At 68.7% G+C, this 54,761-nt stretch carries 63 protein-coding genes and 4 tRNA genes (2 of these 67 running past the window's edge); 43 read left to right on the top strand and 24 right to left on the bottom strand.

Annotation, left to right across the window (positions count from 1 at the left end):
• The 9 genes from hemL to QMO76_RS21130 all read left to right on the top strand — a co-directional run.
• Positions 1-74 carry the final stretch of a glutamate-1-semialdehyde 2,1-aminomutase gene (gene hemL / locus QMO76_RS21170; protein WP_306363059.1) on the top strand. It extends 1,261 nt beyond the left edge of the window, so only the last 74 of its 1,335 coding nucleotides appear in the window; the start codon falls outside the window, past its left edge; it ends in the stop codon at positions 72-74.
• A 545-nt stretch (positions 75-619) separates the two neighbouring features.
• Positions 620-1,270 (top strand): histidine phosphatase family protein, encoded by a 651-nt coding sequence (locus tag QMO76_RS21165; protein ID WP_306363209.1) that lies wholly within the window; start codon positions 620-622, stop codon positions 1,268-1,270.
• The gene (locus QMO76_RS21160) at positions 1,267-1,998 is read left to right on the top strand and encodes a TlpA disulfide reductase family protein (protein WP_306363058.1); all 732 of its coding nucleotides are present in this window, start codon (positions 1,267-1,269) and stop codon (positions 1,996-1,998) included. The genes QMO76_RS21165 and QMO76_RS21160 overlap by 4 nt, the downstream gene beginning before the upstream one ends.
• Before the next feature lie 2 nt (positions 1,999-2,000).
• A complete protein-coding gene (locus QMO76_RS21155; RefSeq protein WP_306363208.1) occupies positions 2,001-2,849 on the top strand; it encodes a cytochrome c biogenesis CcdA family protein in 849 nt (282 codons plus the stop codon).
• Complete coding sequence (locus QMO76_RS21150; protein ID WP_306363057.1) at positions 2,849-4,477, top strand: cytochrome c biogenesis protein ResB; 1,629 nt, start codon at positions 2,849-2,851, stop codon at positions 4,475-4,477. Before QMO76_RS21155 ends, QMO76_RS21150 begins: the two co-directional genes overlap by 1 nt.
• Before the next feature lie 2 nt (positions 4,478-4,479).
• Positions 4,480-5,460 carry a c-type cytochrome biogenesis protein CcsB gene (ccsB, locus tag QMO76_RS21145; protein ID WP_306363056.1) on the top strand — a complete coding sequence of 327 codons (981 nt, stop codon included), beginning with the start codon at positions 4,480-4,482 and terminating at the stop codon, positions 5,458-5,460.
• Positions 5,461-5,627: 167 nt separating this feature from the next.
• Positions 5,628-6,125 carry a pyridoxamine 5'-phosphate oxidase family protein gene (locus QMO76_RS21140; protein ID WP_306363055.1) on the top strand — a complete coding sequence of 166 codons (498 nt, stop codon included), beginning with the start codon at positions 5,628-5,630 and terminating at the stop codon, positions 6,123-6,125.
• 48 nt (positions 6,126-6,173) lie between these two features.
• Complete coding sequence (locus tag QMO76_RS21135) at positions 6,174-6,581, top strand: YciI family protein (protein ID WP_306363054.1); 408 nt, start codon at positions 6,174-6,176, stop codon at positions 6,579-6,581.
• On the top strand, positions 6,578-7,732 hold the full coding sequence (locus tag QMO76_RS21130; RefSeq protein ID WP_306363053.1) for an RNA polymerase sigma factor: 1,155 nt from the start codon (positions 6,578-6,580) through the stop codon (positions 7,730-7,732). Before QMO76_RS21135 ends, QMO76_RS21130 begins: the two co-directional genes overlap by 4 nt.
• A 140-nt stretch (positions 7,733-7,872) precedes the next feature.
• Here QMO76_RS21130 and QMO76_RS21125 read toward each other — a convergent pair whose 3' ends face one another.
• The 3 genes from QMO76_RS21125 to QMO76_RS21115 all read right to left on the bottom strand — a co-directional run bounded on the left by QMO76_RS21125 (position 7,873) and on the right by QMO76_RS21115 (position 10,771).
• Positions 7,873-8,436 carry a TetR/AcrR family transcriptional regulator gene (locus tag QMO76_RS21125; protein WP_306363052.1) on the bottom strand — a complete coding sequence of 188 codons (564 nt, stop codon included), beginning with the start codon at positions 8,434-8,436 and terminating at the stop codon, positions 7,873-7,875.
• An 18-nt stretch (positions 8,437-8,454) separates the two neighbouring features.
• Complete coding sequence (locus QMO76_RS21120; RefSeq protein ID WP_306363051.1) at positions 8,455-9,996, bottom strand: MFS transporter; 1,542 nt, start codon at positions 9,994-9,996, stop codon at positions 8,455-8,457.
• A 94-nt stretch (positions 9,997-10,090) separates the two neighbouring features.
• Positions 10,091-10,771, bottom strand: coding sequence for a TetR/AcrR family transcriptional regulator C-terminal domain-containing protein (locus tag QMO76_RS21115; RefSeq protein ID WP_306363050.1), 681 nt, complete (start codon positions 10,769-10,771; stop codon positions 10,091-10,093).
• 98 nt (positions 10,772-10,869) lie between these two features.
• Between QMO76_RS21115 and QMO76_RS21110 the strand changes: the two genes are divergently transcribed.
• Genes QMO76_RS21110 through QMO76_RS21100 form a run of 3 tightly spaced genes read left to right on the top strand, consistent with a single transcriptional unit; the run spans position 10,870 to position 13,202 of the window.
• On the top strand, positions 10,870-11,370 hold the full coding sequence (locus QMO76_RS21110; protein ID WP_306363049.1) for a nitroreductase family deazaflavin-dependent oxidoreductase: 501 nt from the start codon (positions 10,870-10,872) through the stop codon (positions 11,368-11,370).
• Positions 11,371-11,400: 30 nt separating this feature from the next.
• Positions 11,401-12,369 carry an ATP-binding cassette domain-containing protein gene (locus QMO76_RS21105; RefSeq protein ID WP_306363048.1) on the top strand — a complete coding sequence of 323 codons (969 nt, stop codon included), beginning with the start codon at positions 11,401-11,403 and terminating at the stop codon, positions 12,367-12,369.
• A complete protein-coding gene (locus QMO76_RS21100) occupies positions 12,366-13,202 on the top strand; it encodes an ABC transporter permease (protein WP_306363047.1) in 837 nt (278 codons plus the stop codon). The genes QMO76_RS21105 and QMO76_RS21100 overlap by 4 nt, the downstream gene beginning before the upstream one ends.
• Positions 13,203-13,328: 126 nt before the next feature.
• Here QMO76_RS21100 and QMO76_RS21095 read toward each other — a convergent pair whose 3' ends face one another.
• Both QMO76_RS21095 and QMO76_RS21090 read right to left on the bottom strand, forming a co-directional pair.
• A complete protein-coding gene (locus tag QMO76_RS21095) occupies positions 13,329-13,529 on the bottom strand; it encodes a hypothetical protein (protein ID WP_029926019.1) in 201 nt (66 codons plus the stop codon).
• Between the two features lie 68 nt (positions 13,530-13,597).
• Positions 13,598-13,831 (bottom strand): BldC family transcriptional regulator, encoded by a 234-nt coding sequence (locus QMO76_RS21090; protein WP_051037783.1) that lies wholly within the window; start codon positions 13,829-13,831, stop codon positions 13,598-13,600.
• 226 nt (positions 13,832-14,057) lie between these two features.
• Between QMO76_RS21090 and QMO76_RS21085 the strand changes: the two genes are divergently transcribed.
• From QMO76_RS21085 to QMO76_RS21065, 5 genes are all read left to right on the top strand, one after another.
• Complete coding sequence (locus QMO76_RS21085; RefSeq protein ID WP_306363046.1) at positions 14,058-14,366, top strand: DUF4229 domain-containing protein; 309 nt, start codon at positions 14,058-14,060, stop codon at positions 14,364-14,366.
• Positions 14,363-15,448, top strand: coding sequence for a PLP-dependent cysteine synthase family protein (locus tag QMO76_RS21080; RefSeq protein ID WP_306363045.1), 1,086 nt, complete (start codon positions 14,363-14,365; stop codon positions 15,446-15,448). The genes QMO76_RS21085 and QMO76_RS21080 overlap by 4 nt, the downstream gene beginning before the upstream one ends.
• Positions 15,449-15,741: 293 nt before the next feature.
• Positions 15,742-15,963, top strand: coding sequence for a helix-turn-helix domain-containing protein (locus tag QMO76_RS21075; RefSeq protein ID WP_029926011.1), 222 nt, complete (start codon positions 15,742-15,744; stop codon positions 15,961-15,963).
• Positions 15,963-16,547 (top strand): Clp protease N-terminal domain-containing protein, encoded by a 585-nt coding sequence (locus QMO76_RS21070; protein ID WP_306363044.1) that lies wholly within the window; start codon positions 15,963-15,965, stop codon positions 16,545-16,547. Before QMO76_RS21075 ends, QMO76_RS21070 begins: the two co-directional genes overlap by 1 nt.
• Positions 16,548-16,583: 36 nt before the next feature.
• Positions 16,584-16,964 carry a phage holin family protein gene (locus QMO76_RS21065; RefSeq protein WP_306363043.1) on the top strand — a complete coding sequence of 127 codons (381 nt, stop codon included), beginning with the start codon at positions 16,584-16,586 and terminating at the stop codon, positions 16,962-16,964.
• 183 nt (positions 16,965-17,147) lie between these two features.
• On the opposite strand, the gene QMO76_RS21060 is transcribed toward QMO76_RS21065, so the two are convergent.
• From QMO76_RS21060 to QMO76_RS21025, 8 genes are all read right to left on the bottom strand, one after another.
• Positions 17,148-18,017, bottom strand: a complete 870-nt coding sequence (locus QMO76_RS21060) for a 1,4-dihydroxy-2-naphthoate polyprenyltransferase (RefSeq protein WP_306363042.1) — start codon at positions 18,015-18,017, stop codon at positions 17,148-17,150.
• A 141-nt stretch (positions 18,018-18,158) separates the two neighbouring features.
• A complete protein-coding gene (locus QMO76_RS21055) occupies positions 18,159-18,608 on the bottom strand; it encodes an SRPBCC family protein (RefSeq protein WP_306363041.1) in 450 nt (149 codons plus the stop codon).
• Between the two features lie 148 nt (positions 18,609-18,756).
• Complete coding sequence (gene menE / locus QMO76_RS21050; RefSeq protein WP_306363207.1) at positions 18,757-19,893, bottom strand: o-succinylbenzoate--CoA ligase; 1,137 nt, start codon at positions 19,891-19,893, stop codon at positions 18,757-18,759.
• Between the two features lie 101 nt (positions 19,894-19,994).
• Positions 19,995-20,417, bottom strand: coding sequence for a DUF3349 domain-containing protein (locus QMO76_RS21045; protein WP_306363040.1), 423 nt, complete (start codon positions 20,415-20,417; stop codon positions 19,995-19,997).
• A gap of 26 nt (positions 20,418-20,443) precedes the next feature.
• Entirely contained in the window at positions 20,444-20,713 is a 270-nt protein-coding gene (locus QMO76_RS21040) for a hypothetical protein (RefSeq protein ID WP_306363039.1), read from the bottom strand.
• 9 nt (positions 20,714-20,722) lie between these two features.
• Positions 20,723-21,988, bottom strand: coding sequence for an inorganic phosphate transporter (locus QMO76_RS21035; protein ID WP_306363038.1), 1,266 nt, complete (start codon positions 21,986-21,988; stop codon positions 20,723-20,725).
• 107 nt (positions 21,989-22,095) lie between these two features.
• Positions 22,096-22,494 (bottom strand): VOC family protein, encoded by a 399-nt coding sequence (locus tag QMO76_RS21030; RefSeq protein WP_306363037.1) that lies wholly within the window; start codon positions 22,492-22,494, stop codon positions 22,096-22,098.
• Positions 22,495-22,534: 40 nt separating this feature from the next.
• The gene (locus tag QMO76_RS21025; RefSeq protein ID WP_306363036.1) at positions 22,535-23,428 is read right to left on the bottom strand and encodes a 1,4-dihydroxy-2-naphthoyl-CoA synthase; all 894 of its coding nucleotides are present in this window, start codon (positions 23,426-23,428) and stop codon (positions 22,535-22,537) included.
• 117 nt (positions 23,429-23,545) lie between these two features.
• On the opposite strand from QMO76_RS21025, the gene QMO76_RS21020 reads away from it, so the two are divergent.
• Both QMO76_RS21020 and QMO76_RS21015 read left to right on the top strand, forming a co-directional pair.
• Positions 23,546-24,202 carry a PaaI family thioesterase gene (locus tag QMO76_RS21020; RefSeq protein WP_306363035.1) on the top strand — a complete coding sequence of 219 codons (657 nt, stop codon included), beginning with the start codon at positions 23,546-23,548 and terminating at the stop codon, positions 24,200-24,202.
• Positions 24,203-24,287: 85 nt separating this feature from the next.
• A complete protein-coding gene (locus QMO76_RS21015; RefSeq protein ID WP_282786115.1) occupies positions 24,288-24,734 on the top strand; it encodes a hypothetical protein in 447 nt (148 codons plus the stop codon).
• Between the two features lie 64 nt (positions 24,735-24,798).
• Here the strand turns inward: QMO76_RS21015 and QMO76_RS21010 are convergent, their stop codons facing one another.
• Complete coding sequence (locus QMO76_RS21010; protein WP_306363034.1) at positions 24,799-25,623, bottom strand: siderophore-interacting protein; 825 nt, start codon at positions 25,621-25,623, stop codon at positions 24,799-24,801.
• 87 nt (positions 25,624-25,710) lie between these two features.
• On the opposite strand from QMO76_RS21010, the gene menD reads away from it, so the two are divergent.
• Positions 25,711-27,342, top strand: a complete 1,632-nt coding sequence (gene menD, locus QMO76_RS21005) for a 2-succinyl-5-enolpyruvyl-6-hydroxy-3-cyclohexene-1-carboxylic-acid synthase (RefSeq protein ID WP_306363033.1) — start codon at positions 25,711-25,713, stop codon at positions 27,340-27,342.
• Between the two features lie 51 nt (positions 27,343-27,393).
• Here menD and QMO76_RS21000 read toward each other — a convergent pair whose 3' ends face one another.
• Both QMO76_RS21000 and QMO76_RS20995 read right to left on the bottom strand, forming a co-directional pair.
• Positions 27,394-27,633: a hypothetical protein gene (locus QMO76_RS21000; RefSeq protein ID WP_306363032.1), complete on the bottom strand. Its 240-nt coding sequence runs from the start codon at positions 27,631-27,633 to the stop codon at positions 27,394-27,396.
• Positions 27,634-27,844: 211 nt separating this feature from the next.
• Positions 27,845-28,078 carry a hypothetical protein gene (locus tag QMO76_RS20995; protein WP_306363031.1) on the bottom strand — a complete coding sequence of 78 codons (234 nt, stop codon included), beginning with the start codon at positions 28,076-28,078 and terminating at the stop codon, positions 27,845-27,847.
• A 183-nt stretch (positions 28,079-28,261) separates the two neighbouring features.
• On the opposite strand from QMO76_RS20995, the gene QMO76_RS20990 reads away from it, so the two are divergent.
• A complete protein-coding gene (locus QMO76_RS20990; protein WP_306363030.1) occupies positions 28,262-28,870 on the top strand; it encodes a TIGR03086 family metal-binding protein in 609 nt (202 codons plus the stop codon).
• Between the two features lie 15 nt (positions 28,871-28,885).
• Here QMO76_RS20990 and QMO76_RS20985 read toward each other — a convergent pair whose 3' ends face one another.
• A complete protein-coding gene (locus tag QMO76_RS20985; protein ID WP_306363029.1) occupies positions 28,886-29,503 on the bottom strand; it encodes a TetR/AcrR family transcriptional regulator in 618 nt (205 codons plus the stop codon).
• An 83-nt stretch (positions 29,504-29,586) separates the two neighbouring features.
• Here QMO76_RS20985 and QMO76_RS20980 point away from each other — a divergent pair, with 83 nt between their 5' ends.
• The gene (locus QMO76_RS20980; RefSeq protein WP_306363028.1) at positions 29,587-30,621 is read left to right on the top strand and encodes an aldo/keto reductase; all 1,035 of its coding nucleotides are present in this window, start codon (positions 29,587-29,589) and stop codon (positions 30,619-30,621) included.
• Between the two features lie 112 nt (positions 30,622-30,733).
• On the opposite strand, the gene QMO76_RS20975 is transcribed toward QMO76_RS20980, so the two are convergent.
• From QMO76_RS20975 to QMO76_RS20960, 4 genes are all read right to left on the bottom strand, one after another.
• A complete protein-coding gene (locus tag QMO76_RS20975; protein WP_306363027.1) occupies positions 30,734-31,771 on the bottom strand; it encodes an alpha/beta hydrolase family protein in 1,038 nt (345 codons plus the stop codon).
• Positions 31,772-31,816: 45 nt separating this feature from the next.
• On the bottom strand, positions 31,817-36,340 hold the full coding sequence (locus QMO76_RS20970; protein WP_306363026.1) for a molybdopterin-dependent oxidoreductase: 4,524 nt from the start codon (positions 36,338-36,340) through the stop codon (positions 31,817-31,819).
• A gap of 129 nt (positions 36,341-36,469) precedes the next feature.
• Positions 36,470-37,183 carry a demethylmenaquinone methyltransferase gene (locus QMO76_RS20965; RefSeq protein ID WP_306363025.1) on the bottom strand — a complete coding sequence of 238 codons (714 nt, stop codon included), beginning with the start codon at positions 37,181-37,183 and terminating at the stop codon, positions 36,470-36,472.
• A 9-nt stretch (positions 37,184-37,192) separates the two neighbouring features.
• A complete protein-coding gene (locus QMO76_RS20960) occupies positions 37,193-37,609 on the bottom strand; it encodes a DUF3592 domain-containing protein (RefSeq protein ID WP_306363206.1) in 417 nt (138 codons plus the stop codon).
• A 70-nt stretch (positions 37,610-37,679) separates the two neighbouring features.
• On the opposite strand from QMO76_RS20960, the gene QMO76_RS20955 reads away from it, so the two are divergent.
• Positions 37,680-38,183, top strand: coding sequence for a DUF2505 domain-containing protein (locus QMO76_RS20955; protein WP_306363024.1), 504 nt, complete (start codon positions 37,680-37,682; stop codon positions 38,181-38,183).
• A 118-nt stretch (positions 38,184-38,301) separates the two neighbouring features.
• Here the strand turns inward: QMO76_RS20955 and htpX are convergent, their stop codons facing one another.
• Entirely contained in the window at positions 38,302-39,183 is an 882-nt protein-coding gene (gene htpX, locus QMO76_RS20950; RefSeq protein ID WP_306363023.1) for a zinc metalloprotease HtpX, read from the bottom strand.
• 103 nt (positions 39,184-39,286) lie between these two features.
• Complete coding sequence (locus QMO76_RS20945; protein WP_306363022.1) at positions 39,287-40,309, bottom strand: polyprenyl synthetase family protein; 1,023 nt, start codon at positions 40,307-40,309, stop codon at positions 39,287-39,289.
• Positions 40,310-40,680: 371 nt separating this feature from the next.
• Between QMO76_RS20945 and QMO76_RS20940 the strand changes: the two genes are divergently transcribed.
• The 3 genes from QMO76_RS20940 to QMO76_RS20930 all read left to right on the top strand — a co-directional run bounded on the left by QMO76_RS20940 (position 40,681) and on the right by QMO76_RS20930 (position 42,909).
• The gene (locus QMO76_RS20940; RefSeq protein WP_372342029.1) at positions 40,681-41,955 is read left to right on the top strand and encodes a geranylgeranyl reductase family protein; all 1,275 of its coding nucleotides are present in this window, start codon (positions 40,681-40,683) and stop codon (positions 41,953-41,955) included.
• A 7-nt stretch (positions 41,956-41,962) separates the two neighbouring features.
• The gene (locus QMO76_RS20935) at positions 41,963-42,382 is read left to right on the top strand and encodes a helix-turn-helix domain-containing protein (protein WP_306363021.1); all 420 of its coding nucleotides are present in this window, start codon (positions 41,963-41,965) and stop codon (positions 42,380-42,382) included.
• A 95-nt stretch (positions 42,383-42,477) separates the two neighbouring features.
• A complete protein-coding gene (locus tag QMO76_RS20930; RefSeq protein WP_306363020.1) occupies positions 42,478-42,909 on the top strand; it encodes a VOC family protein in 432 nt (143 codons plus the stop codon).
• Between the two features lie 164 nt (positions 42,910-43,073).
• Here the strand turns inward: QMO76_RS20930 and QMO76_RS20925 are convergent, their stop codons facing one another.
• A complete protein-coding gene (locus tag QMO76_RS20925; protein WP_306363019.1) occupies positions 43,074-43,565 on the bottom strand; it encodes a YajQ family cyclic di-GMP-binding protein in 492 nt (163 codons plus the stop codon).
• A gap of 140 nt (positions 43,566-43,705) precedes the next feature.
• Here QMO76_RS20925 and QMO76_RS20920 point away from each other — a divergent pair.
• From QMO76_RS20920 to QMO76_RS20840, 17 genes are all read left to right on the top strand, one after another.
• A tRNA-Tyr gene (locus QMO76_RS20920) sits at positions 43,706-43,788 on the top strand.
• A gap of 225 nt (positions 43,789-44,013) precedes the next feature.
• Positions 44,014-44,086: transfer RNA gene (locus tag QMO76_RS20915), tRNA-Thr, on the top strand.
• Between the two features lie 78 nt (positions 44,087-44,164).
• Positions 44,165-44,237: transfer RNA gene (locus QMO76_RS20910), tRNA-Met, on the top strand.
• Between the two features lie 41 nt (positions 44,238-44,278).
• Positions 44,279-44,449 (top strand): 50S ribosomal protein L33, encoded by a 171-nt coding sequence (rpmG, locus tag QMO76_RS20905; protein WP_029925945.1) that lies wholly within the window; start codon positions 44,279-44,281, stop codon positions 44,447-44,449.
• Positions 44,450-44,688: 239 nt separating this feature from the next.
• A complete protein-coding gene (locus QMO76_RS20900; protein ID WP_306363204.1) occupies positions 44,689-45,744 on the top strand; it encodes a fused (3R)-hydroxyacyl-ACP dehydratase subunits HadA/HadB in 1,056 nt (351 codons plus the stop codon).
• A 196-nt stretch (positions 45,745-45,940) separates the two neighbouring features.
• Positions 45,941-46,013 (top strand) — tRNA-Trp (locus tag QMO76_RS20895).
• Positions 46,014-46,044: 31 nt separating this feature from the next.
• Entirely contained in the window at positions 46,045-46,431 is a 387-nt protein-coding gene (gene secE / locus QMO76_RS20890; protein WP_306363018.1) for a preprotein translocase subunit SecE, read from the top strand.
• Positions 46,432-46,563: 132 nt separating this feature from the next.
• A complete protein-coding gene (gene nusG / locus QMO76_RS20885; RefSeq protein ID WP_372342028.1) occupies positions 46,564-47,334 on the top strand; it encodes a transcription termination/antitermination protein NusG in 771 nt (256 codons plus the stop codon).
• Between the two features lie 170 nt (positions 47,335-47,504).
• Positions 47,505-47,939 (top strand): 50S ribosomal protein L11, encoded by a 435-nt coding sequence (rplK, locus tag QMO76_RS20880; protein WP_029925936.1) that lies wholly within the window; start codon positions 47,505-47,507, stop codon positions 47,937-47,939.
• 71 nt (positions 47,940-48,010) lie between these two features.
• Positions 48,011-48,724, top strand: coding sequence for a 50S ribosomal protein L1 (gene rplA, locus QMO76_RS20875; RefSeq protein ID WP_306363016.1), 714 nt, complete (start codon positions 48,011-48,013; stop codon positions 48,722-48,724).
• 433 nt (positions 48,725-49,157) lie between these two features.
• The gene (gene rplJ / locus QMO76_RS20870) at positions 49,158-49,688 is read left to right on the top strand and encodes a 50S ribosomal protein L10 (protein WP_029925932.1); all 531 of its coding nucleotides are present in this window, start codon (positions 49,158-49,160) and stop codon (positions 49,686-49,688) included.
• A gap of 72 nt (positions 49,689-49,760) precedes the next feature.
• The gene (gene rplL / locus QMO76_RS20865; protein WP_306363015.1) at positions 49,761-50,147 is read left to right on the top strand and encodes a 50S ribosomal protein L7/L12; all 387 of its coding nucleotides are present in this window, start codon (positions 49,761-49,763) and stop codon (positions 50,145-50,147) included.
• Between the two features lie 280 nt (positions 50,148-50,427).
• Complete coding sequence (locus tag QMO76_RS20860; protein ID WP_306363014.1) at positions 50,428-51,480, top strand: ABC transporter ATP-binding protein; 1,053 nt, start codon at positions 50,428-50,430, stop codon at positions 51,478-51,480.
• 10 nt (positions 51,481-51,490) lie between these two features.
• Positions 51,491-52,285, top strand: coding sequence for an ABC transporter permease (locus QMO76_RS20855; protein WP_306363013.1), 795 nt, complete (start codon positions 51,491-51,493; stop codon positions 52,283-52,285).
• 3 nt (positions 52,286-52,288) lie between these two features.
• Positions 52,289-53,155, top strand: a complete 867-nt coding sequence (locus QMO76_RS20850; RefSeq protein ID WP_029925925.1) for an ABC transporter permease — start codon at positions 52,289-52,291, stop codon at positions 53,153-53,155.
• Between the two features lie 10 nt (positions 53,156-53,165).
• Positions 53,166-54,518, top strand: coding sequence for an MCE family protein (locus QMO76_RS20845; protein WP_306363012.1), 1,353 nt, complete (start codon positions 53,166-53,168; stop codon positions 54,516-54,518).
• Positions 54,515-54,761, top strand: the start of a protein-coding gene (locus QMO76_RS20840) for an MCE family protein (protein WP_306363011.1). 833 nt of this gene lie beyond the right edge of the window; the window shows 247 of its 1,080 coding nt (coding positions 1-247); it begins with the start codon at positions 54,515-54,517; its stop codon lies off the right edge, out of view. The genes QMO76_RS20845 and QMO76_RS20840 overlap by 4 nt, the downstream gene beginning before the upstream one ends.

The following is a 54,761-nucleotide window of genomic DNA, read 5'->3' as shown; positions in this document are numbered from 1 at the left end:
TCGACCGTATCGCCGCCGCCCTGCCCGCGGCCGCCTCCGCCGCGGCCGCCGCCACCCCCGAAGGATCCGCGTGAGCTCCGACCACCCCGACACCGGTCTGCCGGCCCCCTCGACCCAGCCCGTCTCCACCGCCGACGCCGCCCGCCTGCTGAACTCCCTGCGCCAGGCCGAGCGGGATGTCGCCGAGCCGAGCCAGGCGGGCGGGGGTGACGAAACCGCCTCCGGCACAAGCGCACCGGCGGCAGGCCCGGATTCCGCAGGCATCGGCGCGGCAGCCTCGGCCGCTGCGGAAACCGCTGTGCGCGCGGATGATTCGCGGCTGGTCGACTCGCCCGCCGCCGATGCGCGCGAGTCCACCGCGGCCGCCGATCCGATCGACGTCGTGGTAGCGCACGCCGCGAGTTCGGCCGTTTCGCCCGACAGCGTTTCGGCGGACGCACCCACCGAATCCCCGGCAGCCGAGGTGGGCGTTGCCGAACCGGACGCCGCGATCACCGCGTCGGTTCCCTCGGATGCCACGGATTCCCGAGGCGAGCCGGTATCGGCGGCGGACGCCGACAGCGCCGCGTCCGCCGGAGCGCCGGACGGCGACCACCTCTCTGCCACAGGCGATATCGTGCTGCCGGGCGAGGTGGCCAGCGACGTCGAGACCATCGTGCACGTGCTGCGGCACGGGGAGGTGCACAACCCCAAGGGCATCCTGTACGGCCGCCTGTCCGGCTTCGGACTCTCGGTGGCGGGCCAGGCGCAGGCGCAGGCCGTGGCGCGTTCGCTGCGCGACCACGACATCGCGCTGGTGGTGGCCTCGCCGCTGCAGCGGGCGCAGGAGACCGCGGACCCCATCGCCACCCAGCACGGGCTGCTCATCCGCACCGACGACAACCTGATCGAGGCCGGGAACACCTTCGAGGGCCTGCGCGTCGCCGCCCGCGACGGCGCGCTGCGCAAGCCCCGGCACTGGCTGAAGCTGCGCGACCCGTTCACCCCGTCCTGGGGCGAGCCGTACCTCCAGATCGCGCACCGCATGCTGGCCGCGGTCAACAAGGCCAGGGTCGAGGCGGCGGGCCGCGAGGCGGTGCTGGTCTCGCATCAGCTCCCGGTGTGGACGCTGCGCCGCTTCCTGCAGGGCCAGCGCCTGTGGCACGACCCGCGCCGCCGCCAGTGCTCGCTCGCGTCGCTCACCTCCCTGGTCTACCAGGGCGACACCCTCATCGACATCGTCTACTCCGAGCCCGCCGGGGCCACCGATCCGACGGTGACCGGGGCATGACCGGTCAGCGCCGAGAGCAGGCCCCGCGTACGAACGCGGGGCCACCGTCCGTGCCGGGGGGACGCCGCGGGAGCCGCGCCGTCGGCTCGGGCGGACCGCTCCGGCGCATCGCGGCCCCCGCCGCGCCCCGGCGCGTGCTGTCGATCCTGCTGGCGAGCGTGTGCCTGGTCGCCGCGCTCGCGGGCTGCTCGACGGCGGGCAAGGACGCGGTGGCTCAGGGCGGCACCTTCGATTTCGTCTCACCGGGCGGCGAGACCGACATCTTCTACGATCCGCCGTCGAGTCGCGGCACCATCGGCCCGCTGTCCGGGCCGGACCTCATGACCGACGGCAAGACCACCTCGGTGAGCGATTTCCCGAATCAGGTCGTGGTCATCAATCTCTGGGGCCAGTGGTGCGGCCCGTGCCGCGCCGAGGCCCCCGCGCTGGAACAGGTCTACGAGGCCACCAGGGATTCCGGCGTCGCCTTCCTCGGCATCAATGTGCGGGACAACCAGCAGGACAAGGCGCGGGATTTCGTCACCGACTACAACGTCGGCTACCCGTCGATCTACGACCCCTCCATGCGCACCCTGCTCGCGCTCGGCGGCAAATTCCCCACCAGCGTCATCCCGACCACGCTCATCCTGGACCGGCAGCATCGCGTGGCCGCGGTCTTCCTGCGATCCCTGCTCGCCGAGGACCTCCAGCCGGCCGTCGAGCGCATCGCCGCCGAGGACCCGTCGTGAACGTGACGGTACTGGCCGGGGTCGGTGAATCCTTCCAGCAGACGGCGTCTTCCGGGCCGCTGCTGCTGGCGCTGGGAGCGTGTGTGCTCGCGGGGCTGGTGTCGTTCGCCTCGCCGTGCGTGGTGCCGCTGGTGCCCGGTTACCTGTCGTATCTCGCGGGCCTGGTCGGCGCGGAAGCGCCGCCGGTGACCGTCGAGTCGGCGAAACGGGAAGCGACGCAGGGCGGTTCGACGGCACTGGCCGAGAAAACCGCGAAAAACCGTGCGCGCCTGCGGGTCGCGGGTGCGGCCGGGCTCTTCGTCGCCGGCTTCACGGCGGTGTTCGTGCTGGCCACGGCCACCGTCTTCGGCGCGATCCAGGCGCTGAACGTCAATCGTGAACTGCTGCAACGGGTCGGCGGTGTGGTCACCATCGTCATGGGCCTGGCCTTCATCGGCCTGATTCCGGCCCTGCAGAAGGACACTCGCATGGAGCCGCGCCGCCTCAGCGGCATTGTCGGCGCGCCCCTGCTCGGCGCGGTGTTCGCGCTGGGCTGGACGCCCTGCCTGGGCCCGACCCTGTCCGGCGTCATGGCCGTCTCCGCGGGCACCGACGGCACCACCGCCGCGCGTGGCGTCGCCCTCATCGTGGCCTACTGCCTGGGGCTGGGCCTGCCCTTCGTGATCCTGGCGTTCGGCTCGGCGACCGCGCTGCGCGGTGTCGGCTGGCTGCGCCGCAATTCGCGCACCATTCAGGTGATCGGCGGGCTGCTGCTGGTGGCCGTCGGCATCGCCCTCGTGACCGGGGCCTGGGATCAGTTCGTCTCCTGGGTCCGCGACGCCTTCGTCTCGAATGTGACCCTCCCGATCTGATGACTGCGACCGAAACCCCCACCGCTCCCGCACCTTCCGGCCCGCCGCGACAGTCGCTGCCGGGGCGGGTGCTGGCCACCCTGCGCAATACCTGGCGCGGGCTCACCAGCATGCGCACCGCGCTCATGCTGCTGTTCCTGCTGGCGCTGGCCGCGATTCCGGGCGCGCTGCTGCCGCAGCGCAGCCTGAATGCGCAGAAGGTGGACCAGTACATCGCGGACCGGCCGACGCTGGGGCCGTGGATGGATCGGCTGGAACTGTTCGACGTGTTCGGCAGCTTCTGGTTCACGGCCGTCTACGTGCTGCTGTTCATCTCGCTGGTGGGCTGCATCCTGCCGCGCTGCTGGGACCACTACCGGGCGCTGCGCACCGAGCCGGTCAAGGTGCCGCGCAATCTGTCCCGGCTGCCCTACCACTACGAGGGCGACGAGACCGCCACGCCGGAGCAGGTCGTGGAGCACGCCCGCCGGGAACTGCGCGGCTGGCGCACGGCGGTTCGATCCGGCAGCCGCGAGGGTGAGATCACGGTCTCGGCGGAGAAGGGCTACACCCGCGAACTCGGCAACCTCGCCTTCCACCTCGCCCTGGTGGCGCTGCTGGCGGCCATCGCCATCGGCAAGCTGTTCGGCTACGAGGGCAATGTCATCGTCATCGCGAACAACGGGCCCGGGTTCTGCACCACCTCCCCGGCGGTGTTCGACTCCTTCCGGGCGGGCAATGTCATCGACGGCACCGGCCTGACGCCGCTGTGCGTGCGGGTGAAGAACTTCAAGGCCGACTATCTGCCCAACGGCCAGGCGGAGATGTTCACCTCCGACATCTCCTACCAGGCGGGCTCGGATCTGAGTGCCGACACCTGGCGTGACACCACGCTGAAGGTGAACCACCCGCTGCGTGTGGCCGGTGACCGGATCTACCTGCAGGGCCACGGTTTCGCGCCGAAGTTCACGGTCACCTTCCCGGACGGGCAGACCCGCACCGAGGCCATCCAGTGGCGGCCGGACGACGCGACGACGTTCCTGTCCAGCGGCGTGCTGCGCATCGATCCGCCCGGGGGCATGTATCCCGACGAGGCGGAGCGGCGCAAGAACCAGATCGCCATCCAGGGCCTGTTCGCGCCCACCGGCCTGCTGCACGGTACGTTGCTCACCTCCAGCTATCCGGCCATGACCAACCCCATGGTGGCGGTGGACATCTATCGCGGCGAGACCGGTCTGGACACCGGCCGCGCCCAGTCCCTGTTCACGCTGGATCCGGAGATGATCAAGCAGGGGCGGCTGAACAAGGAGCAGCGGGTCAATCTGTCGCCCGGTGAGTCGGCGACGCTCGCGGACGGCACCACGGTGACCTTCGACGGCGCGGAAGAGTTCGTGAACCTGCAGGTCTCGCACGATCCGGCGCAGGGGTGGGTGCTGGGCAGCTCCATCGTGATGATGGCGGGTCTGCTGGTGTCGCTGCTGGTGAAGCGCCGCCGGATCTGGCTGCGGGTGTACCCCGACGCGGGTGCCGATGACAAACGACGTACCGTAGTAGAAATGGGCGGACTGGCCCGCACCGACCAGGCGGGTTGGGGCGGCGAATTCGACCGCCTACGCACACGGCTGCTGGACCACAGCACGGGAGAATGACTATGCCGATCGACGAAACCCTCGCCGGATACAGCAATCTCGCCTTCAAATCGGCGTTCGTGGTCTACCTGCTGGTGCTGGCGATGCTGATCGTGCAGTACGCCTCGGCCCGCAAGCAGCTCACGGCCGAACGCGAACTGGTCACGGTCGGCGGTTCCGGTTCCGGTGAGGCGCCCGCGATGGGCGTGCCCGGCAAGCTCGCCGAGAAGCCCGCTCCCACGCTGGCCGAACGCTTCGGCAATATGGCTTTCGCGGTGCTGTTCGTGGCGATCGGCCTGCATCTGGCCTCGATCGTGCTGCGCGGGTTCGCGGTGCACCGCTTCCCGCTCGGCAATATGTACGAGTTCATCACCATGGCCTGCGCCGCCGCCATGGTGACGGGCCTGGTCTTCATGTCCGACCGGCGTTTCCGCGCCATGTGGGTGTTCCTGATCGTGCCGGTCCTGGTCCTCATGTACCTGGCGGGCAATGTGCTCTACGCCGAAGCGGCCCCCGTGGTCCCGGCCCTCAAATCCTTCTGGCTGCCCATCCACGTCACCATCGTGAGCGTCGGCTCCGGCATCTTCCTGCTCTCCGGCGTCGCCAGCCTGCTGTTCCTTTTCCGCATGCGCCAGCCCGACGGCCAGGAATCCGACAACCTGCTCGGCTCCCTGGCCCGCCGCCTCCCCGACGCCCGCACCCTCGACCGCCTCGCCTACAAGACCACCATCGTCGCCTTCCCCCTCTTCGGCACCGGCGTCATCCTCGGCGCCATCTGGGCCGAAGCCGCCTGGGGCCGCTTCTGGGGCTGGGACCCCAAGGAAACCGTCTCCTTCATCACCTGGGTCGTCTACGCCGCCTACCTCCACGCCCGCGCCACCTCCGGCTGGCGCGACACCAAGGCCGCCTGGATCAACATCGCCGGCTTCACCGCCATGCTGTTCAACCTGTTCATCATCAACATCGTGGTGAGCGGCCTGCACAGCTACGCGGGGCTGAACTGAGGCTGTCGACCTACCGGCGTCGATCACGCTGATCCGATCGGTGGTCGGCGACAGCTGGAAAAATCTTTGAAATTCTGTCGCCGTGGATGTCGAGAACTGTCGCGCGGCTCCGTCCCAGGGGTACGAGCAGCCGAAACGGCCTCGACAACCGAGAAGGAGCGACCGTCATGCGACCGAACGAGATCACCGCCGTCCTGAACCGTCCGATCAGCCAGGAACTGTTGCAGCGTGACCTGCTGCGCATGGCCTATGTCGCCAAGGACGGCACACCGCGCAATATCCCCATCTCGTTCACCTGGAACGGTTCGGAGATCATTGTCTGCACCACGAAGAACGCTCCGAAGCTGCCCTCGCTGCGGCACAATCCCGAGGTCGCGCTGACCATCGATACCGAGGTGCACCCGCCGAAGATCCTGCTCATCCGCGGGCGGGCGGAGATGGAGGTGGTGGACGGGATTCCGGAGGAGTACCTGCGGATGAACGGCAGCTACGAAATGACTCCGGAGCAGCGCGTCGAGTGGGAGGCCGAGGTGCGGTCGCTCTACGACGGCATGGTGCGGATCGCGATCACTCCGACCTGGGTGAAGCTCATCGACTTCGACACCACGCTGCCCACCGCTGTCGAGGAACTCATCCGGCAGCGCGCCGAGCGTCAGGCTGTCTGAACCGATCATCGCGGCCAGAATGGGCCGGAGCGAACGAGGGAGAACATCATGGCCAAATACCTGCTGCTCAAGCACTACCGAGGTGCGCCCGCGCCGGTCAACGACGTGCCGATGGACCGATGGGCGCCCGAGGAGGTGACCGCCCACGTGCGGTACATGGAGGACTTCGCCGCGCGACTCGAGGCGTCCGGCGAATACGTCGACAGTCAGGCGCTGTCGCCGGAGGGCACTTTCGTCCGCTCCGACGGCGAGGGCCGTCCGCCGGTCACCGACGGCCCGTTCGCGGAGACCAAGGATCTGATCGCCGGGTGGATGATCATCGACGTGGACACCTACGAGCGCGCGCTCGAGCTGGCCGCCGAACTGTCCGCCGCCCCGGGCGCGGGCGGCAAACCGGTCCAGGAGTGGCTGGAGGTGCGGCCCTTCTTCACCGAAATGCCTACGGTGACCGAGTGAACGAAGCGCTGCTGCGCGACCTCGTGCCCGCGGTGATCGGCGTCCTCGTCCGCCGCGGAGCCGACTTCGCCGCGGCCGAGGACGCGGTGCAGGAGGCGCTGATCCGGGCGCTGGAGACGTGGCCGGATGATCCACCGCGCGACGCCAAGGCGTGGCTCATCACCGCCGCATGGAACAAGTTCCTCGATGTGACCCGCGCCGAAACAGCCCGCCGGGGCAGGGAATTCGCCGTGGAAGTCGAACCTCCGCCGGGTCCGGTGCCCGCCGCGGACGACACGCTGTGGCTGTACTTCCTATGCGCGCACCCCAGCCTGTCACCCGGGTCGGCCGTCGCCTTGACCCTGCGCGCGGTCGGTGGCCTGACCACCAGGCAGATCGCCGCGGCCTATCTGGTCCCGGAATCGACCATGGCGCAACGGATCAGCCGCGCCAAGCGCCGCATCGCGGGCCTGCCGCTGGACCGGCCCGGCGATCTCACGACGGTGCTGCGCGTGCTCTACCTCGTCTTCAACGAGGGCTACAGCGGTGCTGTCGACCTGACGGCCGAGGCCATCCGCCTCACCCGCCAGCTCGCCGCCACCACCGATGAGCCCGAGGTCGCGGGGCTGCTCGCGCTGATGCTGCTGCACCACGCCCGCCGCCCATCCCGCACCGATCCGGACGGACGCCTGGTGCCCCTCGCCCGCCAGGACCGATCCCGTTGGGACACCGGACTTATCGCCGAAGGAGTGGCGATTCTGCAGGCCGCGCTGGCCCGCGACCGACTGGGCGAATACCAGGCCCAAGCCGCGATCGCCGCCCTGCACGCGGATGCCCCCGACGCGTCGGAAACGGACTGGGTGCAGATCGTGGAGTGGTACGACGAACTGCTGCGGCTCACCGACAACCCGGTGGTCCGGCTGAACCGCGCGGTAGCGGTCGGCGAGGCCGACGGCCCCCGAGCCGGACTCGCCGCCCTGTCCGACCTCGACCCGAACCTCCCCCGCCACACCGCCGCCCGCGCCTACCTCCTGGAACGAGCAGGCGACCTCGAACAGGCCGCCACCCTGTACGCCGAAGCCGCCCGCACCGCGACCACCCTCCCCGAACGCGACCACCTCACCCGCGAGTCGGCCCGTGTCCGCCGGTCGCTACCCGACCTGGACCGTTGATCAGGGGGAATAGGTGGCGGCATCGCCCGAGTGGCGTCCGCCACCAGTTCCCCTTTGGTCGCACCGCTTCTCGGGTCGGTCGGTGTCGACCAATCGTCCGGGATGCCGGGTGACGTAGCCGGGGATCGCGCGGGTTCGCCTCACCCGCGCGGCGGAAGGGCTCGCGTGAGCAGGGCGTGGATGTGTTCCGGGTCGGCGTCGTGGTCGTCGAGGAGGATCGAGGTGCACAGGCCGTCGGTCAGGGCGACGAAGGATTCGATGACGGTGGGGTCGGTGGTGCGGGTTCGGGCGAGTTCGGCGACGCCTTCGCGCCAGCGGCGCGCCACGGAGCGGAGGGCGGGGCGGCGGGCCGCCAGGGTGGAGAGTTCGCGTTCGGCGAGGGCGCGTTCGCGGCCGGGGCCCGCGGATTCGGCGATGATGCGGGCGAGGCCGTCGAGGGGATCGGCGGCGGTGGCGACGAGTTGGCGGATGCGGTGGGTGTAGGCGTCGGTCACGCTGGTCAGGGCCGCGACCAGCAGGTCGTCGAGGGTGGCGAAGTAGTAGAGGGTGAGGCTGGTGGTGATGCCTGCCTCCTTGGCGACGGTGCGGTGGGTCACCCCGGCCGCGCCGTCACGGTTGACGACGGTCAGCGTCGCCTCGATGATCTGGGCCCGGCGGCGTTCACCGCGCACCTTGCGGCCGTCGACCGTATCCGGATGAGTCACCGTTCTCCCTCTCGCCGATCACCGCCGCTGCTGCGAGGCTAGCGGTTCCGGTTCGGGGGCGGCCGAGCCGATCGGGCGGATGTGGCGCAGCGTCCGGTAGCAGACGATGGATGCGACGGCTATGGCCGCTCCGGCGGTGATCGCGGTGATATCGAGTCCGCTGGTGAACGCCGCGCGCGCCTGCTCGAGCGCCCCGGCGGGCAGCTGGTCCGCCACGGCGTCGGCACCCGCGAGGCTGTCGCCGTACAACTCGGCGGTATGCCGGGACACGCCCGCAGGAGTCTCGACCGCACTCCGGTAGACGGCCGTGGTGAGACTGCCCAGCAGCGCCACCCCGGCCGCGATGCCGAACTCCTGGACGGTCTCCGAGAGCGCCGCGGCCGAACCGGACCTGGTCGCCGGTGCCGCGCCCACGACGATGTCGGTGCCGAGCGCCGGGATGACGCCGAGTGCGAGGTAGACGAACGCGAATCCGATGACCACGGCCGGTTTTCCGTCGGTCCCGGAGCGGGCGAGAAGTCCGTAGCCGATCAGCGACACCGCCAGGGTGGCGGCCATGACGACGCCCGGCGGCACCCGGCCGGCCAGCAGCGGCGCACCGATGCCGCCGATCAGCATGGCCAGCGCCGGTGGACCCATCCACAGTCCGGCCGCCGTCGGCGAGAGGCCCGCCACGAGTTGCAGGTATTGCGTGACCAGGTACATCACCCCGCCGAAGCCGACGAGACCGATGAACAGCACCGCCAGGGCGGCGGAGAAGGAGCGGCTGCGGAGGAGCCCGATGTCGAGCAGCGGCTCGGGCAGGCGCAGCTGGCGCAGCACGAATGCGAAGGCGGCACCGGCACCGAGCAGGGCGGCGGCCCCCGACTGGAGGTCGATGCCGTGTGCGGCAACGTGTTTGATCGCGTAGATGATCGGCAGCAGGGCGAGCAGCGAGAGCGCGACACTCCACAGATCGAGTCGTCCGGTGCCGGAACGGAATTCGGGCAGCAGCAGCGGTGCGGCGGCCAGCACCACCACGCCGACCGGTACCGCGAGCAAGAACGCCGCACCCCACCAGAAGTGCGCCACCAGCACACCGCCGACCACCGGTCCGGCCGCCATACCGAGCGCGAACATGGTGGCCCACACGCCGATCGCCATCGCCCGCTGCCGCGCATCGGTGAACATATTGCTGATCAGGGACAGGGTGGACGGCATCAGCGTCGCACCGGCCACGCCGAGCAGGCCCCGCGCCACGATCAGCCAGGGGGCGCTCGGCGCGAACGCCGCGAACACCGACGCCGCGGCGAACGCGACCATGCCGATCATCAGCAGGCGACGGCGGCCGATGCGGTCACCCAGCGTGCCCATGGTGATCAGGAAGCCCGCGATGAGGAAGCCGTAGGCGTCCATGATCCACAGCGTCTCGGTCGCGGTCGGCCGCAGATCCGCGGTCAGGCTGGGAACGACGAGGTAGAGCGCCGTCACGTCGAGCCCGAGCAGTGCCGTGGGCAGGGCCAAGACGGCCAGTCCGGCCCACTGCCGCCATCCGGCGGCTGACGGTGATTCCGCACGCATACGCACTCCCTGACTTAGTTGAACCAACGTACTATTTGTACCATCGTTCAAATTTAATCGCGAGTGGCGGCGCTGTCGGAGGGTGCGGTCGACGTCAGAAAGCCCCGCGCAGGCGTTCGAGGCCGTCGAGGATGAGGTCCAGGCCGAATTCGAACTCGGTCTGGTCGTCGCACCAGCCGAGACCGGGCTCGGCGTGGTCGTGGCTGGTGGCGGTGACCATGCCGGCGATATTGGGGAAGCGGTCGGCCATGGCTTGCAGGGTGGCGGTGGCCTCGTCGTCGGTTTGGTCGGTGGGGGGTTCGAAGAGTTCCTGGGTGAAGCCGAGGGCGCGGCTGCCCAGGGCGTGCATGGCGTGGTGGGTGAGGTCGTAGGAGAAGCCGCCGGTGCGCAGGATGCCGACCAGGGCGTCGAAGTAGTCGATGACCGAGAGCGTCATCATCGAGCGGGTGCCGATAACGCCGGGGGCCCACGGATGGCGGAGCAGGACCTGGCGGGCTATCAGGATGCGTTCGCGCAGAACGGGTTTCCAGTCGGCGGCGGATTCGGCGACCAGGTGGGCGACGGCCTTGTTGATGGTGTTCAGCACCACCTCGACCATGCCGTCGAGCAGTTCGGCCTTGTTCGCCACGTGGTAGTAGAGCGACATCGCCTCGACGCCGAGGTCGGTGGCGACATTGCGCATGGTGACCGCCTCCACGCCGTCCCGGTCGGCACGGGCGACGGCGGCGTCGAGTATCTGGTCCCGGCTCAGCCGGGGGCGTTGATCGGTGGCCATAGCGATTCCCAATTTACCGTACGCGGTAAGGCTGCCCACTCTTGACAGCCTTACGTTGTAATGTCAGCCTTACGATATAAGACTTACAACGTAAGAGAATGGATGTGACCATGTGGATCTGGATCGCCGTAGTGGTGGGCACCCCGGTGGGGCTGGGCCTGCTCTGGATGCTGTTCGTGCTGGTGGCGCTGCGCTCGGGCTACCGGCCCGCGGTCGCGGCCGTCCGCCGCTTCAACCGCCGCGTGACCAACCCGCGCGTCCTGCGGACCGCGGGGGAACCGGGTGCGTCCGCCGCGCTGATCCGGCACACCGGCCGGAAGAGCGGCAAGTCCTATCGAACGCCGATCGGCATCCTCGAGGCCGGTGACGACTTCGTCGTCTCCCTGCCCTACGGCACCAGCCCGGACTGGCTCGCGAATCTGCGTGCGGCCGGAAACGCCGAGGTGGTGCACGAGGGCGGCACCTACCGGGTCACCGAACCCGAACTCGTCCCGGCCGCCTCGGTCGCGCGGTTCCAGTCCAGGTCCGAACGGATGCTGCTGCGGGTGTTCGGCGTGGACGAGGTGCTGCGCCTGCGCCGCTCACCTGTCGCGTCCTGATTCCGCCGACCGAAATCGAAGGGAAAACCCATGGGCCAGTACGCCATTCACGCCGTAGGGCTGCGCAAGCAGTTCGGCGACACCGTCGCCGTCGACGGCGTCGACCTGACCGTCCCCGAGGGCGGGGTCTACGGATTCCTCGGCCCGAACGGGGCGGGAAAGACCACCACCATCCGCATGCTCGCGACCCTGGTCCGGCCGACCGCGGGGCAGGCCACCATCTTCGGCTACGACCTGGTGGACAACACCGACGAGGTGCGCGCCCGGATCAGCCTGACCGGCCAGTACGCCTCGGTGGACGAGGATCTCACCGGCATGGAGAACCTGGTCATGATGGGCAGGCTGCTCGGCCACCGCCGCCGCGCCGCCGCCGATCGGGCCCGAGAGCTGTTGTCCGCCTTCGGACTCGAGGCCGCGGCCGACCGGCAGGCCAAGCGCTATTCCGGCGGTATGCGCCGCCGCCTGGACATCGCCGCGAGCATCGTGGTCACCCCGGCCCTGCTGTTCCTGGACGAACCCACCACCGGGCTCGACCCGCGCAGCCGCGGCCGGGTGTGGGACGCGGTGCGGGCCCTGACCGACAACGGCACAACGGTATTGCTGACCACCCAGTACCTGGAGGAGGCGGACCGGCTGGCCGACCGGCTGGCGGTCATCGACCACGGCCGCATCATCGCCGAGGGCACGACCGCGCAGCTGAAGGAGTCCGTCGGCGCGGGGGCGGTGCACGTGCGGCTGCGGGATCCGGATCGTCGCGAGGACGCCGAACGGTTGTTGGCGCGGGTGCTCGCGGTGCCGGTGCACCGCGAGGAGGATCCGGCGGCTTTGTCGGCCCGGCTCACCGATACCGAACGGGCCGGTGCGGCCCTGAGCGAACTCGCACGCGTCGGCATCGAGGTCAGTGCTTTCGACGTCGGCCAGAGCAGCCTCGACGAAGTGTTCTTCGCACTGACCGGTCAGCACACCGAAACCGAAGCCCCCGAGGAGATTCCGGCATGACAACCACCACAACCGCACCGGCCCCCGTCGCCGATCCGCTGCGCTCGGCGCTGTCGGCCGGGCAGCGTCCGCCCCGCCCCGGCCCGTTGGCCACCGCCCTGGCGTTCGCCTGGCGCGCGGTGCTGCGCATCAAGCACGTGCCGGATCAGCTCGCCGATGTGACCGTCTTCCCGCTGATGATGCTGGTCATGTTCACCTACCTGTTCGGCGGGGCGCTGGCCGGATCGGTGCGGGAGTACCTGCAATCGGTGCTGCCCGGCTTGCTGGTCATGACGGTCATCATGAGCACCCAGTCGACGGCGGTCGCGCTCAACGGCGATATCGGCAAGGGCGTGTTCGACCGGTTCCGGTCGTTGCCGATCTGGCAGCCCGCCCCGCTGGTGGGGGCATTGCTGGCGGATCTGTCCCGCTATGCCATGGCGGCCACCGTGGTGGTGGGCGTCGGCATGCTGCTGGGCTTCCGGCCGGACGCGGGGTTGCCCGGCCTGCTGGGTGGGATGGGGCTGGTGCTGCTGTTCGCCTGGTGCCTGTCCTGGGTGTGGACGAGCCTGGCGCTGCTGGCCCGCACCCCGGAGTCGGTGATGTTCCTGGCCATCCTGGTGACGTTCCCGATGAGCTTCGTCAGCAATATCTTCGTGGACCCCGCCACCCTGCCCGGTTGGCTGGAGTCGTTCGTCGCGGTCAATCCGGTATCGCATCTGGTCACCGCCGTGCGCGGGGTGATGCACGGGCACCCGGCGGGCACCGAGATCGGCTGGGTGTTGCTCACCTGCGCCGTGCTGGTCGCGGTATTCGGTCCGGTGACGATGCGGCTTTACCGTCGCGAGCGCTGACCTTCGGCAGGGGCGTCGCGCAGATCACGAAAGAATCCCCGCGGATGAAGATCATCCGCGGGGATTCGCCAATTCATGGTGTCGGCGTCGGAGGGAGGCGGGCCGACTCTTGCTGTTCCGGGAGTGTCAGTGCTCCGCGGAACCGGGTTCGCCGTCCCGATGCTGACGGGACAGACGCCAGAGAAATTCCGGATCGTCGTCGGGACCGATCACACGGTTGCGTGGCCTGGATGTCGGGCCGGTGCCGGTTGATCGCTGAGGGCCGAAAGCCTTCCAGCACAGCACCGCGACGGCCACCACCGCGATGAGTGCCAACAGGTACGTCACGTCGCTCACCTCCTGCCAACGAGGGTAATCCGTGTGCGTACCCGCGGCACCGTGGAACGGGAAACGAACTAGCCGCGAGTCGCCTCGGTGGTGAGCGACCTCAAGAGTTGCATGACTTCTGCTTCGCGGAACCGGCGATGTCCGCCCGGAGTCCGCAGCGAGCCGAGCCGACCGGCGTGGGCCCAGCGGGTAACGGTCTTCGGATCTACGTGGAACAGGGCAGCCACCTGGCCAGGGGTGAGCAGTGTGTCCTGGCCGTTGACGGAACCCAATACGCGGCTCGCCGCGGTGAACGCAGTCATTCGCAAACCTTTCCGTATCGACAGATCCCTCATCAGTAGCGACATCGTTGCACTGTCACCCCCGGGTGTTCGAACGGTCTCAGTTTGGTAAAGGGGAAGTAATAGACAAAACGGATATCCGTACTGTGTTCGCTGTCACGAATTACGGCTTTGTAGCGAATATCCAGCGATCGTTTATTCGAGGGTGCGACGAATGCCGGAATGCCCGTCGCATACCCTGGTGCCCGTGAGTGACGCTTCCCGACCCGACGGTGCGGGCCGCCGCCTGGCACGCAATCTTGCCCTCTACACGCTGGCGCGGCTGGCCATGGTCGTCGCGCTCACCGCGGCCATCATCGGAGCGGCGCAGCTGGTGGGCGTGGACGTCCCGCTCATCGTGGCCGCGCTGTTCGCGTTGCTCATCGCCATGCCCCTGTCCATGACGCTGCTCAAGGGGCTGCGCACCAAGGTGAACCAGGACATCGCCGTCGTCGACGCCAAACGCCGTAGGGACCGGGAGCAGCTGCGCTCGCGCCTGCGGGGTGAGGACGCGTGAAGCGCTGCGAGCGCAGCACCCCGCGCGCCTGGGTCGACAATGCCGTGCGGCTGATCGACGCCGACACCCAGCGCAGCGCCGACACCCACCTGCTGCGCTACCCGCTGCCCGCCGAGTGGGGCGTGCAGCTGTATCTCAAGGACGAATCCACCCACATCACCGGCAGTCTCAAGCATCGGCTGGCGAGATCGCTGTTCCTGTACGCGATCTGCAACGGCTGGGTCACCGAGGGCACCACCGTGGTGGAGGCGTCCAGCGGCTCGACCGCGATCAGCGAGGCGTACTTCGCCCAGTTGCTGGGCCTGGACTTCGTGGCCGTGGTACCCGCCAAGACCTCCCGGGAGAAGGTGGCGCTCATCGAGGCGCAGGGCGGTCGCTGCCATTTCGTGGAGCGCGCGCCGGACATCTATACGGAGGCGGCGCGGCTGGCGGCCGAATGCGGCGGCCACTACATGGACCAGTTCACCCACGCCGAGCGGGCCACCGACTGGCGGGGTAACAACAACATCGCGGAATCCATCTTCCAGCAGCTGGAACTGGAGACGCATCCGATTCCGGAGTGGATCGTGGTAGGGGCGGGCACCGGCGGCACCAGCGCCACCATCGGCCGCTACATCCGGTACCGGCGGCATGCCACCCGGCTGGCGGTGGTCGATCCGGAGAACTCGGCCTTCTACGGTGGCTACGAGTTGGCCGACGTGGGCTATCAGACCGGAATGCCCTCGCGGATCGAGGGGATCGGGCGGCCGCGGGTGGAGCCGTCGTTCATCGGCCAGGTGGTGGACACCATGATCGAGGTGCCCGACGCGGCGTCCATCGCGGCGGCGCGTTTCGCCGGCCGGGCCCTGGGCCGCCGGGTGGGCGGGTCCACCGGCACCAACCTGTGGGGTGCGTTCGCCCTGATCGCGGAGATGATGGCGCAGGGGCGCGCGGGCAGCGTGGTGACCCTGCTGTGTGATGGTGGAGACCGTTACGCCGGAACCTATTTCAATGACGAGTGGGTTGCCGGCCAGGGTCTGAGCCTGGCCGAACCGGAGGCCGTACTCACCAAATTCCTGGCCACCGGTCAGTGGTCTGCCTAGTTTCCGCACGGCACAGCGTTTTCCGTGCTATGCGAGGCGTCGTTCGCTGGTTGTGACCAAGCGCATTTCCGATAGCTGCTTGTTTGCTGAAGTGGCCGCGCTGTGGGCCGCATCGGGCTCCGCGGGCGTCGCGGCCGCGCCTTGCTGTCGCTTTTTTCGTTAACACCCGTTGACGTTTCGAGCCATTCGAGCGCTATCGGGCGCATGTCCGCGATGGGCGCTCGGGGGTCTGTGGCCGGAACGGTGTCAATTTTTGTTGACACCATCCCGAGTGTCAACGTAAATTGACATTCATGAGTGAGGCAACGACTCTGGCGGCCGCCGCCGGGAGCCCCGACCCGCAGGTCGGGCTCCGCGCGGTGCTCGCACTGCGTCGGCTGCTCGAGCGGCTCGAAGCCATCCAGGTGGCCAACGCCCGACGACAGGGCTGGTCCTGGCAGGCGATCGCGGACGCGCTCGAGGTGAGCCGCCAGGCGGTCCACCAGAAGTACAACCGGAGAGGTGGGATCCGCTGATGTTCGAACGATTCGACAAGACAGCCAAATTCGCGGTGATCGGGGCTCAGGAGCAGGCGCGGGAGCTGCGCGCGCCGACCATCGGGCCCGAGCATCTGCTGCTGGGGCTGCTCGACGGCTCCGACCGGGCATTGACGGAGCTGCTCGGCGAGGCCGGAATCACCGCGGCCGGGGTGCGAGAAGCCCTGGCGCGCAAGCGGGGCGGGGAGCCTCTCGGTGCGGAGGACGCCGCCGCGCTGAAGTCCATCGGCATCGATCTGGACGCGGTGCGGGAAAGTCTGGAAGCCACCTTCGGCGAGGACGCCTTGGAGCGCGCCGAGCCGCCGGAACAGCAGCGGCGGGGGTTGTTCGGCCGCGGGAAGGGCAACTCCGGCCACCTCCCCTTCACCCGGGAAGCCAAGCAGACGCTCGAACTCTCGCTGCGGGAGGCGTTGGCGCGCAAGGACAACCGCATCGAGGCAGCGCACGTCCTGCTCGGCATGCTGCGCGATCCGACCCCGACCGTGCGCGACCTCATCGGCGGAGACGCGGCGGTGACGCGGCTGCGCGGGGCGACGCACGCGCTGCTCGATCGCGCGGCGTGACCGGACGGCCCGGCATTTCGGGCCTACGATCGCTGCATGACGCTCCTGCTCCGCTTGATCATCACCGGTGTGGCCATCTGGGTGGCCTCCGAGTGGGTGACCGGCATCGACATCCTCGCCCCCGAGGACACCACCTCCAGCAAGCTGCTGGTGCTCGCGGTGGTCACCGTGGTCTTCACGATCGTGAACGCCTTCGTGAAGCCCATCGTGAAGCTGTTGTCACTGCCTCTCGTGATACTCACCCTCGGCCTGTTCCTGCTGGTGATCAACGCCCTCATGCTGTGGCTGACCTCGTGGATCACCGGATACACCGACTATCAGCTGCACGTCGAGGGATTCTGGGCGGCGGTGCTCGGCGGCATCATCATCACGCTGGTGAACTGGGTGCTCGGCATTCTGGTGCCGGATCGCGACTGAGCCGCCCCGCGCGGAGCCCCGCGCCTCCCGCCGCCCGGTGGTTCCGGGAGTGCGCCGCCCCGGCCGCATGTCGCGGCCGGGGCGGCGTCGCTGGTTCGCATGCCGAGAACGCCCAGAGGTGATGCCCTCCACCGCATCCGGTGTGTGACGCCGTGGCCGCCGCGCGAGACGGGCCCCCGATGCTCAGGCCAGGCCGAGAGCGAGGGACGTGAGCGCCGACCAGAGCAGCAGGGCGAGACCGGTGTCCCGCAGGGCGGGAATCAGCCCGGGACCGCCCCGACCGGAGCGCACCGGCGCATTGGCGCGAACGGCCAGCGGGAGGGCGAGCAGCCCCGCGAGGGCGAAGGGCGTGCGGGCGACCAGCGCCAGGCTGGCCAGGAACGGCACCGCCATGAGTGCGATATGCAGTGTGCGGGTGCGGGTGTCGCCGAGGCGGACGGCCAGGGTGAGCTTGCCGGAGACCGTGTCGGTGGGGATATCGCGCAGATTGTTGGTGACCAGCACCGCGCTGGAGAACGAACCCACCGCGACGGCCCCGACCAGTCCCGCCCAATCGACCCGCTCGGCCTGCACGAACTGGGTACCCAGCACCGCCACCAGGCCGAAGAACACGAAGACCGCGATCTCCCCGAAACCGCTGTATCCGTACGGATTCCGCCCCCCGGTGTAGAACCATGCCCCGGCCAGGCAGGCCGCGCCCACCAGGATCAGCCACCAGGCGGTGGTGGACACCAGCACCAGGCCGATCACCGCACCCAGCGCCAGGCAGGCGATGGCGGCATTGCGCACCGCCGCCGCGCTCGCCAGCTTCGATCCGACCAGCCGCAGCGGGCCCACCCGCTCGTCGTCGGTGCCCCGGATGCCGTCGGAATAGTCGTTGGCGTAGTTCACCCCGATGATGAGCGACAGCGAAAGCAGCAGGCACAGCACCGCTTTCCACCACACCGCCCCGTCGATCGAGGCCGCGGCTCCCGTGCCCACCAGAACCGGTGCGATCGCATTCGGAAGCGTGCGCGGCCGGGCACCCTCGATCCACTGTCCAGCTGTTGCCATGATCGGAAGCCTAATGCGCGGTACCCGCGCGGCGCACCGCGAGTATCGGCACCGCCCGGTCGGTTCATGGCGCTGACGGCGACGAACGTCGTCCCGGTGCGCGGGCGCGGCGTCCCGCGCAACCGGATCCCCCACCGGTGGTCAGGACTCGGCGGCGGCCTTGAGCCGGGCGAGGCCCTTCTCGAAATCCTTGCCGATGAGCTTGTCCATGAGCTTGCCGAGCATGGTCATCATGCGGGTGCGCTGACCGGTCATGCGCCAGGTGACCTCGGTGCCGCCGTCCACCGGCCGCAGTTCGAAGCTGGCCTGGTTGCTGGCCTTCCACGGCTTCTCGAACTCCAGGCGGATGCCGACCGTGTCGGAGGTGACCGATGTGATCTCCATCGAGCCCTGCCCGGCCTTGCGATTGCCCTTCCAGTCGTACTTCGCGCCGAGCCCGCGATCGGCTCCGGAGTAGACGCGCTCCAGGTCGGGGTCCAGATCCTCCCAGGGCGACCACGTTTTCCACTGGTGGAAGTCGTCGATGAGCGCGCGTATCCGTGACGGTTCGGCCGCGATCACGGTCTGCCGCGCGAGTTCGAAATCGGCCATGAAGATCAGCGTAAGCGGTGCGGGGCGCGCAACCGCGCGAATCCGACACGTCCCCGCAGCTCACCTACGACTGCGAGGAAGGCCAGCAGTGGATCTCCCCCCTGCGTCCACGCATTCCGCACGGCCGGACGCTACGGATGAGATGTGGTCAATGTGTGGAGTCGGCGAGCAGATGTTCGCGCAGTTTCACCCGGTCCGGCTTGCCCGGACCGCGCTGCGGCAGATCGTCGAGCACCGCCAGCTCCCGCGGCGCGGCGATGGCGTCCAACTCCTTGATCACGTGCTCGCGCAATGCGTCCAGGGTGGGCGGCGTCGCGCCGACCGCCGGAACCACGGCCACCGCCACCCGCTGGCCGAGCCGTTCGTCGGGCAGGCCGAGCACCACGCATTCGCCGACCGCCGGATGCGTGGCCAGCACCGCCTCCACGACCTGCGGGATCACCAGCAGCCCACCGGTCATGATGGCCTCGTCGAGGCGGCCGGTAATGGTGAGCACGCCGTTCTCGTAGATACCCGCGTCCTCGGTGCGGAACCAGCCGGGTTCGGCGAAGGCCGGGTGGTCGGGCAGCCCGCGATAGCCGTTGGCCAGGGTGTTCCCGCCCAATACGACGCGCCCGTCCTCGATGCGGATCTCGGTCCCGGTCAGCGGTACGCCCTCGTAGACGCAGCCGCCGCAGGTCTCGCTCATGCCGTAGGTGCGCACCACATTGATGCCCGCCGCCCGCGCCCGCTCCAGCACCGGTGCGGGGGTGGCCGCACCGCCCACCAGGACGGCGTCGAACCGCGCCAGCGCCTCGGTGCCGACGGGTTCGTCGAGAGCCTTGATGAGCTGCGTCGGCACCAGCGAGGTGTAGCGTCGCGGCCCCCGCATCCCGGCCACCGCACTCGCCAGACCCTCGGGGAGGAAGCCGTCGGAGACGTCCAGCACGACCGGTTCGGTCCCGGCCAGAATGCTGCGCAGCAGCACCTGGATACCGGCGATGTGATGGGTCGGCAGCGCGAGCAGCCACTGTCCGGGCCCGCCCAGCCGCTCGTGGGTGGCCTCGCCGCTGGCGCGCAGCGCGGCCGCGGACAGCATGGCCCCCTTGGGGACTCCGGTGGTGCCGGAGGTGGTGACGACCAGCGCCACGTCGTCCTCGATGGGTTCGCCGGGACGCAGGGCGCTGCTGAGCCGGTGCGCCTCACGGCGATCGGCGGTGGGTATGGGAAGCCACGCCGGGCCACTGCCCTCCAGGGCCTCCCGCAGATGCGGCAGTACTTCTCCCACCGCGGCGCCGGTGGGCATGGGGAGGGTCCGCAGGGTGCTGCTCACGTTCGCGATCGTGTCATGTCTCGGGGTGGACGCGCGACTGTGGGTCCGCGTCCGTGGTCGATGGTGGTCGTCGGTCAATCGGACGTCGGTGTCGCCAGCGGCCATCCGCCCGCTGCGAGCCGGGAGGCCACCCGAGCGATATCGTCCTCGCCCGGTTGCTCCTTGGCAACTCGGGCGATGGCGGCGGCGATCTCCTCCTGGTCGATCTCGTCGGTAGCCCGGCGTTCGCGCACCAGTTCCTCGACCACGATGCGCACCTCGTAGTCGGTGAGCCGCCGGTGCAGCACGGCGAGCAGTGCCACGTAGTCGTCCTGCGGGATGCCCTGCGGGTAACCGGCTTTGAGCCAGTCGAGCACCTTGCGCAGGATCGACCCGGACTGGCGCAGCGAATTGCGTGCGGCCTCCAGCAGGTCGGTGTGTTCCGGCCGCGCGGTGTGCTCCGCGTGCCGGGATTCCTCCGGCTGTTCGGGTCGTTCGGGGTGTTCGGGGGAGTTCACGGCCTGTTCCTCTCTTCGCGGCGGCGTCACGCGCCGAACAGGTGGATACCGAGTCGCGAGGCCAGGAAGCCCTTGGCGATGAACAGCACACCGACCACCACCGCGATCAGCACGACGGCGAAGCAGAGGCCGGACACGGCCTGCGCGACGGCCCGGGTACCGCCGTCCGCCCCGTCGTCGACCCGCGCGCGGAAGCGGATGCCGAAGGCGAAGACCGCGGGCAGTCCCGCGCCGAAGACGACGGCGGCCAGCGCGACCTGGCCCAGATCGGTGAGATTCGACAGCAAGGTGTGCATTCGTGACTCCTACCCGGTTCCGTTGGCGGCGGTCTCGGACTCCGCCGGGCCGGATGCGACGGCGGCCGCCCGGCGCTCGGCCGACCCGGACTCCGCGGCGGTCCCCGGCTGCCCGGTCGGACCCGGCGGCGCGACGGTGCCCTGCCACTCGTCGTTGACATTGCGCGAGCCGACGGCGGTGCGCCTCGATCGCAGCCAGATGAGGGCGGCCGCGGCGATGAGCAGCCCGAAGACCACCAGCGTGCCCGCGGTGTCGCCGATGCCGTGCAGGATCGCCCAGCACACCGCGCCGACGATGCCCGCCATCGGCAGCGTGAGCACCCAGGCGACGACCATGCGGCCCAGCACCGCCCAGCGCACCTCGGCGTCGGGCCGTCCCAGCCCGGAACCCAGGATGGAGCCGGTCACGGTCTGTGTGGTGGACAGCGGCAGGCCGAAGTGCGCGGAGGTGAGGATGATCGCGCCGCTGGTGGCCTCGGCCGCGAAGCCCTGCGGCGGCGCGATGTCCACCAGGCCCTTGCCGAGGGTGCGGATGATCCGCCAGCCGCCCAGGCAGGTGCCCGCGGCGATGGCGATCGCGCAGGACGTGATCACCCACAGCGGCAGCGGGTCGCCGGCGGTGGCGGAGCCGTGCGCGATGAGGGCCAGGAAGATGATGCCCATGGTCTTCTGCGCGTCGTTGGTGCCGTGCGCCAGCGAGACCAGGGAGGCCGAACCGATCTGGCCCCAGCGGAATCCGCGCTCCACGGTGTTCGCGTTGCTGCCGCGCGTGATCCGGTAGACCAGCCCGGAGGCGAGGCAGGCGACCAGTGCGGCCACCACCGGGGCCAGCAGGGCCGGAATGATGATCTTGAAGAGCACGCCCTTGTCACCGGCCGCCCACACCACGCCGTTCCAGCCCAGGGCGGCGACGGTCGCGCCGATGAGCCCGCCGAACAGCGCGTGCGAGGAACTGGAGGGCAGCCCGAGCAGCCAGGTGAACAGATTCCACAGGATGCCGCCGACCAGTCCGGCGAACACGATGTCGAGCAGTGCTTTCCCGCTCACCTCGTCCAGGCGGACGATGCCGTCGGTGACGGTCGCCGCGACCGCGACCGACAGGAACGCGCCGATGAGGTTGAGGGCACCGGAGAGCAGCACGGCCCGGCGCGGGGGCAGCGCACCGGTGGCGATCGAGGTGGCCATCGCGTTCGCGGTGTCGTGGAATCCGTTGGTGAAATCGAATGCCAGCGCGGTGCACACCACGATCAGCAGAACGAGCAGTTCGGCAGACACGCCCCCAGTTTGCGGCACACCGTTAATGTCCCGTTAACCGCCACTCCGCACGGGATCACAGCGGGCGGCATGCTATGCGCTCGGTCCGCCGTCCGAGCGGTCGCGCCTCAGTGCTCGGCGGGCGGGCGGGAGTCGCGCCGCAGCGGGTGGTCGGCGGGCACCTCCACGAGGACGATCGGCACTCCGTCCGGGTCGCGCACCCACATCTCGATCAGCCCCCACGGCTCCCGCCGCGGCGCGCGGTCGATCGGCACCCCGCGCGCCGCGAGTTCGGCGGCGGCGTCCGCGGCATCGCGCACCTGCAACCAGATGGCGCCCGAGAACCCCCGCGGCGCGTCCGCGTCCCGCCCGTGCCCGGCCACCTCGACGAGCGACTGCCCGGCGAACAGCACCGTCCCGCCCGGGTATTCGCGCGCGACGGCCAGTCCGAGACCCTCGCGGTAGAACGCCAGCGTGGTCGCGTAGTCGGCCGGGCGCAGAATCACCCGGCTACCGAGAATGTCCATGACCGAACCTCCTTGTTCGACGCGGCCGCATCCGGCCCGATCAGAAGTGCCAGGGGTAGGGTTTCCAGTCCGGCTTCCGCTTCTCCAGGAACGCGTCGCGGCCCTCGACGGCCTCGTCGGTCATGTACGCCAGGCGGGTGGCCTCCCCGGCGAACAGTTGCTGGCCGACCAGACCGTCGTCGGTCAGGTTGAAGGCGTACTTGAGCATGCGGATGGCCTGCGGTGACTTGCCGAGGATGTCGGCGGTCCACTCCAGGGCGACGTTCTCGAGCTCCTCGTGGTCCACCACGGCGTTCACCGCGCCCATGTGGTGCATCTCCTCGGCGGTGTAGGGCCGTCCGAGGAAGAAGATCTCGCGGGCGAACTTCTGCCCGACCATCTTGGCGAGGTAGGCGCTGCCGTAGCCGCCGTCGAAGCTGCCCACGTCGGCGTCGGTCTGTTTGAACCGGGCGTGTTCGCGGGAGGCGAGGGTGAGGTCGCAGGTGACGTGCAGGGAGTGCCCGCCGCCCGCGGCCCAGCCGTTGACCAGGGCGATGACGACCTTGGGCATCATGCGGATGAGCCGCTGCACCTCCAGGATGTGCAGGCGTCCGGCGCGGGCGGCGTCGACGGTGTCGGCGGTCTCGCCGCTGGCGTACTGGTAGCCGCTGCGGCCGCGGATGCGCTGGTCGCCGCCGGAGCAGAAGGCCCAGCCGCCGTCGCGGGGACTGGGTCCGTTGCCGGTGAGCAGCACCGCGCCGACATCGGAGGTCATCCGGGCGTGGTCGAGCGTGCGATAGAGCTCGTCGACGGTATGCGGCCGGAAGGCATTGCGGACCTCGGGCCGATCGAACGCGATGCGCACGGTGCCCTGGTCGATATGCCGGTGATAGGTGATGTCGGTGAGGTTCTCGAACCCGGGGACGGGCCGCCACAGCGTCGGATTGAAGGTCACGCGCTCGAACATAGCGGGCGATCGCTGTCCATTCGGCCGCTCCCGGGTGTGAGCTGCGGCGCGGGTTCCGCGCCAGCTTCCGCTTGACGGTGTAAAAACACCCGCTACCGTGCTGGTATGAGCGAACGTCCGAAACCTGTTATCGACGCCAGCGCGGTGGACCACGATCGGTACGAGCGGCACGGCGGATTTCCCAAGATCGCCGAGGCGCGTCCCGCACCGGAATTCGGATCGTTCGTGGAGGCCATGCGCACCCTGCAGGATCTCGCCGTCTCGGTCGACGCCCCGGACGAGGTGTACGGGCGGGCGCTGCGGCAGGCGCGGGAACTCATCGATCTGCTCGAGCCCTATCGCGCACCGGAGTTGGCGAGTCCGGCCGGGCGCGCCACCGCGCTGCCGGGGCGCGGCAGTTTGCTGATGCCGCCCTGGCGGGTGGTCGAGGCGGGCCCGGACGGGGTGCGCAGTCGAGGGGAGTTCCGGCGATATCACGTGGGCGGCAACAGCGCGGTGCACGGCGGCGTGCTGCCGTTGCTGTTCGATGACTTGTTCGGCACGCTCGTGCACTACGCCGGTCGGCCGATCAGCAGGACTGCCTTCCTGCATGTGAATTACCGGAAGATCACTCCCATCGAAACGCCATTGACGGTGGTAGGGACCGTGGATCGGGTCGAGGGACGCAAAACCTTCGTCAGCGCACGGCTATTGGATGAATCTGAAACGCTGCTGGCCGATTGTGAAGGGCTTATGGTGCAGTTGCTGCCTTGGCAGCCGTAGCGCGTCGGCATCGTGTGTGCTCGGGCACCGGTGCGTATAGTTGCGTGCGCTCGTTCATCGCAAACCTATCCGGAGGAACCTGAAAGTGGTTGCAGCACTGTCTGAATCCCTGCTCGACGACACCAAGCGCGCGGCCTTCCTGGCCGATGCCCAGTCGGTTCTCGACGCGGAGGTGTCGGATAAGGGCGGCGCGTCGGGTCTGGCTGTCAAGGGCGGCTACGCCGCGGTGAAGAAGGTCAGCCCCACCATTGTCGGTGACGCGCTGTCGTCTTTCGCGCCCAAGTTCGTCGAGAAGCTCGAGCCCTACTGGGCCGAGTACAAGGCCGGCGGGGCAGGCTCTTTCGCCGATCTGCTGGTCGCCAAGCAGGACGAGGTTGCCGAGGCGCTGCTGGCTGTCACCGATGAGCGCGCCGCGGCGTCGTCGCGTCCGGCCCTGACCAAGGTCTACAACTCGATGCGGTCGTCGGCGAAGAAGCATGTCGCCGAGGCCCTTCCGCGGGTCGGCGATCTGGTGCAGCGGCACGCTGGCTAACTGAAACCGGTCGGTTCGCGGCCCCGAGTGGGCCGCGAAACCGTCGGGGTGGCACCGGCTGAGATCAGCCCTGGGACTTGCCGACTCGCCAGTATCCGGTGAAGGTGATGTCGGTCTTCGGGAGGCCGCGCTCGACCAGGTGGCGGCGCACGCCCGATACCAGTTTCTGTTCACCCGCCGCCCAGGCGTACACGCCGCTGGTCGGGATATCAGCCGCGCGCACCGCCGCTGCGGCCGCCGCGCCCACCTCGTCGTGCGCGTCGGCGCGCACCAGCCAGTGCACGTCCACCCCCGCCGGTTCGTCCAGCCGCTGCGCGTCGTCGGCGTGCGGGATCTCGATGAACGCGACGCCGCGCAGTTCGCGCGACGCCGACCGCAGCACCCCGGCAATGGCGGGCAGCGCACTCTCGTCGCCGAGCAGCAGGACCGATTCGGTGTGCTCGGGCGGCTGGAAGGTGATGCCCTCGTCGAGCAGCCCCACCTTGCCGCCGGGGGTGGCATTGTTCGCCCACGCCGAGGCCGGGCTGTCGTCGCCGTGGGAGACGAAGTCGATATCCATCTCGGCGGTGGAACCGAATTCCCCCGCCCCGGCCGGCCGGAAGTCGCGCACCGTGTAGTTGCGGACCAGCGGACGGGTGTCCTTGCCCATCATGAGGTACTGGGCGTACCAGCCCAGGCTGCCGGTGGCGGTGGGCAGGCGCAGCGATCCGTCCTTGCCCGGCATGAAGAACCGGAACCACTGGTCGAAGCCCATGGGTTCGAAATCACCCAGGCTCGCGCCGCCCAGGGTGACACGGATGAAATTCGGGCTGATCCGTTTGCTCGCGAGCACTTCCGCGCTGATGAAGTCCCGGTGCTCGGGCTTGAGAAACTTGGTGCGCTTCGCCATGAAATTAGGTTAGCAAACCCTAACTACGCCAATGGGTGTGAGCGGGCCGACGCAGCGGGCGGAGCGACTGTCTGGGAGGCTGAGGGCGTGAACCCTTCGACAGCACAGGCGCAGGTCGTCGTCGACGAGCTGGCGCGCGGGGGTGTGCGGGACGTGGTGCTGTGCCCCGGCTCCCGCAACGCACCGCTGGCCTTCGCGCTACAGGCCGCCGACGCCGCGGGCCGGATCCGGCTGCACATGCGCATCGACGAGCGCACCGCCGGCTTCCTGGCCGTCGGCCTCGCGGTGGCCAGCGGCCGCCCGGTGCCGGTGGTCATGACCTCGGGCACCGCTGTCGCGAACCTCGGCCCCGCCGTGCTCGAGGCCAACTACGCGCGGGTGCCGCTCATCGTGCTCAGCGCCAACCGGCCCTACGAGATGCTCGGCACCGGGGCCAACCAGACCGTCGAGCAGTTCGGGCTGTTCGGCAGCCAGGTGCGCGCCGCCATCAGCCTCGGCCTCGCCGAAATCGAGGACGATCCCGGCTACAACCGCCAGAACAGCGTGTGGCGCTCGGCCGTCTGCCGGGTGCTGGCCGCCGCCCGCGGCACCCGTTCCGGCAATGCCGGGCCGGTGCACTTCGACATCCCGCTGCGCGAACCCCTGGTGCCCGACGCCCGCGAGGGCGATCCGTTGCCGGCTGGCCGGGACAGTGGACGGCCCTGGACCGCAACGCAATACGCGACCCTGGACGTGCCCCTCGACATCGACCTCTCGCCCGACACGGTCGTCATCTCCGGGCACGGGGCGGGGCATCGGCCGGAGTTGGCCGCGCTGCCGACCGTGGCCGAACCGACCGCGCCCATGCACGGGCCGCCGCTGCATCCGCTGGCACTGTCGCTGCTGCGGCCCAAGCAGGCCATCATCACCGGCCGCCCCACCCTGCACCGGCAGGTGTCGCGGGTGCTGGCCGACCCCGAGGTGACCGTGTACGCGCTCACCACCGGACCGCGCTGGCCCGATGTGTCCGGCAATGTGGTGGGCACCGGCACCCGTGCGGTCACCTACGGCGCGCCGACCGCCGCCTGGCTGGACAGCTGCCGCGAGCTGGACGAGCGGTCGCGCGCGGTGATCCGCGCGGAACTGGCCGCGCATCCCAAGCCGACCGGGCTGCATGTGGCGGCCGCGGTCATGGACGCCCTGCACGACGGGGATCAACTGCTGCTCGGCGCGTCCAATCCGGTGCGCGACGCGGCACTGGTATCGCATCCGCGCCCCGGTATCCGGGTGCTGTCCAATCGCGGCGTGGCCGGTATCGACGGCACCGTATCGGCGGCCGTCGGCGCGGCGCTCTCACACGAGGGCCGCACCATGGCCCTCATCGGCGATCTGACCTTCCTGCACGACGCCTCCGGACTGCTCATCGGCCCCGGCGAGCCGCGGCCCAAGGACCTCACCATCGTGGTCGCCAACGACGACGGCGGCGGCATCTTCGAACTGCTGGAACAGGGCGACCCGCAGTACGCGGGCGTCTTCGAGCGAGTTTTCGGCACCCCGCACGGCCTGGATCTGGCCGCGCTGTGCGCCGCCTACCGGGTGCCGCATCGGCAGGTGGATCTGTCCGAGCTGGCCGTGGAGCTGACCCGGCGCGCACACGGCATCCGGGTGCTGGAGGTGGCCACCGAACGCTCCAGCCTGCGGGAACTGCACGCCACCGTGCGCGCGGGCATCGCGGACTGACGCGAAGCGGCGGCGAACCCATCGGGGAGGTTCGCCGCCGCGCCCGTCGGGTCAGTATTCGCTGCCCGCGTCCGTGTCGTCGTAATCGTCGTCCAGGGGCACCGGGATGGACTGTTCGATCACGTCCGCCTCGTTCGCCTCCCAGGTGCGCTCGGGCTCCGGCGGCGTTTCGGTGTCGGCGTCGAAATCGTCCGCGGGGTAGCCGCCGTCCTCGTCGTACGCCGGAACGGTCTGCTCGACGAAGTCGGCCTCCGGTACATCCTTCATGGCGTCGGTGATTCGATCTGTCATCAGGTGCTCCTCTCCAGCTGAGTCGACGGCCCTGACCTTGGGCCGGACGTGCGGCGCGCGCTCCGCCCGGCACTGTCGAGGATGCGCCCGATCCGCCGAGCTGGCAACCACCGCGCGAGCGCCGGTCGCGTCCGCCCGTATCCGTGATGCCCGGGCAGCCTCGGAGTATTCGCCTCCGGAGTATTCGCCCTCCGGAGTACTCGCCCGCGGCCTATTCGTCCGGCAGCAATCCGTTCTCGGCCGGATGCTCCACCAGCGCCACCACGCGGTTGGACAGGAAGCGCGCGGTGCGCACCGGCGTGCCGGTGCGCGTGATCTCGCTGACCTCCACCACCCCGCGCGCGATCCGTGTTTCGACGCGCCGCCCGGCCCGGGTCGCGCGCACCTCGTAATTGCGGTAGCCGCCGCCGGTATCGACGACGATCTCCACTCGATCACCCTTCATCTACCAATTCTCCGCGCCGCCACGCGTTTTCGCTGCTAACGAGTCGGTTGCGGAGTGGCGGTGCACGCACATCCGCACGATCGGGCGCGGGGCACCGATGAATCTCGGCGCGCCGGGCCGTCGTCATGGGTGAGCGGACCGCCCGCCGGGGGCGGTCCGACGCGTTCGAGAGGACCGATGGCTATGTCCGACATCGACAGGCAGGCCGCAGACGCGCAGGCCGCATTCGATATGAAATCCGCCGCCGCGACCATGGCGGCTGTCGTCACCGCGATCACCGATGATCAACTCGACGCCGCCACCCCCTGCGAGGGCATGCCGGTGCACCGGCTGCTCGCCCACGTCGCCATGCTCACCGAGGCATTCCGCGAGGCCGCCACCAAGGAATCCGTCGGCCGTTCGGTATCACCCGATGCGGTGGAGCCCCGGTTGCCCGCCGATTGGCGCGATCTGATCCCCGCCCGGCTCGAGGCCCTGGTGTCCGCCTGGCGGGAGCCGGCGGCCTGGGCCGGCGACACCGAAGCGGGCGGGGTGCTGCTGCCCGCCCCCGAAATGGCCACCGTCGCCCTCGACGAGCTGGTCATCCACGCCTGGGACCTGGCCCGGGCCACCGGCCAGCCCTACGACCCCGACAACGACGACATCACCCGCCTGGCGGATTGGCTGCGCGCCACCCCCGAGGACGGCACCCCCGGCCTCTTCGGCCCCGTCGTCCCCGTCCCCGACACCGCACCCGCCCTCGACCGCCTGCTCGGCCTCACCGGCCGCGACCCGTCCTGGTCCCGTCCCTGAATCAGCCGTTCGCGGCTAAGCGGGCGTGACGAACACGCCCGCACGCGCGGCGGCGGCCGCGGCTTCGGCGGCGGTGACGGCGGCGGAGTCGTCGATGGGGTCGCCGCTGGCGAGCAGGCGGTAGTAGAGGGGGGCGGAGACGGCGGAGAGGAGGGCGCGGGGGTCGGTGCCGGCGGGGATCTCACCGCGGGCGATGGCCGCGTTCACACACGGGGCCCATTCGGTGAGGCGGGTGTCGTAGAAGCGGCGCAGGGCCGCGGCGGCGGTGTCGTCGCAGGTGGCAGCGGCGATGACCGCGGTGAAGAGGCGGCTTTGGCGGGGGTCGGTCAGGGTGGTGGCGACCAGGCGGGCATTGGCCAGCAGGTCGCCCGCGAGGGTGCCGGTATTCGCATGGGGGAGCGAGGTTTCGGCCATGTCCACCAGGAGGTCGGCGATGAGGCCGGTGGGGGTGCGCCAGCGGCGGTAGACGGTGGTCTTGCCGACGTCGGCGCGGGCGGCGACCTCGGTGAGGTCCAGGGCGGCGAAACCCTGTTCGGCGAGCAGATCCCCGGCGGCACGCAGGACCGCTTCGCGGACGCGAGCGGTGCGCCCACCCGGTCGGATCGAGCCGGGGGCAGCGGTGTCCGGATTCATAACGGTCCTCCAGTTCCATTTGCGTCCACGGCAGTGTATCGTCGACCGAGTTAATGAAACTGTGGTTCCGTTAGGAGAAGGCAATGGAGTACCGTCGGCTGGGCGCATCGGGTTTGCTGGTACCGGCACTGAGCTTCGGCGCGGGCACCTTCGGTGGGCGCGGAGAACTGTTCTCCGCCTGGGGCGACACCGATGCGGCGCAGGCGCGCCGGCTCGTGGACATCAGTCTGGAGGCGGGCGTCACCATGTTCGACACCGCCGACGTGTACTCGGACGGGGCCTCGGAAGAGGTGCTGGGCGAGGCGATTCGGGGGCGGCGCGACCGGGTGCTGCTGTCCACCAAGGCCGCACTGCCCACCGGACCGGGCCCGTACGACGCGGGTGCGGGCCGCTCCCGGCTCATCGGCGCGGTGGAGGCATCGCTGCGGCGGCTCGGGGTCGACCACATCGACCTGTTCCAGCTGCACGCCTTCGACGCCGGGACACCGGTGACCGAAACTCTGTCCGCGCTCGACGATCTGGTGCGCGCGGGCAAGATCCGCTACGTCGGGGCGTCCAACTTCGCGGGCTGGCAGCTCATGAAATCGCTGGCGGCGGCGGACCGGCACGGCTTCCCGCGGTATGTGGCGCACCAGGTCTATTACTCCCTGGTCGGCCGCGACTACGAGTGGGAGCTCATGCCGCTGGCCCAGGACGAGGGCGTCGGCGCGGTGGTGTGGAGCCCGCTCGGCTGGGGTCGCCTCACCGGCAAGATCCGTCGCGGACAGCCGCTTCCGGAAGGCAGCCGCCTGCACCGCACCGCCGAGGCCGGGCCGCCGGTGCGCGACGACCTGCTCTACGACGTGGTCGACGTGCTCGACGAGATCGCCGCCGAAACCGGGCGCACCGTGCCGCAGATCGCCCTCAACTGGCTGCTGTCGCGGCCGACGGTGTCCACGGTGATCGTCGGCGCGCGCAATGAGGAGCAGCTGCGCCAGAACCTCGGCGCGGTCGGCTGGCGGCTCGACGCCGAACAGATCGCCCGCCTGGACAAGGCCAGCGCCACCACACCGCCGTACCCGTACTACCCCTACTACCGGCTCCCGGATTTCGCCCGCCTCAACCCGCCGCGGGTCTGATACCGGGAGTCGCCGGACGGACCGCCGCGGCGGCGCTCGCTCCGCACCGGAGCGAGCGCCGAATCGCCTGCCCGGCAGTCGATCGCGGAGGCGGGTCGCCCGTCCGCTCCGGTCAGGGCGCCGAGTACAACCCCTGCGCCAGCACGGGCCACGACGTCTTCAGATCGTCCTGCCAGTAGCCCCAGGAGTGGGTGCCGCTGTCGCGGTAGACGAAGGTCGCCGGAATCCCCAACTCGTGCAACCGGTTCTGCAGATTGCGGTTGAACATGTCCACATTCGCCTCGATGAACGCGCCGATCGCGACCGTCTTCGGCGTCTCGATCGGCGGTTCCTCCCGGAACGGGCCGCCGGGGATGTCGTAGATCCCCGGAATGCCGTTGCCGGTCGAGACGAAGATATTGGTGCCGCGCAAGCCCTCGGCGTGAATGGTCGGATCGTTGAGCTCCCAGAGCGGATTATCCGGTGCGCCCCACATATTCTCGACATTGCCGCCGCCCCACACCTCCACGGTCAGCCGCACCGCCTCCCGGGCGATCGGGTCGCTGGTCTGGGTGATGCCGCTGTACACGGCCACACTGCGGAACCTGCCCGGGTTCTCACGTACCAGATTCAGCACGGCCACCCCCGCCATCGACAGGCCCGCGATGGCGTTGACGCCATTGGTGTTCAGGGCCGCATCGATGAGCGGTGGCAGTTCCTCGCTCAGATAGGTGTCCCACTTGTTCAGGCCCAGCACCGGATCCCGCCGCAGCCAGTCGGTGTAAAAGGCGAAGCCGTTTGCCATGATCTGCACGACATTGACGTTCTTGTCGGACAGGAAATCCAGCGCGTCGGTGCGCAATTTCCAGGTGGCGCTGTCGATGCCGCCGCCCGCCCCGCTGAGCAGGTACAGGGTGGGGCGCGGCTCGGAGGTGTCGGCCGGGCGCAGCACATCCACCGGAACGGTCATATCCATTGCGGTGGAACGCACCTGGAGGCGGATATTGCGATCATCCTGCACCTCGATGCTCTCGATGTACGAGCCGTCCGGTGACTTCAGATCGGGCACCGCGACTCCGGGTGCCCCGGGCACCGGTTCGGCGGTGGCCGACTGTGCGCCGATCATGATCGATACCGCGGCAAGCAGAACCGCCAGAGCCCGTCGTCCCATGCCAGACCTATCGCAAGATCAACAGGCGGGGTTACGGCACGTGACTCAGTACACGTCGCGCACGTAGCGCTTCTCGGCGATGAGCTGCTTCTTGAAGGCCAGTGCGCCGTCCTCGTCCAGCTTGCCGTGAATGCGGGCGATCCTCAGCAGGGTCTCGTCCACGTCCTTGGCCATGCGCGCGGCATCACCGCAGACGTAGAAGTGCCCGCCCTCGCGCAGCCACGCCCACAGCTCCGCGCCGTGCTCGATCATCCGGTGCTGCACGTAGATCCGCTCCCGCTGATCGCGGGAGAAGGCCAGATCCAGCCGGGTCAGGAAGCCGGAGCGGAACATGTCCTCGAGTTCGGTCCGGTAGTAGAAGTTGTCCCGGGCGTACTGGTCGCCGAAGAACAGCCAATTGCGGCCGCCGCAGCCGAGGGCGCGACGTTCCTGCAGGAAGCCGCGGAAGGGTGCGATACCGGTGCCGGGGCCGACCATGATCATGGGGGCGTTCGGGTCCAGCGGCGGACGGAAGTGCGGGGCGCGCTGCAGGAAGATCGGCACCGGGGCGTCCGCGCGATCGGACAGGTAGGTGGACGACACGCCGCCGCGCCGGGACGCCGAACCGGTCGCCGCGGGATCGCCGTAGCGCACCACACTCACCGTCAACTGCACCTCGTGCGGGCTGACCAGAGGGCTGGACGAGATCGAATACTGACGCGGCTGCAGCTTTTTCAGCGTGCCGAGCCACTCCACCAGATCGGCACGCACCGGGAAGTCGCGCAGCACGTCCACCGCCTGCCGATCCCACAGGTACCTGTCGAGTTCGTTGCGGTTGTCGCGGCGCAGCAGCTTCGCCAGCCGCGGACTCGGATTGTGATCGGCGATGAAGCCGAGCAGATCCTGCGACACCTTGGTGATGTCGAAATGCGTGCGCAGCGCCTCGGCGAGCGGCACCTCGCGATCATCGACCTCGATCCCGCGCCGCCCGTCCAGCCCGGTGGCGTCGAGCCATTCGGCCACCATCTTGTCGCAGTTGGCGGGCCGCACCCCCAGCGAATCGCCCACCTCGTAGCTCGCCTCGAGGCCGCGCAGATCGAACCCGAACTGCCGCACCTCCTTCTCCGAACCCGCCCGCGACAGCAGTTCATTGCGCACCAGCGGGGCGGACACCGGCGCATTGCGGGTGAAAGGCGCGGTGCGCCGCGTGCGCGCCGCCGTCACGGTCGCGGACCGCCCCGCGGCCGCCCCCGCCGCCGTGCCGATCCGAGCCGAAGCCGATGCCGATGCCGAAACACTGCCGTGACCACCGGCAGCATCGCCGAATGTGACCGCCGTCCCGCCATTGCCGAATCCCCTGGCCGAGCCGACTTCGACCCTGCCGCCGATCCCCGCCGCGCCGGTACCGGCCATACTCGCCGCGAAGTCACTTGCGCCACTGATGAATCCGTCTCCAGTGCCACCGCTGCCGTCGTGGTTGCCGGTGGGGCCGCTGTTACCCTCGGTCGGGCCACCGGCGGCCCCGTCGGCCTCGGCGAGGGCGGTGAGGGCGTCCGTCAGCCACTCCTCGGCCAGGTCCTCGTAGTCCGGTTCGCTGTCGATCCGGGGGAGCAGCCGTGCCGCGCCGCGTTTCGCGAGCAGTTCGTCGAGTTTGCGGCCGTGGCCGCAGAAGTCGTCATAGGACGAGTCGCCCAGGGCGAAGACGGCGTAGCGGACGCCGACGAAGCGGGTGGCGCTGTCGGTCAGCCGTTCCCAGAAGTCCGCGCCGTTGTCGGGTGGTCCGCCGTCGCCGAAGGTACTGCTGATGATCAGCACATCGCCGGTCAGGTCGGTGAGTTCGGCCGAGTCCATATCGAGCAGCCGGGGCGTGAAACCGGCTTCGGCCAGCCGGGTGGCGGTCGCGGCCGCGAACTCCTCGGCGGTGCCGGTCTGGGAGGCCCAGAGCACGGTCACCGTGCGCGGCGGAGCCGCCGCGGCGGCATCGGCGGGGCCCGCGCCCGGCACGATTCCCACTGTGCGGGAATACATTCCGGCCAGCAGCCCGTCGACCCACATGCGCGCGGCGGGCGAGATGGGCGCGGTCTCCGGCAGCACCGGTTGGCCGGTCACCGGAAGCGATTGCAGCGCGGCCAGATACCCGCCGAGATAGACGCGTTCGGTCTCGCTGAGGGTCGGCGCGGTGGCTCTCTCGAGTCCGAGCATGGTCGCCAGCGGGTGCGGTCCGCCCGCCATCGCGGGCGCGGCGGCCGGTGACCCGGTGGGCTGCACCACCGCGCCAGCGCCCATTCCGGCTGTGCCCGCGGCCATTCCGGCTGCGCCCGCGCCCATTCCGGCTGCGCCCACGGCCATTCCGGCTGCGCCTGCGGGTGTTCCCGTCGCGCCCGCGGGCGGCTCCGGAGCGTTCTCCGGCAGCACCGCCACCTTCCGCAGCCGCACGGCGCACGCCTTGAACTCCGGTTGCAGCGAGGCCGGGTCCACCGCGTCATTGGTGACGGCATTGATGGTCAGGTACTCGCCCTGCTCGTCGTTCCAGTGGAACGGCGCGAAACAGGAGCCCGGCCGGGTGCGGTCGCTGATCACGACCGGCAGCACCGCTCGCCCACGGCGGGAGGCGATTTCGAGGTGATCCCCGTCGCGCACGTCCAGCCGCTCGGCGTCGTCGGGGTGCACCTCCACGAACGGCTTCCCGTTCAGCCTGGTGAGTTTCGCGATCTTGCCGGTCTTGGTCATGGTGTGCCACTGGTGCTGGAGACGACCGGTGTTGAGCACGAACGGGAAGTCCTCGTCCGGCATCTCCTCGGGCGGCAGATGCGGGCGCGGCCAGAACACCGCGCGGCGGCTCGGGGTGGCGAAGGCCAGTCGCGGGGTGTGCCCGTCCGCATCGGTGAACAGCGGTTGGCTGACACCGTCGTTCACGTAGCGGATGGGATTGCGCCGCCGCCGCGGATCGGGGCACGGCCACTGCACGGGTCCCTCGCGCAGCGCCTCGTAGCTGATGCCGCGCAGGTCGTACCCCGTTGCCGGATTGCTGAACCGCGTGATCTCCGCGAACACCTCGGCGCTGGACGCGTAGTCGAATCCCTCGAAGCCCATGGCGGTGGCGACCTGGGCGATGAGCAGCCAGTCCGGCCGCGCGTCGCCCACCGGATCGACGGAGCGCCGCAGCAGTGTCATGGTGCGTTCGGAATTCACCATCACCGCATCGGATTCCGCCCACAGGGTGGCGGGCAGCAGGACGTCGGCGTAGGCGTTGGTGGCGGTCTCGGTGTACACGTCCTGCGCGATCACCAGTTCCGCGGCCTCCAGGCCCGCGATGACGTTCTTCCGATTCGCCACGGAGGCAACGGGATTGCTGCAGATGACCCAGCACGCCTTGATGTCCCCGTCGGCCAGGCCGCGGAACATCTCGATGGTGCCGGGACCACCGGTATCCCGAATGGTGCCCGGCTCCACCCCCCACACGGTCTCCACGAAGGCGCGATCGGCCGCCGACAGCACCGCGCGCTGTCCGGGCAACCCCGGCCCCATATAGCCCATCTCCCGGCCGCCCATGGCATTCGGCTGCCCGGTCAGCGAGAACGGCCCGCTGCCGGTGCGCCCGATGGCGCCGGTGGCCAGGTGCAGATTGCAGAGGGCATTGGTGTTCCAGGTGCCGTGCGTGGACTGGTTGAGGCCCATGGTCCACAGCGACATCCACTCGCCCGCCGCGCCGATCCAGCGGGCGGCGGTGCGCAGCTGCGCCTCGTCGACGCCGGTGATCTCGGCGACCCGTCCGGGCGGGTAGTCGGCCAGGAATTCCGGCATGGCCGCCCAGCCCTCGGTGTGCTCGGCGATGAATTCGGCGTCGATGTCACCGTTGGCGACCAGCAGGTGCAGCAGGCCGTTGAGCAGTGCCAGATCGGTGCCGGGCGCGATCTGCAGGAACAGATCCGCCCGCGCCGCCGTGTCGGTGCGGCGCGGATCCACTACGATCAGCTTCGCGCCCGCCTTCAGCCGGTCGGCCATGCGCAGGAACAGGATCGGATGGCAGTCGGCCATATTCGCGCCGATGACGAAGAACAGGTCGGCGTGGTCGATGTCGTCGTAGGAGCCGGGCGGGCCGTCCGCGCCCAACGACTGCTTGTAACCGGTGGCCGCGCTGGCCATGCACAGCCGCGAATTGGCCTCGATGTGCACGGTCCGCAGATACCCCTTGGCCAGCTTGGTGGCCAGGTACTGCGCTTCCATGGACATCTGCCCGGATACGTACAGGGCGATGGCGTCGGGTCCGTGGGTGTCGAGGATCACCCGCAGTCGGTCGGCGGCCTCCTGGACGGCCGCGTCGACCGGCACCGCCACCGGTGCCTGCCCGCGCTCGGGCCGCCGGTACGCGGTCGCCATGCGGCCCGGTGTGGTGTGCAGTTCGAGATGGGTGGCCCCCTTGGTGCACAGGCGTCCGGCGTTGACCGGGTGCAGCTTGTCACCGCTCACCTTGGCGATCACGGTCGCGCCGTGCTCGTCGGTCCCGGTGTCGACGGTGATGCCGCAGCCGACGCCGCAGTAGGAGCACGCCGTGCGGGTGCTCGTGCGGGGAGTGGCTGCATCCGACATGAGACCGATCATCCCGATCCCCGATTGCGCCGGATTTACCCAACGTTATCGCCAGGTGACAAAACTCCTCACCGCGCACATCGGCCGTGGTGAGGTGCCTGACCTGCGGTGATTTATCTCACGCGGAGCTCAGCCCAGTTTGTGGGCGCGGTGCAGCGCCACCACCCCGCCGGTCAGGTTGCGCCATTCGACCCGCGACCACCCGGCGTCGGCGATGCGCAGCGCCAGCTGCGACTGGGTCGGCCAGGCCCGAATCGACTCGGCCAGGTACACGTAGGCGTCCGGATTGCTGGAGACCGCGCGCGCCACCTTCGGCAGCGCCTTCATCAGGTACTCCATATAGACGGTGCGGAACGGGCCGAACACCGGTGTGGAGAACTCCGCCACCACCAGCCGCCCGCCCGGTTTGGTGACCCGCAGCATCTCGCGCAGCGCCAGATCCGGATCGGCCACATTGCGCAGCGCGTAGGCGATGGTCACGGCATCGAAGGAGGCGTCGGCGAAGGGCAGGCGCATGGCGTCGGCCGCCACCATCGGCACCTCGCGATGCCGTCCGGCGGCGAGCATGCCCTGTGAGAAGTCCGCCGCCACCACCCAGGCGCCGGATTTCGCCAGATCCACCGTGGACACACCGGTTCCCGCCCCGAGATCCAGTACCCGCTCACCGGGCCGTAGCGCGAGGGCCTTGCGTGTCGTCCAGCGCCAATAGCGGTCCTGTCCCGCGGAGATGACGGTATTGGTCAGGTCGTACCGCTTCGCGACCCCGTCGAACATCGACGCGACCTCGTGCGGCTGCTTGTCCAGCGAGGCCCGAAACGATTCCCGCCGCTCTGTTTTCGCCACAGTCGAACCCTAGCGCTCCCGGCGCGACAGCAGCCACAGCGTGGGCAGCGCCACGCCCCAGGTCACCACGATCACCGACAGGGTGGGGATGATGGCCACCCGCACGTCCCGGCCCGCCACCCGCACCAGATCCGGATCGCTGCGCCGGTACTCCACGTTGATGCGCTCGCCCACCGTCAGTTTGGTGGGGTAGAGCACCCCCACCCGAGGGTTATGGGTCTTGCCGTCCGGGGTGACGAAGATGACCGCCGAACGCAGGCGGCCCGCCGACAGCACCTCACCGGTTGCCACACCTTTGTCGGCGTTGATCAGATAGTCGTCCCGCCAGGCCGCGAGCAGCAGCAGCACCGATAGCGCGCTGATAGCGGTAGCGGTGATGAGGACCCCGATCCGGGTCCGCTGCAAGCGAAGCGCACGGTGCCGCATCGTGTTGGCAGACTGGCTGGTTTCCGACACTTAACCAGCTTATTCAACGGCTCGACTACCGTGTGCGGCCATGTCCCGAAAAATCAGCTTCACCGTGCAGTACAGCGTTCCGGTCGAAGATCTTCACCGGGCACTCACCTCCGACGATGTGTGGCGGTCGCGCTTCGCCGACGCCGCCACCGCCACCCTGGATCTCTCGCACCCCGGGGGACCCGGCACCATCCGCATCCATATGACCGAAAAGGCGCCCGAGGAGAAGATCCCCAGCATCGTCACCAAGGTGCTCAAGAGCGAGCTCGTGCTCGAGCGCACCGACAACTGGGGCGCCCTGGACGGCGAGATCGCCAAGGGCGACTTCAAGGGCGCGTCCAAGGGCATCACCACCGAGATGGAGGGCACCTACGAACTGCGGCCCACCGCCGCGGGCTCCGAGATCGAGGTGAGCGGCATCGTGGCCGTCAAGGTGGCGCTGGTCGGCGGCGCCATCGAACCGCTGGTGGAGAACCTGCTCCGCAAGGTGATGGACAGCGAACGCAAGCACATCGAGGCTTGGTACGCCACCCAGAACGCCTAGTAGCCAAGGAAATTCCGTGCCCGCCCGTGATCCACGGGCGGGCACGATCGTCCCGGAGACCCTGCTGCGCGCAGGTGGCACACCTCGAGCGGAACAGTTCGGTGTCGGCGGCGAACCGCTACAGGTACCGGGGGCCGCCCGCCAGCTGTTCCAGGCGGGCGATGCGCTCGGCCATGGGCGGGTGGGTGGAGAACAGCCGGGCCGCCTTGTCCCCGACGCGGAACGGGTTGGCGATCATCAGGTGCGATTCGGCCGCCAGCCGGGGTTCCGGCGGCAGGGGAGCGGCCTGCACGCCGCGCTCGATCTTGCGCAGGGCCGACGCCAGCGCCAGCGGGTCGCCGGTGAGTTCGGCGCCGTCCTGATCGGCCTGGAATTCACGGGAGCGGGACACCGCCAGCTTGATCAGCGTGGCCGCGATCGGGCCCAGCAGCGAGACCAGCAGGATGCCGATCATATTCGGGCCCTCACCATTGCGATTGCCGCCGAAGGCGCTGGCGAAGAAGGCCAGATTGGCCAGACCGGAGATGATCGAGGCCAGCGCGCCCGCCACCGACGAGATCAGGATGTCGCGGTTGTAGACGTGCGAGAGCTCATGGCCCAGCACCGCGCGCAGTTCGCGCGCGTCCAGGATCTGCAGAATGCCGGTGGTGCAGCACACCGCCGCGTGCCGGGGGCTGCGGCCGGTCGCGAAGGCATTGGGCGCGTTGGTGGGGCTGATGTAGAGCCGCGGCATGGGCTGGCGCGCCGTGGTCGCCAGCTCCCGCACGATGCGGTACATGACGGGCGCTTCCAACTCGGTCACCGGCTGCGCGTGCATGGCCCGCAGCGCCAGCTTGTCACTGTTGAAGTACGCGTAGGCGTTCATGCCCACGGCCAGCAGGATCGACAGCACCAGGATCGTCGGATTGCGGAACATCGCCCCGGCGAACACGATCAGCGCCGACATGCCGACCAAGAGCCCGAAGGTCTTCAACCCGTTCGAAAAACTGTGCCCGTGCATCGGTCTCCTTCTGCCGCGCCCCTCCCGGTATGCGTTACACACAGGTCAACGATGAGCACGGTGGAACGGGTTCCCGGATGCGACCCGGGCCACTGTCGCCGGTTCAGCCCACGCGTTCGATGGTGTAGCGCACCAGGCGCTCCAGCGCCTCGTTGGCGGGCCCGGACGGCAGTGCGGACAGCTCCGCGTGCGCGATATCGGCGTACCCCTGCAACTTCTCCTTGGCCAGCAGCATGCCGCGCGAACGCGACAGCAGCTCCAGCGCCTCGTCCACCTCGGCATCGGTCTCCAGCGGGCGGGCCAGCAGCTTGCGCAGCCGGTCGCCCTCCGGGCCCTCGTCGCGCAGCGCGTACAACACCGGCAGGGTGTGCACGCCTTCGCGCAGGTCGGTGCCCGGCGTCTTGCCGGACTGCTCCGACACCGAGGAGATGTCGATGATGTCGTCGGAGATCTGGAACGCGGTGCCCACCGCGTCGCCCAGCCGCGCCAGCCGCTCCACGTGCTCGGGGTCCGCGCCGGAGAAGGTGCCGCCGAAACGGCCCGAGGCCGCGATGAGCGAGCCGGTCTTCTCCCACACCACCCGCAGGTAGTGCTCCACCGGATCCTGGGACTCCTTGGCGCCCAGCGTCTCCCGCATCTGCCCGGTCACCAGTTCGGCGAAGGTCTCGGCGATGATGCGCACCGCGTCCGGCCCCAACGTGGACACCAGGCGCGAGGCGTGCGCGAACAGGTAGTCGCCGGAGAGGATCGCGATGGAATTGCTCCAGCGCGAGTTCACGCTCGGCGCGCCGCGGCGCATCGGGGCCTCGTCCATCACGTCGTCGTGGTACAGCGTCGCCAGATGCACCAGCTCGACCACGGTGCCCGCCGTGATCAGATCCGGGCTGTCGGGTTTGGGACCAAGCTGCCCGGTGAGGACGGTGAACAGCGGCCGGAACCGCTTCCCACCGGCCCGCGCCAGGTGCAGCGCCGCCTCCTGCAGGAATTCCTCCCCGTCGGACAACTCCCGGATCAGCAGATCCTCGACCTCCACCAGGCCGTTCCGCACGGTCGCGGCGAGCTCCGGATCGCCGAGATCCACCCCCGCAACCACGGTGCTCTCATCGCTCACAGCCGATGCGCTCATTTCATCTCCCAGTGCCGCGTCCGACCCCACGGGGAAGAACCTAGCGTGTCGCCACCTATATCCCCATGGAACACCACCGTAGTGGGACGGAAAGAACACCGGCCCGACCCCGCGCCTCCACCCCCCGTCCCATAGCGAAACCACCGTGGTCCGCGTCCGCAGCGAGCTCGCCTCCGTAGCGCAGCCGCCCTGGCCCGCCCCCATAGCGCAACCCTCCTGGGTTCGCGGCGCGTCCCGGTTCTGGACCGACCGGAGCGGAGGAGCGAAGCGGGGGGAGCGGAGGGAGGGAAGAACCGGGACCTCCAGCGCCGCGAACCCCGCCCGGAGCGCAGCGGAGGGCAAATCAAACACAGCGTGCCAGTATGGGTCCTATGGGTTCACCGGAGACGACGCCCGGGCAGGGGTCGATGTCGGACGTATTGCCCGCGCACGCGGATGTGCTGGTGGTGGGGGCGGGACCGGCCGGGTCGGCCGCGGCCGCGTGGGCGGCGCGGGCGGGGCGCGATGTGCTCGGCGTCGATTCGGCGGTGTTCCCGCGCGACAAGACCTGCGGTGACGGGCTGACCCCGCGCGCCACGGCCGAGCTCGAGCATCTGGGGCTGGGGGAGTGGTTGCGGGCGCACACCGTGAATCACGGGCTGCGTATGGCCGGGTTCGGGCGCGAGGCGCTGCTGCCCTGGCCGGAGGGGTCCTTCCCGAGCTACGGCAGTGCGGTGCCGCGCACCGAACTCGACGACAAGCTGCGCGAGACCGCGGTGAAGTCGGGGGCGCGCATGGTGGACGGCGCGCGTGTGGTCGAGGTGGCGCGGGACGGCGACCGGGTCACCGGCATCACCGTGAAGACCGACGGCGGTCTGCACGCCATCGGCTGCACGACATTGATCGTGGCCGACGGCGTGCGGTCGCCGGTGGGCAAACTGCTCGGCCGCACCTGGCATCGGCAGTACGCCTACGGCGTGGCCGCGCGCGCCTACATCAAGTCCGGTCGCAGCGACGATCCGTGGATCACCTCGCACCTGGAACTGCGGGATGCCGAGGGCACCCTGGTGCCCGGTTACGGCTGGGTGTTCCCGCTGGGCAACGGCGAGGTGAATATCGGCGTCGGCTCGCTGGCAACCGAACGCCGCCCCTCCCATATCTCGCTGAAACCGCTGTTGCAGCACTATGTCTCGCTGCGCCGCGAGGAGTGGGGCTTCGAGGGCGAGGCCCGCGCGGTCGCCTCGGCGCTGCTGCCCATGGGCGGTGCGGTCTCCCACGTGGCGGGCCGCAACTGGGCGCTGGTCGGTGACGCCGCCGGATGCGTGAATCCGCTCAACGGCGAGGGCATCGACTACGGCCTGGAGGGCGGCCACATGCTCGCCGGCATCCTGGACGAGCCCGATCTGTCCACGCTGTGGCCGGATATGCTGCGCGCCCGCTACGGCCGCACCTTCTCGGTGGCGCGCCGACTGGCCGGATTCGCCACCCATCCCAAGACGGTGCCGCTCGGCGGCCCGCCGGTCATGCGCTCGAAACTCTTGCAGCGCACCGCCGTTCGGGTCATGGGCAATCTGGTCACCGACGAGGACGTGGATCTGACCGCCAAGCTGTGGCGCGGCGCGGGGCGGGCCTCGCTGCGCTTCGACGAACTCCAGCCCTTCTCCTGAACCGCTCATGGCGGCCCGCCCGGTTCCCGAGGACCTGCTCCCGCATCTGCGGCGGGCGCGGGATCTGGCCGACCGGAACTACGCCGAGCCGCTGGACCTGGACCGTCTGGCGGCCGCCGCGGGCGTCTCCAAGTACCACTTCCTGCGTAGTTTCGCGGCCACCTACGGCAAGACGCCGGCGGTCTACCTGGCCGAGCGGCGCATCGAACGCGCGCAGGACCTGTTGCGCGCCACCAATGTGACGGTGACCGAGGCGTGCATGCTGGTGGGCTACAGCTCGCTGGGTTCCTTCAGCCGCAAATTCACCGAACTGGTGGGCCTGTCGCCCTCGGAGTATCAGGCCAAATTCGCGGCCGAGGGCACGCCGCGCATTCCCGGCTGTTTCGTGTTCATTCACGGTCTGTCGGATCGGAAGCTTCCCGATTAACGGCGCTCGCGATCGGGCCGGTGCGATCGGAGCGATTCTCGATCAGAGCAATTTCGGAGAAGCCGAGCGGGCGGCCGCTTCCATAGCCTGACCATATGACCGCAATCACCCACGTCTCGCTCGCCACCGTGTACGTCCTGGACCAGACCGCCGCCAAACAGTGGTACATCGACAAGCTGGGCTTCGTCGAAACCGCCGATGTGACAATGGGAGACAACGGATTCCGCTGGGTGACCGTCGCCCACCCGGACCATCCGGAACTCGAGGTCACCCTCATGCTCCCCGGCCCGCCGCTCGACGACGACCTGGCCGAGGCCACCCGCCGTGCCCTCGCCAAGGGCAGCCACGGGGCACTCGGCCTCGCCACCGACGACTGCCAGAAGACCTTCGAGGAGCTCACCGCCAAGGGGGTGGAATTCGTGCAGCCGCCCGCCGAACGCCCGTACGGCGTGGAGGCGGTGATCCGCGACAACTCCGGCAACTGGCTGGTCATCGTGGAGAAGCGCCCGTTCGACCCGGGCAAGTAGGAGATCCAGGAGAACCAGGAGAACCGGAGAACGCGGGGAAGGCGGAACCGCGCGAAGCAGAAACAGTGGGGCGCGGCATCGGTCGGGTGCCGCGCCCCATCGCGTCACAGAGCGGTCCGGCGCGACGCGGGACTCGCGCCGACGCCGGGCGGATGCCGAGGGCGCTAGCGGTAGTTCACGAATTGCAGCGCCACGTCGAAGTCGCTGTTCTTCAGCAGCGAGATCACGGCCTGGAGATCGTCGCGGCTCTTGGAGCTGACCCGCAGCTCCTCGCCCTGGATCTGCGCCTTCACGCCCTTGGGTCCCTCGTCGCGGATCTTCTTGGAGATCTTCTTCGCGTTGTCCTGGGAGATGCCCTGCACCAGCGTTCCTGTGATCTTGTACACCTTGCCGGAGGCCTGCGGATCGCCCGCGTCGAACGCCTTGAGCGAGATGTCGCGGCGGATCAGCTTCTCCTTGAACACCTCCAGCGCCGCCTTCACGCGATCCTCGGACTCGGCCTGGATGACGATCTTCTCCTCGCCGGACCATTCGATGCCCGCGCCGGTGCCGCGGAAGTCGTAGCGGGTGCTCAGCTCCTTGGCTGCCTGGTTGAGCGCATTGTCCACCTCCTGTCGGTCGACCTTGCTGACGACATCGAACGATGAATCGGCCACGCTTGTGCTCCTGTCCGAGATCGGAAGTTTTGAGGGTTCGAACGCCGACCGTAGTCCGTCGGACACCGCGTTTTCCAGCCGGTTTGCATTCCGGGCGGGGGTTCGATGTATTCTCGTCACCGCGCTGCGAGGCGTACCCAGGCAGGTTGCCCGAGCGGCCAATGGGAGCAGACTGTAAATCTGTCGGCGAGAGCCTACGTAGGTTCGAATCCTACACCTGCCACACGCGAACCCCCTTGGGACCGAGCCGGTTCCGAGGGGGTTCTGTGTTTCTCGATGAGGTGCGCCCGCCCGGTCACCGTGGCCGGGCGCGCGAGGCTGCCCGGCTATCCCCTCTATCGCCGTAAAAACCACTCTTGACCACACGGTTTGGAGTTGGGTCGAGATGTTGTGTAACCTCGTTCAAGTCTTCAGCGCCCCGCCCTTCGGGTCGGAGCCAAGCAGACGTGCCCCCTTAGCTCAGTCGGCAGAGCGTTTCCATGGTAAGGAAAAGGTCAACGGTTCGATTCCGTTAGGGGGCTCGCCGGATTGCCGGTGGTGACCGACTCGGCACTCCCTCGGAATGACCGGGCCGTCGCTGCTGCCAATACCGCGCGTAAGGCGGTGTAGCTCAGGCGGTAGAGCAAACGACTCATAATCGTTGTGTCGCCGGTTCGAGTCCGGCCATCGCTACATACTGATACCCATCAGGCTGACCGGAAAGAAGGCAAATCGTGGCCGCGAAGTCCACTGATATCCGGCCAAAGATCACCTTGGCCTGCGAGCAGTGCAAGCACCGCAACTACATCACCAAGAAGAACCGCCGGAACGACCCGGATCGGCTGGAACTGAAGAAGTTCTGCCCGAACTGCGGCACCCACCGGGCGCACCGCGAATCCCGCTAACTTAACCCGCGCGCTCTACCGCGTGGAAGAAGTGCCGGATCGGTAAGCCGCTACGTCCCTCCTACACAGGGACAGTGGCCCCGGTCCGGCACTTGGTGTATATAGCGGTGGTTCAGCGCTCCGCCGATCCCGGGTTGGGATCAGATAGGGACACCTCTGCCGTGAATCTCAACTCTGCCGTGACCGTCAACTCCGCTGTGACTCTCAATGCCGAGCCCGCACAGGATATCGAGGCCGACATGGTCGATTCGGGTGAAGCTTTCGATCCCGCCGCACACGCCGCCGCCATGGTGGGCCACCGCTACCGGGTGGCCGACTACTACGAGGTCGGCCGCGAGAAGGTGCGCGAGTACGCCCGCGCCGTACAGGACTACCACCCGGTGCACTGGGACGAGGACGCCGCGCGGGAGTACGGCTACGACGGTCTGGTCGCGCCGCTCACCTTCATCTCCCTGGTCGGAATCCTGGCGCAGCGCAAGCTCTTCGAGCAGGTCGTCACCGGTTACGACCTGAGCCAGATCATGCAGACCGATCAGATTCTGGAGTTCCACCGCCCCATCAAGGCCGGTGACAAGCTCTCCTGCATCGTCTACCTGCACTCGTTCCGGCAGGCGTTCGGCGGCGATATCATCGTCACCAAGAACGACGTGGTCGCGCAGAACGACGAACTGGTGCTCACCACCTACACCACGCTGATCGGCCGCAGCGGCGGCGATATCGATCCCAATCTCTCCGACGCGGTGGGCAATGTGCTCATGCACGGCATCGGTCCGGACGAGCGGCCCGACAACCAGGCGGACGCCGACGCCGCGACCCAGGTGCACGCCACCCCGGTCCCGGTCCAGCAGATCCAGGCCGAGGTGCCCGCCAAGCGCGCCATCCGCTTCGACGATGTCACCGTCGGCCAGGAGCTGCCCACCCGCATCGTCCGGCTCACCCGCGGCGACCTGGTGAACTACGCCGGCGTCTCCGGCGACGCCAATCCGATCCACTGGAGCGACGATGTCTGCAAGCTCGTCGGCCTGGAGAACGTGGTGGCGCACGGCATGCTCACCATGGGCCTGGGCGGCGGCTTCGTCACCTCCTGGCTGGGCAACCCGGGCGCGGTCAAGGAGTACAACGTCCGGTTCACCAGCCCCGTCTACGTCCCCGTGGACCGGGCCGCCGAGATCGAGTACACCGGCAAGGTGAAGTCCATGGACCCGGAGACCAGGACCGCCGTCGTCGCCATCATCGCCAAGTCCCAGGGGCGCAAGATCTTCGGCCGCGCCACCGCGACCGTGCAACTGGCCTGACCGAGGCGCTCGACACAGGCCGCATACCCGATTGGCGATTCCCGAGGTGCTTCCCGTACACTCGGAAATCTGGGGTCACCAGCCGCTGCGCGCTGCTCGGAGGAGTGGCGCGCGTGTTGTGTTCCCCGCATGTGCGGGGATGAGCCCAACTGAATATGTAACGGTGGCTGGACGGCCGACAACTCCGCTCAGCCGAAGGGGCGTAGCTCAATTGGCAGAGCAGCGGTCTCCAAAACCGCAGGTTGCAGGTTCAAGTCCTGTCGCCCCTGCCCTGAATGCCAGCGACGAGAGAGGATCGACGTGAGCGAGCGGGATGATCGCCACGGCGCTGCCGAGGATGGCGAAGACACCGCGGTGGCTCGTCCGAGCGGCAAGCGTTCCGCCCGGCGGACGCGCACCGCGGCCTCGGCTCCGTCGCTGACGAAGACCTCGACGGGTCCGGTCGCGACCATCGACCGGCCGACCAAGAAGGCGAAGGCCGACACGGGTCGTTCGGGCAATCCGTTCAAGCGCCTGGTGAAGTTCCTCAAAGAGGTCATCTCGGAACTGCGCAAGGTCATCTGGCCCAACCGCAAGCAGATGGTCACCTATACGAGCGTCGTCCTGGTGTTCGTGGTCTTCATGGTCGCGTTCATCTACGGAATGGATGTGGCGTTCATCAAGGGTGTCGACTGGCTGTTCGGCTAGCTGACCGCCGCCGCCGGGTACCGTCGCGGACAGGTGGGCTCGGCCGAATGTCCGAGAGGGCGGAGCCATCCGCCGGGTAAGGCACCCGGCGCGCACAGGATGTACGTGACGACACAGGAAAGCGAGTGCCCAGTGAGCACCCCGGAGAACGGCACAACCGACGAATTCCCGGTCGACGACACGGTGGATGCCACCGCGAGCGTCGAGGAATCCGCGGGCGCTGAGCCGACCGCGGAAGCTGAGCCCGCCGCGCCCGTCGATGCCGAGCCCGCCGACCCGGTCGCGGAAATGAAGGCCGCGCTGCGCCGCGCCCCCGGCGACTGGTACGTCGTCCACTCCTACGCGGGATACGAGAACAAGGTGAAGACCAATCTCGAGACCCGCGTCCAGAACCTCGGTCTCGAGGACTACATCTTCCAGGTCGAGGTTCCGACCGAAGAGGTCACCGAGATCAAGAACGGCCAGAAGAAGAACGTCAACCGCAAGGTGCTGCCGGGCTACATCCTGGTCCGCATGGATCTGAACGACGAGTCGTGGGGCGCGGTCCGCAATACCCCCGGCGTCACCGGATTCGTGGGCGCGACCTCGCGGCCGTCGCCGCTGTCGATCAACGACGTGGTGAAGTTCCTGGTTCCGGCCGCGCAGCAGAAGAAGGCCGCCCCGGCCGCCGCCGCTGCCTCCTCGGCCCCCGCCGCCGGCGGCGAGTCCACGCCCGCCAAGCCGGTCATCGAGGTCGACTTCGAGGTCGGCGAGTCGGTCACCGTCATGGACGGCCCGTTCGCGACCCTGCCGGCCAGCATCTCCGAGGTCAATGCCGAGCAGCAGAAGCTCAAGGTGCTGGTCTCGATCTTCGGCCGCGAGACCCCGGTCGAACTGGCCTTCACCCAGGTCGCCAAGATTTAGGTGTGAGAGGGCGGTGACCCGGGTTCGCCCCGGCGTCACCGCCTTTTTCGCGTTCGCATAGACTTGTCGGGTTGTGCCTGCGCGCCTACGTGTCGTCGAACAGGTAGGGCGGGCACAAGTCCCGGATAAGGCTTACGGGAATCCGTAAGGAACCTACCCAAGGAAGAAAGATGCCCCCGAAGAAGAAGAAGGTCGCTGGGCTCATCAAGCTCCAGATCCAGGCCGGCCAGGCCAACCCGGCTCCGCCGGTCGGTCCGGCGCTGGGTCAGCACGGCGTCAACATCATGGAGTTCTGCAAGGCGTACAACGCGGCGACCGAGTCGCAGCGCGGCAACGTCATCCCGGTCGAGATCACGGTCTACGAAGACCGCTCGTTCGACTTCAAGCTGAAGACCCCGCCCGCCGCCAAGCTGCTGCTCAAGGCCGCCGGCGTGCAGAAGGGTTCGGCCGAGCCGCACCGCAACAAGGTCGCCCAGGTCACCATGGACCAGATCCGTGAGATCGCCAAGACCAAGCAGGAAGACCTGAACGCCAACGACATCGACGCCGCGGCGAAGATCATCGCTGGCACCGCCCGCTCGATGGGTATCACCATCGCGGAGTGAGAGCCTTCCGGCTCCGTGGGAGGGACGGCCAGTCCCGCACCACTTCTGACTGACGACAAGGACAGACAATCATGGCAAAACGAAGCAAGGCTTACCTCGAGGCGGCCGCCAAGGTCGACCGCTCGCAGCTGTACTCCCCGCTGGCGGCCACCCGCCTGGCGAAGGAGACCGCCACCAAGAAGACCGACGCGACCGTCGAGGTCGCCGTCCGTCTGGGCGTCGATCCCCGCAAGGCCGACCAGATGGTCCGCGGCACCGTCAACCTGCCGCACGGCACCGGTAAGACCGCCCGCGTCATCGTGTTCGCGGTCGGCGACAAGGCCGCCGAGGCCGAGGCCGCCGGTGCGGACGCCGTCGGCGCCGAGGACCTGATCGAGCGCATCCAGGGCGGCTGGCTGGAGTTCGACGCCGCCATCGCCACCCCGGACCAGATGGCCAAGGTCGGCCGGATCGCGCGCGTGCTCGGCCCCCGCGGCCTGATGCCGAACCCGAAGACCGGCACCGTCACCCCCGACGTGACCAAGGCCGTCAACGACATCAAGGGCGGCAAGATCAACTTCCGCGTCGACAAGCAGGCCAACCTGCACTTCGTGATCGGCAAGGCGTCCTTCGACGACAACAAGCTGGTCGAGAACTACGGCGCCGCCCTCGAGGAGATCCTGCGCGTGAAGCCCTCCACCGCGAAGGGCCGCTACGTCAAGAAGGTGACGATTTCGACGAACACCGGACCGGGCATCCCGGTGGATCCGAACCGCACCCGCAACCTGACCGAAGAGGACGCGTAATCCTCCAGGTCGCGTAGCACGCGAAAACGAAAGAGCCGGTGCGGAATTCCGCACCGGCTCTTCGCTTTGTGAACCGTTTCGGTTCGAACTCGGGGGTCCGGAGCCCTGCCCCCTAGACCCCCATTTCGACCCCGCTTTGGCACAACACACGCTTACCGGGTATTGTCATCGACGGTCATCGACGTGTTCGATGTCCACCCAATCGTTCTACCGAAGACCGTTGGTCGCTGCCGTCAGGCAGTCGAAGGTCCGGCGATATTGCCGGCGGCCCACGCAGGGAGAGCCGAGGTTGGGAAACATCGCGAATCACCTCGCCATATGTTTCTTGTACGCCCCGGGACCACTCTGCGTCCGGGGCGTTTGCTTTGTCTCCGGGCCTCCATCGGACGTCGGTAGTTCATCGAGAACCGACCATCCAGAGAGGAGGCGAAGTATGGCCAAGCCCGAGAAGGTCACCGCGGTCGCGGAGATCGCGGAGCAGTTCAAGGGATCCACGGCCGCCGTTGTCACGGAGTACCGTGGCCTGTCGGTCGGCAAGATCACCGAGCTGCGTCGTGCGCTGGGTGCGAACGCTACCTACTCCGTCGCCAAGAACACCCTGGTCAAGCTGGCCGCCGCCGAGGCGGGCGTCACTGGCCTGGATGACTTGTTCGTCGGTCCGACCGCGATCACCTTCATTTCCGGTGAGCCGGTCGATGCCGCGAAGGCCTTGAAGCAGTTCGCCAAGGACAACAAGCAGCTGGTCATCAAGGGCGGCTACATGGACGGCGCCGCGCTGTCCGTGTCCGAGGTCGAGAAGATCGCCGACCTGGAGTCCCGCGAGGTCCTGCTGGCCAAGCTGGCCGGCGCCATGAAGGGCAACCTCTACAAGGCCGCCGGGCTGTTCGCCGCCCCGGCCTCGAAGACCGCCCGCCTGGTCGCTGCGCTGGAAGAGAAGAAGCGCAACGAGGGCGAAGCGGCCTGACGGCTGCACGTCACCACCCCGAAGCATTTCGTCGCCGCCGCGCGGCGATGATCACCACCGAAAGGAAACACAATGGCCAACGTTGAGCAGCTGCTCGAGGAAATCGGCAACATGACCCTGCTGGAGCTCTCGGAGTTCCTGAAGGCGTTCGAGGACAAGTTCGAGGTCACCGCCGCCGCTCCGGTCGCCGTCGCCGCCGTCGGCGGTGCCGCCGGTGCCGCCCCGGCCGAGGCCGCCGAGGAGCAGGACGAGTTCGACGTCATCCTCGAGGGTGCCGGCGACAAGAAGATCCAGGTCATCAAGGTGGTCCGCGAGATCGTCTCCGGCCTGGGCCTGAAGGAAGCCAAGGACCTGGTCGAGGGCGCCCCGAAGCCGATCCTGGAGAAGGTCGCCAAGGACGCCGCCGACGCCGCCAAGGCCAAGCTGGAAGAGGCCGGCGCCAAGGTTTCCGTGAAGTAATCTCACGGCAGACGCCGCGAAGGGCGGTCCCGTCACGGGGCCGCCCTTTCGTATTCTCCGATGTCCGTTCGGATGTCCGTCCGACGATGTCCGTTCGACATTGTGATCGTGCCGTGATCGGCGATCACGAACGCGGGTTTCTACTCGTGAGTCAGGTCCCGGTGTCCGGGACGGGTCACATGCGATACAGTGACCGGACCTACTGTGATGCGCCACACCGCGCGAAGTAACCCGTGGTCTGCCGCAGTAGTGCGCTCGTCGGAGAATTGTGGAGGTTGGCGTGGGCGTCGAGGTCAGGACCGAAGGCATCACCAAGTCGTTCGGTTCGCAGCGTATTTGGCAGGATGTCACCCTGACCCTGCCGCCGGGGGAAGTCAGCGCTCTGCTCGGCCCATCCGGTACCGGTAAATCCGTCTTCCTGAAGTCGTTGATCGGTCTGCTGCGCCCGGAGCGCGGGTCGATCTACATAGACGGCACCGATATCACCACCTGCTCCAACAAGGAGCTCTACGAGATTCGCAAGCTCTTCGGCGTGCTGTTCCAGGACGGCGCGCTGTTCGGCTCGATGAACCTCTTCGACAATGTGGCCTTCCCGCTGCGGGAGCACACGAAGAAGACCGAGTCCGACATCAAGAAGATCGTCATGGAGAAGCTGGAGCTGACCGGTCTGCTCGGCGCGGAGGGCAAGCTCCCGGGTGAGATCTCCGGCGGTATGCGCAAGCGCGCCGGGCTGGCCCGCGCACTGGTGCTGGATCCGCAGATCATCCTCGTCGACGAGCCCGACTCCGGTCTGGACCCGGTGCGCACCACGTATCTGTCGCAGCTGCTGATCGACATCAACTCTCAGATCGACGCCACGATCCTGATCGTGACCCACAACATCAACCTGGCCCGCTCGGTGCCCGACAATATCGGCATGCTTTTCCGCCGGCAGCTGGTCATGTTCGGCCCGCGCGAGGTGCTGCTCACCTCGGAGGAGCCGGTGGTCAAGCAGTTCCTCAACGGCCGCATGCAGGGCCCCATCGGCATGTCCGAGGAGAAGGACGAGGCCCAGATGGCGCGCGAGCAGGCCATGTTCGATTCCGGTCACCATGCCGGCGGCGCCGAAGAAGTCGAGGGCATCATTCCGCAGATGCGGGCAACACCGGGTATGCCGGTGCGGCAGGCGGTGCACCGCCGTCGCGAGCGGGTGCGCCAGATCATGCACACGCTGCCGCATGCCGCCCAGGTCGCCATTCAGGATTCGCTCGACGAAAACGGCGACACGCAGGTCATTCCCGCCTACCAGGGCGCGTACGACACTACGGCTGGACACGACCTGACCAACGGGTAACATACGGCCCGTGAATCGATCCCTGACACGGCTGCGGACACCGGTCGAGTCGGGACTTGCCCAAGCTGGCAACATTTTCGCGCTGCTGCTCGACGTGGCGCGCAAGACCTTTCGCCGGCCGTTCCAGTGGCGGGAGTTCATCGAGCAGTCGTGGTTCATCGCGAGCGTCTCGATTCTCCCGGCCGCCCTGGTAGCAATCCCGTTCGGCGCGGTGGTCGCCCTGCAGACCGGCTCGCTCATCAAGCAGCTCGGCGCGGAGTCGTTCACCGGCGCGACCAGTGTGCTCGCAACCGTCCAGCAAGCGGCTCCGGTGGTGACCGCGCTCATCATCGCCGGCGCCGCCGGGTCGGCGGTGGCCGCGGATCTCGGCTCGCGCACCATCCGCGAGGAGATCGACGCCATGGAGGTGCTCGGCATCGATCCGGTGCAGCGCCTGGTGGTGCCGCGGGTGCTGGGCATGATGCTGGTGGCGCTGCTGCTCAACGGCCTGGTCTCGGTGGTCGGCATCGCCGGCGGCTATTTCTTCAATGTGGGGTTGCAGGGCGGTTCACCGGGTGCGTACCTGGCGTCGTTCTCCGCGCTGGCGCAGCTGCCGGACCTGTGGATCGGCGAGATCAAGGCGGCCATTTTCGGTCTGGTCGCGGCGGTGATCGCTTCGTACAAGGGGTTGCATCCACGAGGGGGTCCGAAAGGAGTCGGTGACGCGGTGAATCAATCCGTGGTGATCACATTCCTGGTCCTCTTCTTCCTGAACCTGATCCTCACCCTGATCTATCTTCAGGTCGTCCCCGCCAAGGGCGCGTGATCCATGGTCGTCGCGCAGCGCACCACACCCCTCGGTCGGTCGGCGCGCCGGGTGGTCGGCGTGCTCAAATCGCCGGTGAACGTCATCGACCGCGCGGGCGATCAGATGTCGTTCTACACCCGCGCCATCGCCTGGATTCCGCGGACCGCGGTGCACTACCGCAAAGAGGTCATGCGACTGCTGGCCGAGGTGACCTTCGGCTCGGGCGCGCTCGCGGTGATCGGCGGCACCATCGGCGTCATCGTGTTCATGTCGGCGTCGGTCGGCGTGGTGGTGGGCCTACAGGGTTTCAAGGCCCTCGACGCCCTCGGTTCCGGCGTGCTCACCGGCTTCCTGACCGGCTACATCAACACCCGTGAACTCGCGCCCCTGGTCGCGGCGCTGGCCCTCTCGGCGACGGTGGGCTGTGGATTCACCGCGCAATTGGGCGCCATGCGCATTTCCGAGGAGATCGACGCGCTCGAGGTGATGGCGGTACCGGGCGTGCCGTTCCTGGTGACCACCCGGGTGATCGCGGGATTCCTGGCCGTGATCCCGCTCTATATCGTCGGCCTGCTGGGCACCTATCTGGCGTCGCGGTCGATCAGCATCTATTTCAACGGGCAGAGCAGCGGCTCCTACGACCACTATTTCAGTTTGTTCCTACCACCCGAGGACGTGCTCTATTCGTTCCTCAAGGTGTTGGTATTCGCCTTCGTCATCATCCTGGTGCACTGCTATTACGGCTTCAACGCCACCGGTGGTCCGGCGGGTGTCGGCGTGGCCGTGGGACGTGCGGTGCGCGCGGCGATCGTGCTGGTGAACATTCTCGATTTCTTCCTGTCCCTGGCGATTTGGGGCACGACCACGACGGTGCGGGTGGCCGGATGAGTGAGACGGCATGAGCAATCCGAGGCGCGTGCAGCTGTGGCGGTCGACGGAGAAATTGCGCACCCGCACGCTCGGGGTGCTGTTCTTCGTGGTGATGGCGCTGTTCCTCAGCACCACGATCGCCGTCTACAACAAGGCGTTCGTGGAGACCGTGCGGGTCGACCTGATCACCGACACGGTCGGAAACGCGTTGACCCGCAACGCGGACGTGAAGGTCCGCGGCATCACGGTGGGCGAGGTGCGTTCCAGCGATTTCAGCGACGGCGAGGTGACCCTGCACCTGGCCATCGACCCGGAGCGCGCCGAGCAGATCCCGGCCAATGTCACCGCCCGGCTGCTGCCGAAGACCCTCTTCGGCGAGAAGTACGTGGACCTGGTGTGGCCGGAGAATCCGACCGGCACGCTGACCGAGGACGTCACCCTGCGGCAGGACACCTCCGGCAATGCCGTCGAGGTGAGTCAGCTGCTGGACAATCTGCTGCCGCTGTTGCAGGCGGTGCCGCCGCAGTATCTGGCCTCCACGCTGGGCGCGCTCTCGCAGGCGTTGCAGGGCCGGGGGGAGGAGCTCGGCAACACCATCGACCGGCTGCACCGCATCTTCGCCGAGGTGAACGTGGAACTGCCCACGTTGCAGGAGGATCTGCGCCAGTTCGCCACCGTCGCCGACACCTATGCCGACGCCGCGCCGCAGCTGGTCTCCGCGCTGGACAATCTGCGCACCACCAATGCCACCATCGTGGAGCGGCGTTCGCAGATCGACACCCTGCTGGCCACGCTCACCCCGAGCGCGGCGACCACCGCCGACTTCCTGATCGCCAACCGCGACAACATCATCGACGTGGCCGCCGACGCCCGGCCCGCACTGGAGGCGCTGGCGAAGTACTCGCCCGGCTACTCCTGCGCACTGGCGAACTTCGCGCAGATGAAGCCGCGCATCGACGACATCTTCGGCAAGGGCACGGATCTGCCGGGCTCGCGCGTGACCGTGGAGATCGTCAATCCGCGCGGCCGTTACCTGCCGAATCAGGACGAGCCGCGCTGGTTCGATCCGCGCGGCGCCATGTGCATCCCGGAATATCCGCTCGGCGTGGACCCGGGCCAATACACCAACGGCTCCGGCAATGACGGCTCCTATCAGCCGCCCTCCCGCAATCCCGGCGACCAGAGCATCGGACTCATGCCCGAACCCCAGTACCGCGTGTACGGACCGGTCGACCCCAGCTCCATCGGCTCGCCCGCCGAACAGCAGACCCTCGGCGCGATCTACGGTGCGGCACACGGCGTCTCGCCGGACGAGGTGCCGGGTTGGGTGACCCGGATCGCGGCCCCGGCCCTGCGCGGCAGCGAGGTGAGCATGCGATGACCGACAAGCTGCGCGGCCTCGGCCCCACCCTGGCCAAGCTCATCGCCTTCGTGGTGGTGACCGTGCTGGCCACCGGCGTGCTCGGCCTCACCATCGCCAACTACACCGGCGGCGGCACCGAGTTCAAGGCTCGCTTCACCGATGTCACCTCGCTCAATCCGGGCGACGAGGTGCGCATCGCAGGGGTGCGGGTCGGCAAGGTGACCGGGGTGTCCATCGTGGAGCGGCGGCTGGCCGAGGTGC

This window comes from Nocardia sp. CC227C, from assembly GCF_030767025.1.
Classification (GTDB): Bacteria; Actinomycetota; Actinomycetes; order Mycobacteriales; family Mycobacteriaceae; genus Nocardia.
The sequence above is the reverse complement of the archived record's forward strand: the minus strand, read 5'-3'. Positions and strand labels throughout refer to the sequence as shown.

Coding starts and splice junctions, on each gene's coding strand:
- QMO76_RS21160 (WP_306363058.1), top strand. CDS start 1,267: ATGACCGGTCAGCGCCGAGAGCAGGCCCCGCGTACGAACGCGGGGCCA.
- QMO76_RS21150 (WP_306363057.1), top strand. CDS start 2,849: ATGACTGCGACCGAAACCCCCACCGCTCCCGCACCTTCCGGCCCGCCG.
- ccsB (WP_306363056.1), top strand. CDS start 4,480: ATGCCGATCGACGAAACCCTCGCCGGATACAGCAATCTCGCCTTCAAA.
- QMO76_RS21140 (WP_306363055.1), top strand. CDS start 5,628: ATGCGACCGAACGAGATCACCGCCGTCCTGAACCGTCCGATCAGCCAG.
- QMO76_RS21135 (WP_306363054.1), top strand. CDS start 6,174: ATGGCCAAATACCTGCTGCTCAAGCACTACCGAGGTGCGCCCGCGCCG.
- QMO76_RS21120 (WP_306363051.1), bottom strand. CDS start 9,996: ATGCGTGCGGAATCACCGTCAGCCGCCGGATGGCGGCAGTGGGCCGGA.
- QMO76_RS21115 (WP_306363050.1), bottom strand. CDS start 10,771: ATGGCCACCGATCAACGCCCCCGGCTGAGCCGGGACCAGATACTCGAC.
- QMO76_RS21110 (WP_306363049.1), top strand. CDS start 10,870: ATGGATGTGACCATGTGGATCTGGATCGCCGTAGTGGTGGGCACCCCG.
- QMO76_RS21105 (WP_306363048.1), top strand. CDS start 11,401: ATGGGCCAGTACGCCATTCACGCCGTAGGGCTGCGCAAGCAGTTCGGC.
- QMO76_RS21100 (WP_306363047.1), top strand. CDS start 12,366: ATGACAACCACCACAACCGCACCGGCCCCCGTCGCCGATCCGCTGCGC.
- QMO76_RS21090 (WP_051037783.1), bottom strand. CDS start 13,831: ATGACTGCGTTCACCGCGGCGAGCCGCGTATTGGGTTCCGTCAACGGC.
- QMO76_RS21075 (WP_029926011.1), top strand. CDS start 15,742: ATGAGTGAGGCAACGACTCTGGCGGCCGCCGCCGGGAGCCCCGACCCG.
- QMO76_RS21070 (WP_306363044.1), top strand. CDS start 15,963: ATGTTCGAACGATTCGACAAGACAGCCAAATTCGCGGTGATCGGGGCT.
- QMO76_RS21065 (WP_306363043.1), top strand. CDS start 16,584: ATGACGCTCCTGCTCCGCTTGATCATCACCGGTGTGGCCATCTGGGTG.
- QMO76_RS21060 (WP_306363042.1), bottom strand. CDS start 18,017: ATGGCAACAGCTGGACAGTGGATCGAGGGTGCCCGGCCGCGCACGCTT.
- QMO76_RS21055 (WP_306363041.1), bottom strand. CDS start 18,608: ATGGCCGATTTCGAACTCGCGCGGCAGACCGTGATCGCGGCCGAACCG.
- menE (WP_306363207.1), bottom strand. CDS start 19,893: ATGCCCACCGGCGCCGCGGTGGGAGAAGTACTGCCGCATCTGCGGGAG.
- QMO76_RS21040 (WP_306363039.1), bottom strand. CDS start 20,713: ATGCACACCTTGCTGTCGAATCTCACCGATCTGGGCCAGGTCGCGCTG.
- QMO76_RS21030 (WP_306363037.1), bottom strand. CDS start 22,494: ATGGACATTCTCGGTAGCCGGGTGATTCTGCGCCCGGCCGACTACGCG.
- QMO76_RS21020 (WP_306363035.1), top strand. CDS start 23,546: ATGAGCGAACGTCCGAAACCTGTTATCGACGCCAGCGCGGTGGACCAC.
- QMO76_RS21010 (WP_306363034.1), bottom strand. CDS start 25,623: ATGGCGAAGCGCACCAAGTTTCTCAAGCCCGAGCACCGGGACTTCATC.
- QMO76_RS21000 (WP_306363032.1), bottom strand. CDS start 27,633: ATGACAGATCGAATCACCGACGCCATGAAGGATGTACCGGAGGCCGAC.
- QMO76_RS20995 (WP_306363031.1), bottom strand. CDS start 28,078: ATGAAGGGTGATCGAGTGGAGATCGTCGTCGATACCGGCGGCGGCTAC.
- QMO76_RS20990 (WP_306363030.1), top strand. CDS start 28,262: ATGTCCGACATCGACAGGCAGGCCGCAGACGCGCAGGCCGCATTCGAT.
- QMO76_RS20985 (WP_306363029.1), bottom strand. CDS start 29,503: ATGAATCCGGACACCGCTGCCCCCGGCTCGATCCGACCGGGTGGGCGC.
- QMO76_RS20980 (WP_306363028.1), top strand. CDS start 29,587: ATGGAGTACCGTCGGCTGGGCGCATCGGGTTTGCTGGTACCGGCACTG.
- QMO76_RS20975 (WP_306363027.1), bottom strand. CDS start 31,771: ATGGGACGACGGGCTCTGGCGGTTCTGCTTGCCGCGGTATCGATCATG.
- QMO76_RS20970 (WP_306363026.1), bottom strand. CDS start 36,340: ATGTCGGATGCAGCCACTCCCCGCACGAGCACCCGCACGGCGTGCTCC.
- QMO76_RS20960 (WP_306363206.1), bottom strand. CDS start 37,609: ATGCGGCACCGTGCGCTTCGCTTGCAGCGGACCCGGATCGGGGTCCTC.
- QMO76_RS20955 (WP_306363024.1), top strand. CDS start 37,680: ATGTCCCGAAAAATCAGCTTCACCGTGCAGTACAGCGTTCCGGTCGAA.
- htpX (WP_306363023.1), bottom strand. CDS start 39,183: ATGCACGGGCACAGTTTTTCGAACGGGTTGAAGACCTTCGGGCTCTTG.
- QMO76_RS20945 (WP_306363022.1), bottom strand. CDS start 40,309: ATGAGCGCATCGGCTGTGAGCGATGAGAGCACCGTGGTTGCGGGGGTG.
- QMO76_RS20940 (WP_372342029.1), top strand. CDS start 40,681: ATGGGTTCACCGGAGACGACGCCCGGGCAGGGGTCGATGTCGGACGTA.
- QMO76_RS20935 (WP_306363021.1), top strand. CDS start 41,963: ATGGCGGCCCGCCCGGTTCCCGAGGACCTGCTCCCGCATCTGCGGCGG.
- QMO76_RS20930 (WP_306363020.1), top strand. CDS start 42,478: ATGACCGCAATCACCCACGTCTCGCTCGCCACCGTGTACGTCCTGGAC.
- QMO76_RS20900 (WP_306363204.1), top strand. CDS start 44,689: ATGGTCGATTCGGGTGAAGCTTTCGATCCCGCCGCACACGCCGCCGCC.
- rplK (WP_029925936.1), top strand. CDS start 47,505: ATGCCCCCGAAGAAGAAGAAGGTCGCTGGGCTCATCAAGCTCCAGATC.
- rplA (WP_306363016.1), top strand. CDS start 48,011: ATGGCAAAACGAAGCAAGGCTTACCTCGAGGCGGCCGCCAAGGTCGAC.
- rplJ (WP_029925932.1), top strand. CDS start 49,158: ATGGCCAAGCCCGAGAAGGTCACCGCGGTCGCGGAGATCGCGGAGCAG.
- rplL (WP_306363015.1), top strand. CDS start 49,761: ATGGCCAACGTTGAGCAGCTGCTCGAGGAAATCGGCAACATGACCCTG.
- QMO76_RS20850 (WP_029925925.1), top strand. CDS start 52,289: ATGGTCGTCGCGCAGCGCACCACACCCCTCGGTCGGTCGGCGCGCCGG.
- QMO76_RS20845 (WP_306363012.1), top strand. CDS start 53,166: ATGAGCAATCCGAGGCGCGTGCAGCTGTGGCGGTCGACGGAGAAATTG.